The following is a 57,671-nucleotide window of genomic DNA, read 5'->3' as shown; positions in this document are numbered from 1 at the left end:
CGACCCCGCGATCGGCATCGCCGCCATCGAGAAGGCGCTCCCCCGGCTCCCCCCCCGCGCGGACGTGTTGCTCAATCTCGTCTCGCTTCGCGCCCGCGCCGGGGATCGCGCCGGCGCGCAGGCGGTCCTCGACGGCCCGATCGCCGCTCTCGACGATCCGTCCGTCGTCGCGACGGGGCGCGAGCGCATGGCGCTCGCCGACTTCCCCGGGATCAACGCGCGGATCGCCTCGGGGGACCTCGAGGGCGCGTTGGCGTTGCTGCGTTCCGGGAGGGACGCGGCGCCCAGCGCGGACATCCGGTCGCGCTTCGACGCGGAGATCGCGCGGATCGAGCCCGTGGCGCGGCGCAACCGGCACGCCGCGCAGTTCAACGACGCGGCGGGGCTCGCCAACCGCGGCGACTGGACGGCGGCGGGCGCCTTGTGCGAGGCGATCCTCGCCGACACCCCCGACGACGAGATTCGGGCCCGCGCCGAGGATCTGCTCGCGCGATCCCGGCGTGCGGCGCCCCCGAGGAAACGATGAGCTACCGCGTCGGGTATTCGATCGACGACCGCTGCGTTCCCTGCAAGCTGATCCGGCGGCACACGATCGTCGCCGTCGCGGGGGACCGGGTGCAGGTCCGCTGCGACTACTGCGCCAGCCTCCACAACTACCGCGGCGGGATCGAATCCTCCCGCGATCCCCTTCCGATCGTCAGCGACCGCGAGATCGTCGCGGCCGAAGGAGCTCCCGACGTGGACGCCGAGAACCTCGAACGCCTGCTCCGCCGCGTGATCCGCGAAGAGTCGGGGCTCACCCCCGTCGCCCCGGCCGACAAGTGGCGCGGAGGCCAGCTCGTCCTCCGTCCCGGCCGCGAGGGACTCCAGGAGAAGGCCTGGCCGATCGAGAGCTTCTTCCAGAAGATCGTCATGATCCGCAACCGCCTGCGCGTGCTCGAGCAGCAGATCAACGCCGCGGACGTTCCCGACGAGCTCAAGGTCAAGCTGCAGGGGTACGTGACCGGGTGTTACGGAACCCTCACGAGCTTCAACGTGTTGTTCGCCGACGAGGCGGACCGGTTCAAGGGGTCGGGGGGATCGGACTGAGCGTCACGGGCACGCCGCGATCGTCCTCGGCGCCGCGTCGCTCCCGCTCCCCCACGTTCCCGACCCGAACGCGTTCTCCCCCCGCACGAGGTACCAGTACCCGGCGCCCGCGCCGGGATCGGGACGCGCGTCGTCCCAGGCCTCGGCGAGGAGATCGTTCGCGCCGCACGAGGCGTCGTGAAGGCCGGTCGTCGGCAACGCGCCGCTCGCCACGTCGTACCGGACGGCCCCCGGGACCGGCGGCCAGGTGAGGCGCGTCGGCGGGCCGGCGAGGAGCGCGACCGGCGCGACCTCCGCGGGTTTCGCCCCCCAGACGACCGACGACGAGACGGTGTAGGCCACGTTCGAGGCGCCGTCGCAGTCGGACGCGTCGATGTAGCGGGCCTGCAGCACGTCCCCTTCGCGCAGGCTCACCTTCCCGTCGCCGTGGACGGCGGGCTCGGCGGTGGTGGCGATCGAGCCCCTGAAGAACATCGAGTTGACGCCGTCCTCGGTGAGCGTCACGGTCTCCGGGCCCGGCTCCGCCGCGCTCCACACCTCGACGGTCAATGTCTGTGCGGAGCCCGGGTTCGTGTTCGGCCCGCGGTCGGCGACGACGAGCCATGCCGGAGCGCCCACGTCGACGGAGGTGTCCCGGAAGGTCACCTTGAACGGCTCCGCGAGCGTCGCGGCGGTCGCGACCGTCGCCCGGATCGTCCCGTAGAAGAAGCTGCGGTTCCCGCAGTTCGGGATCGTGTCGCTGCGCGTGTGGTAGTAGGGGTAGTACCCGGTGTGACCGCAGTACCCCTCGTTGTCGGTGATCCCGCAGATCGCCGGCCACCCGCGCTGCCAGAACGGGTAGTGGTCCGACGCGTTGAGACTCGGGCAGGAGAAGGCGTCCACCACGACCCCCGTGGCGTACTCCTGCGCGCATTGCGCGAAGAGCTCGCCGAGCCACTGCGACGTCGCGTTGTAGTTGACGTCGAGGTTCTCGCCGGCGGGGACGCCGTCCCCCGCCCAGCCGTTCATGTCGAAGTTGAGGACGCCGCGGATGTCCTCGCCCCGCGCCGCCGCGTCGGCGGCGTAGGCCTCGCTCCCGAGCAATCCCAGCTCCTCGCCGGTCACGGTGACGAACTTCACCGTGCTCTTGAACCCCCAGCAGCTCATCACCTTTGCCGACTCGATCACCGTGACCGAACCCGACGCGTTGTCGTCGGCCCCCGGCGCGACCCCCCAATACGGAAGGTCGTCCAGGTGGCCGATCACGAGGTAGACGCGACCGGGGGTGACGCCGCCGCCGTGCGTGCCGACGACGTTCGGGGCGTTGGAGGCGCTGTACGTCTGGAACTGCGACGGCATTCCCATCGCCGCGAACTTCGAGGCGACGTAGTTCGCCGCGTTGGTCGCCCCGGCCGAGCTCGAGTACCGCGAGTTCGTCGGCGGATTGGTGACGAGGTCGGTCCAGTACGCGTCGACGTCGGCGGATGCGACGGCGGCCACCATCTTCTGGATGAGCGGGTTCGGAGCGTCGTTGCCGGCTCGGGACCGGACGGGGGCGTTCGCCGGAAGTTCGAACGGCCGGTGCGGAAGGCGCCCGACGAACACGCGCGCCTCGGGGAGGCGCTCGAGGGGCGCGCCGCGCGGCACGCGGAGCAGGCGCCAGTTCTCCTCCGCCCAGATCTCCGCGCCGAAGCGCCTGAGCGACTCGAGGTCGGAATCGGGACGGATCCCCACCTGGAGGTAGTCCGAGGCCCCCGCGCGATCGTCGAGGACCCGCGCCTGGAACCCCGCCGCGCGGGCGGCCCCAAGCGTGGCCTCGTCCCCTTCGAGGAACAGCGCCCCGAGGGTCTCGTGCACCACCGGCAACCCCGCGGCGCGCAGCCGTGCGAGGTCGTCGCCGGCCCGGCGCTCGAGCCGGATCAGCAGGTCGGACGCGATCGCGGGAACCGCGAGCAGGACCACCGCCGCGGCGGCCAGGGATCGACGCATGGAACACCCCCCGTCTTCGTCCGGCTTCTACCACCGGAGCGCGACGGGGGGTGTTGACCGATGTCAGTCTCCCAGGCGCCAGGTGAGCCCGGCGGTCAGGCTGTAGTGGGCCTTCCACGCGTCGAACGTTTCCTCCTCGAGTCGGGAAGCCTCGACCCGCAGGGCCATCCGTCGCGCGGGGCTGAAGTACAACCTCGCCCCGAGGGCCGCCTGCCACGCGAGGCCGCTGTCGTCGACCCCGTTCTCGAAGAGCCCGGGATCGAACTCGGTGTTGGCGCGACCCGCGCCCACGAGCACGTACGGGACCACGTTCGACTTGGTCGGCAGGCTGAAGCTGAAGTTCATCATGCCGACCCCGATCGTGACGTCGTCGGCGCCGGTGACGTAGGTCCCGGCGATCCCGTCGGCGCCGAGGGCGAACAGCTGTCCCTCGAAGCCGAAGACCGGGGTGAACCGGTAGCCGCCGCGGAAGGCGAGCCGCCCGCCGCTCTCGTCGGCGACGCGTGAGTCCAGGTCGGCGAAGCCGACGTCAAAGCCGAGCTCGCCGTATCCGGCGTTCTCGGCGGCGAGTGAAGGGGTCGCCACGAGCGCGACCGCGACGAGCGGGAATGGAGCGAGGCGCTTCAGGTTCATCGATCCCTCCGGAGCGGAGGGAAGAGCAACGTGCGTACCAGGGCGATCGCCGCGCGATGCCGCGACATTCCCGTCGGAGGTGTCCCCGCCAGGAGTCGCTCAGCGTCTGCGGCCGCGGTCCATCGGCGCGTGTTTGTCGAGAATCGCCTGGACGCGGGAGTCGCCGCCGCCCCCGCGGCGCGGCCCCTTCGGCTTGGGCTTGGACGGGGGCTTTCCGCCCTGCCCCTGGCGCCGCTGCGCCCGGTGGGCGGCGAGCCGCTGCGCGATCGGGATCTCGAGCTTCTCTGCGGGACGGCTGCTGTAGTCGAAGCCCGGCAGGGTCACGCGCGGAAGCGCGCGCCCGATCGCCTTCTCGATCGCGCGGAGATCGGGCTCCTCTTCCGGGGAGACGAAGGTGAACGCGTCGCCGGTCGCCTCCGCGCGCGCGGTGCGCCCGACGCGGTGGATGTACGCCGCGGGCTCGACCGGCACGTCGAAGTTGATCACGTGGCCGAGCTCCTCCACGTCGATCCCCCGCGCGACGATGTCGGTCGCGACCAGGATCTTGTAGGTCCCCGCCTTGAACCCCTCGAGGGCCGCGGTGCGCTGCCCCTGGCTGCGGTTGCCGTGGATGCGCGCCGTGGAGATCCCGCGCTTCTCGAGGAAATCCGCCACGCGGTTCGCCCGGTGCTTGGTCCGTGTGAAGACGATCGCGTCGTGGACGAGGTCCCGGGCGATCAGCTCGGCGAGGAGCGCCGCCTTCAGCTCGCGCCCGACGGGGTAGACCGCCTGCGTGATCCCGACCGCCGGCTGCGACTTGCGCTCGAGGTTGATCGTCACCGGGTGATGCAGCATCTCCTGCGCGAGCTGGGCGATCTCGCGGGGCATCGTGGCGCTGAAGAAAAGCGTCTGCCGTTTCGTCGGGAGCTGCCTGAGGATCCTGCGGATGTCGGGGAGGAACCCCATGTCGAGCATCCGGTCGGCCTCGTCGAGGACGAGCACCTCGAGGGCGTTGAACCGCGCGTACGACCGGCTGAGGTGGTCGAGCAGGCGTCCCGGGGTGGCGACGATCACGTCCACCCCCGAGCGCAACGCGTGCTCCTGCGGTCCCATCCCGACCCCGCCGAACACCGCCGCGCCGGTGACCGGCGTGTGGACGGCGAGCGATTCGAGATGCGACTGGATCTGCGCGGCGAGCTCGCGCGTCGGCGTCAGGATCAGCGCCCGCGTCGTCCCGCGCTTCTTGGGGATCAGGCGGTTGAGGATCGGCAACACGAACGCGGCGGTCTTGCCGCTGCCGGTCGACGCGCACGCCAGGAGGTCCTTCCCCTCGCACGCGGGGGTGATCGACTGCTCCTGGATCGGCGTCGGACGCTGGAAGCCCAGCTCGCGAACGCCCCTGATCAGGTCCGGATGAAGCGGGAACCGGGAGAACGGCATGGAAACCTCTCTTCCGGCCGCACCTTAGCATCCGTCGCGAGAGGAGCTCGCGACGGAGCGTCAGGGGTTGCACCCTCCGCTCCCGGCGAGGCGCTCCCTGCCGTCCTTCGACGTCCCGTAGGACCCCGGGCCCGCGTCGACGCCGACGCTCCCGCGCGTCACGAAGAAGAAGACCCGTCCGGGGGGCGGCGTATCGGGATCGCCGAACCCGTCGGTCGTCGTGTCCGGGGAGTCGTTCTCGAGGCAGCTCACCGGCCCGAGGTCGACCGTCGAGCCGACGAAGCGGAGGTTCGCGACGTCGCCGCGGACCGCGTCGTAACGGACCGGGCCGGACTCGACGGACCAGCGCAGAAGGGTCGGGGCCTCCCGGCCGACCTCGAGGACCGGAACGGCGGCCCGGTCGATCGCCCAGAGCTCGGGAAGCCCGTCGGGGTTCCCCAGGGTGAAATCGCCGATTCCGGAGAACAGCGACACGATCCCGGCGCCGTCGACTGCGGCGGCCCCGCCGCCCCCGCCGAGAAGCCCCCCGATCCCGCCGAGGGCACCGAATCGAAGCCCCCCGATCCGCTCGATCCCGCCGCCGAGGAACGGAACGCGATAGAGATCGCTCGGCGCGTCGGGGTCGGACTCGAAAACCGGCGCGTCGGAGGAGAAGACTACCCACGATCCGTCCCCGCTGAGGCGCGCGCCCCCGGACGTGCCCGTGGCGAAGGCGGTGAGCGCCCGGGCGACCGACGTGACGTCGTCCCACGCGACGATCTGTCCACCCTTCTGCCAGACGACCCGCGAGCCCGAAGCGTCCACGTCGGGCGACCGCGACGGCGTCACCGCATCGGTGGTCAGCTGCTGCAGCCCGCTGCCGTCGGTCCGGACGCGCCACACCTCGTACGTGCCGGTGACGTCCGATTCGAAGACGACCCACGTTCCCGAGGCGTCGACGCGCGGCCTCGCGCTCGTCGTCCCCGCGATCCCGTTCGTGAGCTGCACCACCCCGCTCCCGTCGAGATTCGCCTTGAACACCTCGACGGACGCGTCGGCGTTCCCCCCGGTGAGATCGGCGTCGGAGTCGAAGACGACGACCGGCACGTTCGCCGCGACGACCGGATTCGACGACGTCGTCCCGGAGGCCCCGTTCGAGACCTGCACCGTCCCCGACCCGTCCGCGAGGACCTTGAAGATCTCGGTCGAGCCGTCGGCGTTCCCGCCGGTGGGGTTCGAGTCGGCGGCGTAGACGATCGTGTTGCGGTCGGCGGCGATCGAGGGCGACGCCGCGCTTCCGGACGCGAGCGCCGTCACCTGCGCGAGGCCGGTGCCGTCCGCCTCGACGCGCCAGACCTGGGATCCGCCGAACAGGCCGGTCGAGCGCGTGAAGACCGACCGTGTCCCGTCGGGGGTGATCGCCGGGTCGCCGACGAACTTGAGGTCGAAGGACACGAGGTCGCGCCCCGATCCACCCGTGCCGTCGACGACGCGCAGCGCCACGTTCGTTCCGACCGCATAAAACGCGACGCGGTTGCCGCTCCCCGACACGACCGGAAGGAGGCTCCCCGCCTCGAACGCGGAGGACGTCAGCGTCGCACGCGAGGTCCCGTCGAAACGGATCCGGAAGATCTCGTAGTTGCCGTCGAGGTTGAGGGGCGGGAACAACGCGCTCTGGTTCGAGTGGTAGACGATCGTGATCCCGTCGTCGGTGATCGACGGCGATTGCGAGGCCGGCTCCCCGAGAAAGCCCAGGAACACCGTGGTGCGCGTCACCTGCCGGAGCCCCGTCCCCGCCCAGTCCACCGCGAAGATCTCGTCCTGGTGGTTCGCGTTGGTCAGGAACGGGTCGGCGTCGGACTGGAACGCGATGCGCGATCCCCCGCCCGCGAGCGAGGGGGAGCCGGCGGCGTACGGGGCCGGCGTCGTCGTGAGCTGCCGCAGCCCCGTCCCGTCCGCGAGGATCGCGAAGATCTCGCCGCCGAGGTCGGCGTTGGCGCCCGCGAGGTCCCCGGAGTGGGAGAAGGCGATCCGCGTCCCGTCGTCGCTGATCGAGATCCCCCCGATGGACCCGGTCGTCGTCGTCGTGAGCTGGCGGAGGTTCGCGCCCGAGCGGTCGACCACGAAGAGCTCGGACCGGTTCGCGGCGTTGGTCCCCAGCGGATCCGTGTTCGACGTGAAGGCGATCCGCGTCCCGTCCCCCGAGATCGCGACCGACCCCACGCTCCCTCCGTTCGGGGCCGGGTCGTTCGTCAGCTGCGCCAGCTGCGTCCCGTCCGAGCGCATCACGAACAGCTCGATCCCGCGATCGTGGTTGGTCCCCAGCGGATCGGCGGGAGAGGGAAACGCCAGCCACGAGCCGTCGTCGCTGACCGAAACGGTCGCACCGAATCCCCGCGGGTCGCTCGACAGCTGCGCCGACGCCCCGGTCGCCGGATCGAACCTCCACAGCTGAAAGGCGTGCGCGGGGTTGGTCCCGGCAAGATCCGCCGACGCCCCCGTGTAGACCGCGGTCCCCGCGTCGTCGAGCGACGCCGGAGCGGCCACGGTGGTGGTCTCGGAGGTGAGTTGTCGGACGACGCCGCCCGCGAGGACGGCCCCCGAAACGAACACGATGGACGCGATCGAGGCGAGCGTGCGCCGCATGGATCCCCCCGTGCGAGAACGGGAAGTGTACCCTGCCCGTCCTCGGGAGGAGTCGCGATGGACCCGGCAATCCTCGAAACCCTGCGCCGAAAGAGCCCGCGCGCGCGGATCGCGGTGGTGGGGGCCAGCAACAACCCGGAAAAATACGGGAACATCATCGTCCGCAACCTGGTGCGGAAGGGGTACACGGTCCTCCCCGTGAATCCCCGGGAGACGACGATCGCCGACCTTCCGGTCGCCCGCTCCCTCGCGCAGGTCGAGCGCCCCGTCGACATCGTGGTGATGGTCACCCCGCCGCCGGTCACGCTCGCGGTCCTCCGGGAGGCGGCGGAGCTCGGCTTCCCGGCGGTGTGGCTGCAGGACGGGAGCTTCGACGACGCCGTTCTCGCGTACGTCGCGAAGGCGCCGTTCAAGGCGGTGCACCACGCGTGCGTGATGGTGGTGAGCAGCGGGGCGTAGACCTCCGAGCTCCCGGAGGCGTCCCGCGGGGCGCCTCGCCCCGCGGGACGCGCGCCGTCAGATCATTCGCAACGGAAGCTCTGGTAGTTCGGGCACGACCCCGTACACATGCAAGTCCCCTGGGTGCAGCAAGGACACGGGGTGCACGGTCCCGTCAACACGTGGATGGTCTTGCCGTTGAAGCAGTTCACCTGCTGCCCGCCGGGGAGAACGCACGACGACGAGCCCGTGTCGCTCGACGACTCGCCGTTGATGCGGCACGGAGTCGAGTTCCCGCAGCTCGACACGCCGTAGCACCCCGTGAGCTCGGGACACGCAGGGACGTCGTCGGTCTGGATCGGCCCCGGCGCGGCGCCGATCGCCTTCGCGAATTCGGCCGTTGCGGCCTCCCTCGTTTCCGCCGGTCCCGTGGTCATCGCCGCCCAGACGGCGCCCCCTTCGCCGCACGGGACCTTCGGCTCGGGATCCGCCGCGACGCCGACGGTCGCGGCGAGGACCGCGAAGGACAACAGGAACGAACGCGGGATCACTCTCGACATGGGACCCTCCTCGCCGAGGCGTACGGCGTCGCGATGCGCGGGCCGAAGCCTCGATCGCAGGCGATGGAAGTGGGCCCGCTCTCCCCTCAGGGCGGGTGGGATGTCGGAGTGAGTAAACGGCGGCGGGAACGCCCCGTCAAGTGCCTAAGTTCCGTCGCGGACCTGCGTCGTGGCCGGCGGTTCCGCAGTGACACCCTGCGGTAACGCCCAGTGTAACCTCAGCGTCTACGCGTGCGCGTGCCTCGCGCGCCTCACGGCCACGAACTCCGCGACCGAAACCGCCACGAAGCACGCCAGCAGGACACCGAGGAGCACCGCGATCTTCGTCCGGCTCGCCAGCGCCGCCTCGAGGTCCGCGGAGATCGCCGCCTTCTCCCCCGACAACGACTCGATCGTGTCGCCGTTGGCGAGGGCGTTGGATTCGAGGATCGCGATCGATCGCTCGAGCTCCGCGGCCTCGGCGTCCTTCAGCGACAGCTTCGCGTCGCGGTCCGCGATCTCGCGTCCGTAAAGGCCGAGCTTGGCCCCGGCCAGCTCCGCACGCGCGGCGGCCGCGCGGTCGCGATCGTCCGCCTCCGCTCGCATCGCCGCGATCGCCTCGTCGCGCTCGTTCTGCACGGCGGAGAGCTTCGCCTGAGCCGCGAGGAACGCGGTCGCCAGCTCCCGGTTCTCGCGCGCCGCGTCGTCGTAGGCCACCTGCGTCTCCGCGAGGGTCGCCTCGAGCTCGCAGACCCGCAGCTGCAGGCTCGCGAGGAGCTGGTCGTTGCGCTGGAGTTGTCGCTCGCGGTCGTCGAGCTTCGCCCGGAGGTCCTTCGAGGCGCAGCCGACGCAGAGAAGGGTGAGGGACACGAGACCGGCGAGGCCGGCCTGGGATCGGCGATTCATGACGCCACCTCCTTCCCGAGGACCGGGGCCTGGAGCCATGGTAGGCCCGTCGGGGGGCGGCGACCAGCGGGGGCCGGACCTCGCGGGAGGCCCGGCCCCTTCCGGGTCAGCGAACGACGAACTTGACCTCGCCGCAGCTCTCGGAGACGCGCGCTTCGTCCCCCGAGAAGAAGCAGTCGACGGCGCCGCCGAAGCTCTGCGAGCCCATGCGGAAGCCGTATTCGGTCCCGACGACCCCTTCGAGGGTCACGGCGTCCTTGCCGTAGGCGCAGGCCAGGCTGAACGAGACGCCGCCGTAGGTGCCGCCGCCGCTCCCGCGCCAGCCGTTCGGGCAGGTCAGCGTCGCGACCTTGGTCGTCTTTTCGGCCGGAGCCGCCTCGACCGTCGGGGCGGGAAGGAACAGGGCCGCCGCGCCGAGGGCGAGGGCCGAGAGGACCGCGATCCGGGTGAACCACTTCATGTAGCCGTACCTCCAGGAAAAAGGGTCAAGTCCGGTTTACATACGCCGAACGGGGCCGCTGGACGACATCGTGGGGTCACTTCGGTCGGAGGGGGAGGGGTCCCTCTACTCCCCCCACAATCCCCGAATACGCCGACCAACGATGAGAATGATGATTCCCATCCCGAAGAGCGCGGCGGAGGGGACCGCCACGCCGTCGATCCCCTTTCCGAAGCTGATCAACGCGTGAAAACCGTCCATCGCCCAGGCCGTCGGGAAGACGTGCGCCACCTGCCACAACCAGCGCGGCACCACCTCCGACGGCCACCAGCACCCGCCCAGCGCCGCCATCACCATCGACGCCAGCCAGCCGATCGCGGAGGCCTGTTCGGGGGATCTCAGCCACGCCCCGAAGAGGGTCGCGACGGCCGCGACGCAGAACGCGTACGCCCCGATCAGCAGGGCCAGTCCGGCGGGAGAGCGCCCGAGATCGACCCCGAACAGGAACCGGCCGAACCCGAGCAGCACCACGAGTTGCATCGCCGCGACGTAGACCCGTCCGAGGACCTTCCCCGCGAACACCTGCCCCGGGGTCAACGGCCCCGCGAGCTGCCTGCGGAGGGTTCCGTCGCGTTTCTCGAGGGTGAGGAACACGGCGCCGTAGATGACCGTCATCATGAGGACCGTCATCGTCAGGATGCCGGGCACGCTCTGCGCCCGCCCCGAGGGGACCGGCCGCCCGGATCCCGCCGTCGAGACCTCGAGCTTCACGAGCGGCTCGCGCGAGGCGAGCGCCGCCATCGCAGCCGCGGGATCGGCGGGGATCCCGTCGCGCCGCAGCTCGACGATCGCCGCGAGCGTCTTCACGATCGCGCGCAACACGTAGGCGTCGGCGGCGCGCGTGTAGTCGGAGTTGGCTCCCTCGGCCGCCTCGACCTCGAGCCGCTGCTGCCTTCCGGCGAGGACGTTCTCCGTGAATCCGGGCGGGAGGACCAGTTTTCGGAGCGGAGGTTTCCCGGCGGGTTCGTCGGCGACGACGGTCAACTCGACGCCGGGGAGGTCGAGTCGCTCGCAGAGCGCCTTCGCCACCCAGCCCCCGTCCCGGTCGACGACGGTGAGCGCCGCCTTGCGCGGTCCGCCGCCCATGCTCCCGAAGATCCACATCATCCCGACGGGGAGCAGCAGCAGCCAGAAGAACGCCGCGCGGTCGCGCAGGGTCAGGCGCAGGTCGTTCGCCGCGATGTGGAGGACGCGTCTCACGCCGCTCCCCCGCGGCGGGCGGTCCGCGAGAGGGCCCAAGAGCCGATCGCCAGGGACGCGACCCCGATCGCCGCCAGGATCCCGGCGTGAGGCATCACCGCGCCTGCCCCGGCGCCCGGCTCGAGCAGCGCGCGGAACCCCTCCGTGCCCCAGCGAAACGGCGAGATCGCCGAAAACGTCCGGAGGGCCGCGGGGAGATTGGAGATCGGGAAGAACGCGCCGCCGGCGAACGCCAGGACGAGGTAGACGACCGACGACGTCGTCGCCCCCTGGCGCTCGGTGCGCGCGAAGCCGTAGAGCACCGATGCGACCCCGGTGACCGCGAGAATCGTCCCGACGCCCATCGCGAGGTATCCGACCGGGTCGACGCCCCGGCGGAGGGCGAGCGCGCCGACGAACGTCAACACGACGAGACCGATCCCGGAGAGCGCGCCGGAATACAGTGCCTTCCCCGCGACGATCGTCGCCGGACGGACGGGTCCCGCGAGCTGGCGTCGCAACGTGCCCTCGGTGGACTCGGTGAGAAGGTCGCGCATTCCCTGGTCGCCGAGCAGGAACAACGCGTAGACGGCGACTCCGGGAAGGACGAGCAGGAACACGTCGCCGAATCCCCGCGTTCCTGCCGCCTGCTCCTTCGCGTCGGCGCCGAACGCCCCCTCCAGGGTGATGACCGGCGGGAACACGAGGCTCTCGGCGCCTTCGATCGTGCGCTTGACCTCGACCGCGACGTCGGCGATCGCGGCGTCCTCGATCCGGACCTTGCCGTCGCTCGCGAAGCCGCGGATCCTTGCGAGCGGTCCGCGCAGCACCCGCGACGACGCGTCGAGCCCGTCGGCGAGGATCGCCGCGAGCTGCTCGGCGATCTCGGGGAGGATCCCCTCCGCGGGGTTGCGCACGAGCGAGAGGGTGATCGGTTCGCCCTCGAGCAGGTCGGTCGTGAAGTGCTCGGGGATCACGAGCAGCGCGGAGGCACCGCCCCGGTCGAGGATGGCGCGCCCTTCGTCCCCGACCACACGCACGTCGAGGAACTCCGCCGACCGCTCGGAGGTGAACGCCGAAGCCAGGGCTCGCGAGAGGAAGCCGTCGTCCCGGTTCTGCAGGAGCAGTCGGATCTTCGGCGGTCCGTCGCCCCGGCCGAAGGCCAGGCCCAGCAGCGCGGCGAACACCACGGGGAAGAGCAACACGACGACGAACCCCAGCGGCGCGCGCCGCTTGCGCGCGAGGTCCTTGGCGACGAGGCGGAAGACCGTCCGCATCAGTCGCGAAGCTCACGGCCGGTGAGGTCGAGGAAGAGCGCGTTCAGGCTCGGCGGCCGGATCTCCACGCCGTCGACCTCGAAGCCCCCGCCGAGCACCCGCTGCAGGAGCTCGACCGCCGCGCGCCCTCCCCCCGCGACGGAGAGGAGCAGCTTCCCCTCGTCGGCGGAGAGCACCTGCGCCCCCGCGACCCCCGACAGCGCCGCGCGCGCCGCCTCCGCGTCGAAGCGACCGTGCACGAGCACGACCTCGCGATCGCCCAGCCGCTGCTTGAGCTCGGCGAGCGTCCCTTCCGCGAGGATCTTCCCGTGGTCGAGGATTCCGATGCGGTCGCACAGGCTCTCGGCCTCCTCGAGGTAGTGGGTCGTGTAGACGATCGTCGTCCCGGCCTCGGCGACCCGCCGCACGACCTCGAGGAGGTTCGCGCGCGCCTGCGGATCGATCCCCACCGTCGGCTCGTCCATCAGCACCGCCTGCGGGGCGTGCACGAGGCCGATGCCGAGGTTCAGTCGCCGCTTCATCCCCCCCGAGAAGGTCTTGACCGGCTCCTTGCCGCGGGCCGCCAGCGCCGTCTCGTCGAGGACGCGGTCGACCGCCTTGTCGAGGGCGGCCCCCGAAAGTCCGTAGATCCCCGCCCAGAACTTCAGGTTCTCCCGGGCGGACAACGTCTCGTAGAGCGCGGGCTCCTGCGGCACGATCCCGAGCCGCGCCTTGACCTTCACCGGTTCCGCCGCGAGGTCGATCCCGTCGAAGAGGATCCGCCCCTCGTCGGGGCGCAGGAGGCCCGACAACATCGCCATCGTCGTGGATTTCCCGGCGCCGTTGGGACCGAGCAGGCCGTAGACCTCGCCCCTGCGAACATCGAACGTGATCCCGTCGACCGCGCGCACGTCGCCGTAGCGCTTGGCCAGACCTTCGACCTTGAACACGGGGCACCTCCCGGAGCGCGGGAGGATTGTAGGTGGTCCCCCCGGGCGGGACGCTAACCGCCCAGCCGCTTTTCGATCCGTCCGATCATCCCCTTCGACCGCTGCGCCTCGGGAAGGGTCTGCGCGTAGGCCAGCGCCTGCCTCAGGACGGCCTTCGCCCCCTCCGCGTCCCCCTTCTTCTCGAGGATCGTCGCGCGGGCGTCGAAGAGGTTGAGCTTGCGGGGGCCGTAGGCCTTCGACAACGCCCGGTCCGACGCGGCGAGCGCCTCGTCGAGCCGGCCCGCTTCGCGCAGGAGCATCGCCAGGCGCGCCGAAGGGTTGTAGTCCTCCGGGAGGTCGCGCACCGACGCCTCGAGGGCCGGGATCATCCGCGCCGGGTCCCCCGCGCGCATCGCGGCCGAGACCCGATGGCCGTCGAGGGCCGCACGTGCCTCGACGCTTCCGGCCGACTTCGCCTGCGCGTCGAGGTAGTCGAGCCAGGCGAGCGCCGCCGCCTTCCCCCCCGCCTCGTCCTGCTGCCGGTCGCGCGCGTCCACCAGCGCGCCGAAGAGGCTCGAACGGTCGTCGTCGAGAAGACCCGGGTACGCCGTCGCCTCCTTCACGCGCGCCTCGAAGATCGCCGCCGCTTCGGACTTCAGCGAGAGGGCGCAGTCGAGCCCGAGCGCCGCGACCCCCGCCTTCTCCCCCCCGGGGGGAAGGGTGTCCCAACGTGCGGATGCCGCCGCGAGGCACTCGTCGTTCTTCCCGGCCATCGCGAGGGCGAGGACTTCCGAGTCGGCGCTCGACGGGAGCTTTGGTGCGCCGTCGGGGCGCGCCTCCTTCAGCGCGAGCTCCGCCTCGTCGAACCGCTTCGCCAGCGCCGCCGCGTCGACGGCGCCGAGCCAGCGGTAGACGACGTCGCCGGTCTTCGGGTCGAGGACCTGGAAGGTCGGCACGGCCTCCCAGGGGTACTTCTCGAGGAAGCCGACGTTTTTCTCGTTTTCGGTGTCGATCGAGAGCCAGACGAACCGTCCGGCGTGCCGTGCGAGCGCCGGGTCCGTGAAGACCGTCGCCCGCATGTAGCGGCAGGTGTGTCACCAGGGGGCCCACACCTCGACGAAGATCGGGACCGCCGCCGCTCTCGCCTTCGCGAGGGCCGCGTCGAAGTCGTTCTCGACGAACGGCAGGCCGTGGAAGGGCGCGGGCGCCGGTTTCGGCGTACACGCCAAGAACACGAGAACGGTCGCGAGGACGAGCCCACGGGCGCGCATCGGCGGGAGTCTACCCGCGGACCCGCTGTTTGTGAGCCATTTTCAAGCTTTTTCTGCTATTCTGCGGGCGGGCTCCACCTTTCCTGGGGCCGTGAGGCGCGCATGAGCAAAGCCACCACGACCTTCTCCGCCAACGATCGGGTCGTTCACCCGGTCTTCGGGGACGGGACGATCGCCTCGACGGACGCCGATTACACGGTGATCGACTTCGATACCGCCGGCACGCGCAAGTTCGTGACCAAGATGCTCTCGGTCCAGCCCAGCGACACCGCCGCTCCCGCCAAACCCGCGAAGAAGAAGTCCGCCAAGAAGGCGACCGCCAAGACGACGGCGAAAGCCGCGAAGTAACGCGCGCTGTCCCCCTTTCGGGGGACTTGTCCCTCCCGGACGTCGTCCGTACCGTCCGGGGATCCCGGGAGGGAATCCCATGCGCGCCTCACGGCTCCTGCTCGTCCTCCTCGCCGGTTCCCCCGTCGTCGCGCAGCAACGTTACGCGACCCCCGACTGGGCGATCGACCTGTCCGACTACGGGTACAGCGACTACCTGATCTACACCTCGGGTCCGTTCCCCGTGGACTGGATCCACGAGATGATCTCCGGGGAGTGGGCGGCGGCGATCGGATACGACGGCATCCCGCTGACCCTCCCCGAACGCTCGATGTGGCTCGAACCGGAGTTCACCTACCCCACCTGGACCACGAACTCGAATTTCACGGTCGTCGAGCCGCTGAGCTTCCCGTTCGACTCCGACGCCGACGGCCTTCCCGAGGGGTATTCGGTGATCGCCAACGCGGACGTCGAGATCCGCCTGGACCACGACTTCGTGGACACGTCGACCGGCACCCCGATGGGGGAGATCGGCGGCTCGGTCCTGAGCAACCGCTACGTGCTCCGCACGACCTACACGATCCGGAACCTCCGCACGACGCCGCTGACGGGAGTGCGCTTCTACACGTTCCTGCACGGCCATCCCGCCAACGACGAGCGGGATACGGTCCTCGCCGCCTACGACAGCGCCTCCTACGCGGGGGCCCTCTCGACGTGGCGATACGACGTCACGCAGCGATCGCAGAACACCGGCGCGATCGACGGCACTCCGACCGGATGCCTGTTCTCGGACCGGATCGGGATGTCGATGGACCTCGCCCCGGCGGACTGGGGGCTCGGCTCCTACCGGGGCCACGACGGCCGCCCCGCGACCGGGCTCCACCTCGACGTCGAGAACGACACCCTCGGGAACCAGACGACCCTCGGCCCCGACGAGGTCGCCGGCGCGCAGCGAAGGGATCTCGGTACGCTCCAGCCGAATGCTGCGGCGACCGTCCAGGTGCTCCTCGCCGTCCGGAGCGAGGACCTTTCTCCGAACCGTTCGGCGCCGGAGGTTTGCGTCCGCGTGCAGCCCGGCTCTCCGGAGCCGCTCGTGTTCGTGGACAAGGGGGCGTGCGGGAGCGCGTCCAACGCGCCGAACGCGTGGGACATCGTCGCCGGGAGCCTCGACTCCTTCTTCGAGAGCGGCGGCACCGTCCTCCTCGGCACGATGGAGTGCGTGGCGAACGACCTCCTCGTGGACCGGGCCACCGATCGCTCCGTCGTCTCGGACTGTCGTCGCGGGGTCTACTTCCTCGCGAGGGAGGCCCCGGGCACCCCCGTCTACGGCGTCTCCAGCGCCGGGTCGATCCGCTATCCCGGCGACGGCGACTGCGCGCCCTAGAGCGCGAACCTCACCCGCACGCACGTCCCCCCGCCCGGCGGCGACGCGATCTCGAGCCGGGCGCCGATGTCTTCGGCGCGTCGGCGCATGTTGCCCAGGCCCATCCCGCCGCCGGGACGGGTCGGTCCCCCGAGCCCTCGCCCGTCGTCGACGACCTCGAGGATCCAGCCGTGTCCCTCCCGCGCCAGGCGGAGCGTGACGCGCCCCGCCCCGGAGTGCCGCGCGGCGTTGTGCATCGCCTCGAGGGCGATCAGCACGAGGTTGCGCCGCAGCGGGAGCGACAGCTCGCGCGAGGGCCAGGTTCCGGGAAAGTCGAACCGGATCTCCGCCGCCCCCTCCGCGAACATCGCGCGTCCGCGCTGGAGCAGGTGCTCGGCCACCGCCTCGAGCGACCCGGAGCTCTCCCGCAGCGACCAGACGATGTCCGCGAGGGAAACGCCCAGCTCCGCGGCGATCGCCGCGATGGGCGCGCCCGCCTCGCGAAGGGGCCCGGCGAGCAGGCCGATCGTGCCGAGCCCCGAGCCGATCGCGTCGTGGAGGTCCATCGCGATGCGTCGGCGCTGCTCCTCGAGCACGCGTCTTCGCCCTGCACGGATCCTGGCGGCGATCCAAGCCGACCCGGCGGCGACGCCCGCGAGGAGGGCGAAGAACAGGCGGCTGAGATACCACGGCTCGTCGATCCGGAACCGCACCGGTGCGGGGGCGTCGATCCACGTCGATCCGTCCAGGCTCGCCTGAAGCGAGAGGTCGTATCGTCCGTGGGGCAGGTCGAAGAAGCGGAGATGCGGATCGACGACCGGATCCGACCACCGGTCGCCGGGGCGGAGCCGGTGCCGGTATCGAACCGACGAGGGGTCCCGGAACGTCAGCGCGGAGGCATGAAGCTCGAGCCGGTTGCGCCGGAAGGGGAGCTCGAACGGCTTCGACGGATCCACGGACGCGCCGTCCACCGTCGCCCCCGTGATCACCAGGCGTCCGATCGGCGCGCTCCGGTCGCGTGCGGCGGCGGGGATCCGCACGAGGGAGACCCCCGCGCCGACGCAGACCGTGCCGTCGTCCAGCTCCAGGACGTCGGTTCCACCGACCCCGGGGAACCCCTGAGACGCCCCGAGTCGCTCGACGACGCGCAGGACCCCCGGAATGTCTTCGATCGCGCGGACCACCTCGCCGGATGCGGCGATCCAGATCCCGCCGCGGGGGGACGGCGCCAGCCGTACGGGAAGCCCACCGAGCGGAGGATCGACCGCGACGTCGGCCCACGAGCCGTCACTTCCGCGCCGCAGGATCCCGCGAGCGCCGGGTCCCGCCGCGTAGACGTTCCCCGACGTCGCCACGTGCAGCGTCCAGGGAGCCAACCCCGCCGCCTCGAGGGGTACGCAGGACCAAGCCACGCCGTCGCGCGACGCGCACGCCTCCCTCTCGCGCGCCGCGAGGACCTCCCCGGTGGGGAGCACCACCACCGCCGTCGTTGCCCCATCGAGGACCTTGGAAGGCGCCGGCGCGTCGCGCCCGAGCCGGAACAACCCGGCGTTTGTCGGCATCCACATCGCGCCGTCGTCCCCCGACGCGCACGGATGGAGGTCGTAGACGCCGGGGTAGGCGGGGCGGCGCTCGGCCCCTCCCGGGGCCACGACGACGAACGTGTGGTCGGTCACCGTCCACTGCCGGCCGCCGGCGTCCGTGCACGCCGCCGCGACCCCCTGAAGGGGCGTCGGCAACAGCGCGAGACCGGTCCCGGTCGCCACCGCGCGGTAACGACCCGACCAGGAGCTGATCTCGACGCCGCCGCGGTCGAGCCGCAGGTACCGGGTGAAGAGGACCGATTCTGGAGGGTGCAGCCCGACGGTGTCGGGCTCGGGGTATTGCCGGAGCCCTCGCGGGCTCGCCGCCCAGAGGCTCCCCTCACGGTCCAGGAGGATCGCTCCCCCCGTGGGCTCGGCCGGCGTCGAGCGGAGGAACTCGACCGATCGATCGGGGCGCGCGACGATCATCCCGTAGTCGAACGACGCCCAGATCGCCTCGCCGCGGACCACGAGCCCCGCGGGGAGACCGGGGATGTCGAACCGTTTCGCCGCCACGCCGTCCCGCGCCGTCCACACTCCCCAGCGCGTCCTCGGGTCGAATGCGAAGAACACCCACGATCCATCGCCGCGCGCAACCGCGCGCGCGACGTGCGGCAGCGCGGCGATCTCCCGGAGGCTTCCGTCGACCGCAAGTTCCGCGACGCGCCGGTCGGTTCCCACCACGATCGAGCTCCCACGGCCGCGGGACAGGCGGTAGAGCCTCTCGCCGTCCCCCAGCGTCAGGGGAACCCTCGACGAGGCGCCGCCCGGCTCGAGTCGCCAGATCGTGTCGCCGGAGAGGAACCAGAGGGTTCCGCCGTCGTCGCAGACGGTGTGCCTGAAGTCCGCGAAGGGTTGAGGGATCGGCGTTTCGACCGGCTCGAGGCCGCCCGGCGCGGTGCGGAACAGGTGGACGCCGCCCTGATTGACGAGCACCCGGCCGCGCGCGCCGCACCCTTCGATGACGGAGAAGGTCCCCTGGGCGATCGGCCGGGTCTCGTACCCGTCGAATCGGAACAGGCCCGCCTCCGACCCGACCCACAGGTATCCGTCGGCGTCCTGGTCGAGGCTCGTGCGTCCGACGTTCGCCGCGCCGCCGGGCGAGTCGAACGAACGCACGAGCCGCTCGACGGCCGACGCCCGGGCGGAGACGAGCGCGCTCAACGCGAGCGCGAGGCAGGGCCGGTTCATGGCGGAAGGATACGGCTCAGATCTGCCCGCGGCGCATCGCCCGGTGGACCGCCTGGGCGACCGTCTGGACCTGCAGCTTCCGGTAGATCCGGCGGACGTAGGTCTTGACGGTCTCGACGCTCAGCTCGAGGGCCGCCGCGACCTGCTTGTAGAGCAGCCCCTCGGCGAGAAGGCGCAATACCTCGCGTTCCCGCTCCGAAAGGTCCAGTTCGCCGGGAGCGTGGACCGGAGCGTGCGGCCCTCGCAGGAGCCCCACGACGGTCTTGGCCACCGCGGGGGTCAGGGGCGAGCCGCCGGCGAGGACGACGCGGATCTGCGCCACGACCTCCTCCGCTCCGGTGCGCTTGAGCAGGTACCCGTCGGCCCCCGCGCAGATCGCCTCGAGGATGGTGTCGGGGTCCTCGAAGACGGTCACGGCGACGACGGTGACCGTCGGAGCGACCCGCTTGACCTCACGGATCGCGTCCACGCCCTTCCCGTCGGGTAGGCCCAGGTCCGAGATCACGAGATCCCACGGCGCTTCTTCTTCTCGCACGGCCTCGAGGAACGGCTTCACCGCGTCGAAGACGGCGACCACCTCGAAGCCGGGCTCGACGGACAGAAGGTCCGCCAGCCCGGCGCGGTAGCGGGGGTCGTCCTCGAGAAGCGCGATGCGGGTGCTCATCGGTGGCTCGTGATTATGCGCGCCCCCGTTCAGGGACACGCTCCCGGATTCGCGCTCACGCCGTCGCGGGAGAAGGCCTGGGACGGGGAGCCGCTGTCGTACGTCGCCCCGCAGACCGAGTTCGCCCGGACGAGGTAGGCCTCGCTCCACGGGGGCGGGACCCCGATCGAGCCTTCCTCGACGACGGACGTTCCGACCAGGTCGTCCGCGGTGCAGGCGCAGTCGGCGTCCACGGTGAATCCTCCGATCGCGCGGACGTCGTCGAGCCAGATCCTCAGGACGTCGTAGGACGTGGCCCCGGGCGCGGCGGTCCAGCTCCAGCTCACCTTGTACGGCGAGGGATCGGGGATCTTGGTCGCGACGAGTCCGGTGACGAGCGGGCGCGGGGCTCCGTCGTCCACGACGCGGTCGCAGTCGTTGTCCACGGCGTCGCAAAGCTCCGCCGCTCCCGGATGAATCGCCCCGTTTCCGTCGTCGCAATCGCCGCTCTGGGCGACGTACCCCGCGGGGGGAGAACACGCGGTCGACACGTCGGACGACCTGCCGTAACCGTCGCCGTCCGCGTCGCCATACCAGAGCCCGCACACGGTGCGGAAGTCGGTCTGAGTGCTCCCCATCGCACGGAACGCGAGCCACGGTGTCCTCGGGAAGGCGGGATTCGCCGTTCGCACGCGGTAACGCCACTTGTACGGCGTGTTCACCGCCAGCGCGGCGAAGGTGACGGCGAAGGAAACCGGGGCGCCCCCCGGTCCCATGATCTGGGAGCCGTCGCTCCCGACGCCGAGCCCGTCGAAGGGAACGGCGAACGGCTTCGGCTCGACCTGTACCGCGACGCGCGAGCGCCCCGCGGGGCTCCCCGCTTCGATCCTGGCGTTGAATCCGGTGGTGTCCATCATCCCGAGCGCCGCGACCGGGCGCAGCACGTTCCCCTGGTACGCCTGACGCCCGAGGCGTCGCGCGCCACGCCCGCCGTTGCCGTAGTAGACGTGAGCCGCTCCCCTGTTCAGCGACTCGTACGGCGCGCCGACCAGCAGATCGGAGAACCCGTCGCCGTCGAAGTCCCCGGCCGAGGCCGAAGCGGCGAATCCGTTCGTCACGCCTCCGGTCTGCGTCCACGACGCGGCGCTGGAGACCCCGACCGGAGATCCGAGGTACAGCCACAACTTGCCCTGGGTACCCGACGCCCCTTCGTCCCAGTCGCGTGCGCCCACGGCGAAGTCGTCGTATCCGTCGCCGTTGACGTCCCCCGCCGCCGCGACGCTTCGTCCGTACCCGGCGTGGTCCTGGTCGCCTTCGGTGGCCCAACCCTCGAGCAGACCGGTGAGGCTCGCCGCACCGTAATAGAGGACCGCGACCCCTTCGTACGGCGGACCTCCGTTGCGCAGGCCCCCCGGCGCGCCGACGACCCAGTCCCCATACCCGTCGCCGTTCACGTCGCCCACGGCGGCGACCGAATTCCCGTAGTTGATGTCGGCGCTCGCCTGGGACACGCCGCTTCCGCTGCGCGACCACACCGCACCCGCGCCGAGTCCACCCGGGCCTCCCACGAAGATCAGGGCCCTTCCCTCCTGCCCGTAGTTCAGGTCGTAGCCCGGTGCGCCGACGAGGAGATCGGAATACCCGTCGCGATTGAAATCGCCGGCCGCCGACGCGAAACCCATCAGCTCTCCGGGTTGCCCGCCGTCGACCGCCCGGAAGGCGGGCGGAATGCCCGAGGCAGAACCGTAGCCGACCAGCAGGCGCCCCGCGTTGACGTTGGAGCCGAGGTCGGTGTACGGCGCTCCCAGCGCGACGTCGCCGAAGCCGTCTCCGTTCGCGTCCCCCGCCGAGGCGACCCAGGATCCCAGGCGCGCGTCCGCCTGGCCGGAGAGGATCACGGTGCCCGCGACGTCGGGTCCGAACGGACTGCCGTAGAAGGGGAAGACCGCTCCTTCGTTGGCCAGGGGGGCGTCGTAGTAGGGCGCGCCGACGAGCAGGTCGTCGTACCCGTCCCCGTTGATGTCCCCCGCGCCGGCGACGGCCCATCCGAACACCGCCTCGGCCTGGTTGGACTCCCAGACCCACGTCGGAGCGTTCGTGAGGCCGGACGGCCCGCCCGGGTAGAAGAACACCTTCCCCTCCGCGACCTGGCCGCTGTCGTAGTAGGGCGCCCCCACGATCGCGTCGGCGTACCCGTCGCCGTTGACGTCCCCCGCCGAGGCGACGGAGTAGCCGTATTGCTCCGTGCCGGCGCCGGTTCCCAGCTTCACGCCGAACGCGTCCTGGGGCGTGCCGGCGGAGCCGAGGTAGAGCGTCGCCCGTCCCTCGTCGAAGTCGGGACCGTCCCAGCCGTACTCGCCGATCACCACGTCGCCGAAGCCGTCGCCGTTGACGTCGCCGGCGGACGCGACCGCCACGCCGAGGTAGGCGAAGTTCTGCGTCCCGGTCCGCACCCAGTCGGGAGTCGCCGACAACCCGCCCCTGCGTCCGTGGTGCATCGACACCTGCCCGACATCCACGACGGTGTCCCAGTCGTCCCACACGTCGGAGCCGATCAGGAGATCGGCGAGCCCATCGCCGTTCGCGTCGACGGTCCCGAGCGAGAAGCCGAGTTGCGCGTTCTCGACCCCTCCCACCCGGGTCCACCACGGCGACCCCGCGCCGATGCCCCCCGCGCCGCCGCGGTAGACCTGCACCATCCCCTCGTCCGACGTCGCTCCGGCCCAGGTCATCGAGGCCACGGCGAGATCCGCATACCCGTCCCCGTCGAAATCTCCGCCGGCGACGGCGTTCCCGAGCTGCGCTCCGTTCTGCGTGCCGACGATGCGGACTCCGAGCGACGGGGTCCCCGGACCGCCGTGGATCACGTCGACCGCGCCGCGATTGTCCTGACCTCCCTGGGGACCGTCCCAGCCGGTCGCGCCGGCGGCGAAGTCCTCGTACCCATCGCCGTTCACGTCCCCGAGCCCGGCAAGGCCCGCGCCGAGCTGCTCGGATTCGACCTCACCGATGCGCTGCCACACGGGGGAGGTCGCGATCCCCGACGCGCTCCCGAGGTAGACCGCCACCTTGCCGACGTCGGGGACGACGAACGGCGAGCGGATGTCGTATCCGAACGCGCCCACGATCAGGTCCCGGTACCCGTCGCCGTTGACGTCGGCCCCCGCGACGCGCACGCCGAAATACTCGGCCGTCTGCGCGCCGTCGAGGATCCGCGCCGGCGAGAAGTCGAGCCCCGACGGGCCGCCGAGGAAGACGTAGACGCGCCCGCGGTCGGGGATCCCTTGCGTGTCGTAGGTGAACGCGCCGACCGCGACGTCGTCGTAGCCGTCGCCGTTGACATCCCCGAGCGCCGCGACCGAGCAGCCGAGGTTCGCGCCGGCCTGATCGGCGGAGAAACCGCCGACGGGCGCGCCGGGGTTCCCCGAAGCGTTCCCGAGGAACAGGAAGACCCTGCCCGCGTCGACGAGCCCCGGCTCGTCGTACGCCCCTGCGGCGACGATCAGGTCCGAATAGCCGTCGCCGTTCACGTCTCCCGCCGTCGAGACGGCGTTTCCCGCCCGGGCGCCGGCCTGGTTCGGCTCGAAGCTCCACGACGGCGCGCTCGCGAGGGGATCGACCGTGACGGGGTAGGTCGCGCCACGGTCGTCGAAGACGATCCGCAGCACGCCGAGGCCGATCTCGAATCGGGACGGAAGGGCCTCGCCGCGCGCGTCGAACACGGCGAGGCCTCCGTACAGCACGACCGGACTGCCTTGTGGGTTGCGCAGGGACACGGCACTCGGGCCTTCGGGGAACGCCGTGACGTTCCCGGCGAGCGAGAGCTCGAGCACGACCTCGCCGTCGTCTCCGCGAGGAGGGGCGGCGAGGTCGACGCCGTGCTTCAGGCCCTTCGTGTCGTTGAGAAACCACTCCGTGATGCCGCCCGGACGGCGGAGCTCGACGCGGGGATCGCCCGGGGAGAGCATCCCGTCGCCCGTCTCCACGCGGAATCCGCCGCGGCCGATCGATCGCAACTCGAGCGCGAAGCGGAGCTTGTCCGGACCCTCCGTCCTCGAGACGACTTCGAAGCCGGCCGGCCGGATCGAGGTCCGGAAGTCGTGCGCGCGGTTGGGGGCCTGGAGGAGCCCGTCGTGCCACGAGAATCGGTACTCGAGCGCGGCGATTCCGTCCCGGACCTTCTGTTCCCACGCACGTTCGGGGGCGGCCGCGGCGGGAAACGCGCTCGCGACGACGAGCAACGAAGTGAGGAATCGCATGACGGAACCTCCGCGTATACGATCCGCGAGCCCCGGGCCCCGGTCATGTCCCCTGATGGGGGGACGGAGAATCGCGATGCTCTCGATCCTGCTCGCCGCCGCCGTGTCCCTGACCACCGCGGAGGAGGCGGTCGCCCTCCTCGCAGCCGACGGACCGCGCCCGTCGAAGGAGGTCCTCGAGGCTGCGACCGCCCTCATCGACGCCGCGGCGAAGCAGGAACCGGCGAACACCCGCTGGAGGTTCGGCCGCGCGATCGCCCTGATGTACTCGGGAAATCAGTCCGAGGCGAAGGCCCTGTTCGAGGCGGTGGCGGCGGCCGAGCCCGCCCGCTCCGAGTACCAGTACTGGTACGGCGCCTCGGTCTTCGAGACGATCGACGAGGTCGGGATGCTCGGGAAGATGAGCGCCGCGTCGAAGGGCAAGGCGGCGCTCGAGAAGGCGATCGCGCTCGACCCGGGGAACGTCCGCGCGCGCCAGGCGTTGTTCCGGTTCTACCTCGAGGCACCGGGGATCGCGGGCGGAAGCGTCGAAAGGGCGAGAGAGCAGGCGCAGGCGACGGCGGCGCTTCCGGCCGGCGCCTTCCGCGGCCGGATGATGCTCGGCGAGGTCGCCGCGAAGGAGGAGGACTGGGCGGCGATGTCGAAGGCTTACGTCGCGGCCGAGACCGCAGGCGGGACGGGGGCGAGCCCCACCTCCGCGATGACCGCGCACGCCTTCCAGTTGATCCGCGCCAAGAAGGACCCCGCGGCGGCGCTTCCGGTGATCGAACGCCTCGCGAAGGTCGAGAAGCCCGGCGAATACACCTCCGACTTCCTGCGCGGCGAGGCGAGAAGCGCTCTGGGGGATTGCGCGGGGGCGGTGGAGAGCTACGCACGGGTGCTCGAGAAGCAGCCCGACGCGCGCAACACGCGCTACTCGATGGCGGCGTGTCTGGAGAAGCTCGGCCGCAAGGGGGAAGCCGCAACCCACTACGACGAGTTCGCGAGGCGGTTCCCCAAGGACGACCGGGCCGGGAAGGCGAGGGACCAGGCGGCGAAGCTGCGCAAGGGATGACCTGGGAAAAGGCTTGCCCCGCGCCGAACTGCGCGTATCTGGTTGTCATGCTCCAGGCCCCGGGAGTGCGCGCTCTCTTCGTGCTCGCCGCCGTACTGGCGGGGTTGTCGGCTTTCGCGGCCGACGACGTCGCCCTTCGGGTCGACCGTGGCCCCAACGTCGGCGAAGTCCAGTTGACCTGGACCGGCGGGGCCGGCCCGTTCGACGTCTACCGATCCTCGAGCCCGGGGGGAATCGTCGACGCCGCGAACTGGCTCGGCCAGACGACCGGCTCCGCGTGGACCGACACGCCACCTGCCGACAAGCTCCTGTTCTATCGAGTGGTCGGGACCTGCGTGACCCCGACCCCGGAGATCTGCGACGGCATCGACGACGACTGCGACGGCACCATCGACAACGGCTGCACCGGGTGTGTCTTCGACACCGACTGCCCCGCGAGCGAGCACTGCGACGCGGGGACCTGCGTCCCCGACGTCGGGCAGGGCGGGTTCTGCTCGGCCCCGAGCCAGTGCTCGCCCGGGCTGAGCTGCACGGACGACGTCTGCTGCGACGGCTCCTGCGTCGGGGTCTGCGCAGCGTGTGATCTCGCCGGGAATGCCGGCACCTGCAGCGCGATCCCCGCAGGGACCGATCCCGACGCCGAGTGCGCCGGCGTCTCCTGCACCGGGTATTACTGGGGATGGTCGGGGGACTCGTGCCTTCGCAAGGCCGACGTCTCCGCCTCGCAGGCGACGTGCGACGGAGCGTTCGCCTGCCGGACGCAGGCGCAGGAGTGCGGCGCGCAGACGACCGCGGGCCCGACGACTCTCACGTGTCATCCGACCTGCCAGGATCCCAACCTCGCGACGTGCTCGGGGACCACGGCGGGGTCGTGCACGAACGTGAACCCCGGTACGCAGTCCTGCGGGGTGGGCGCCTGCCAGGTCACCGTCAACCAGTGCATCAACGGCGCGCCGAACACCTGCACCCCGGGAAACCCGACGACGGAGACCTGCAACGACGTCGACGACAACTGCGACGGGACCGTGGACAACGGGGCGTTCTCGGACTCGCTCGAGCCCAACCCCGATTGCACGTCGTTCGCGGCGTTGTCGAACGTCGGAAGCGATCAGACGCGGACGTACTCCACGATGACGGTTTATCCCTCCGGCGACGCCGACCTCTTCCGCTTCACGGCGACCGAAACGGACTCCTCGTGCGCCTGCGGCGCGTTCTCGTTCGACGAGGACTACAACCTCGACGTCACGCTCACCGTCCCCGCGAGCGCGGGGAGCTACGAGCTTTGCGTGAACGTCGGATCCTGCTCGTTCGCCTCGTGCGTCACGGTCCCCGCGGGGACCTCGCAGTCCCTGCGCGTGCTCCTCGACGGCGACTGCACCCTGACGGACAACTACATCACCTACGTTCGGGTGCGCGGGGTCGGGTCGCCCGGATTCGAGTGCGTTCCCTACACCCTGACCTACTTCTTCGACGCGGGTTACTGCCGGTAGCGCGTCAGGATCCGGTCGAGCGCATTCGCGAGCTTGCGTTTGTCGGCCTCGCCGAACGGCGCCGGCCCGCCGAGGACGGCCCCCTGGTCCCGGAGCCCCTGCAGCAGGTCGCGGGTGGCCAGGCGCTCAGCGATGTTCTCCTCGGTGAAGGCCTCGCCGTAGGTCGAGATCACGTGGACCCCCTTCGGCACGAGGTCCGCCGCGAGCGGGATGTCCTGGGTGATCACGACGTCGCCGGGTTCCACCTGGTCCACGATGTGGCGGTCGGCGACGTCGAACCCCTTCGGGACCTTGACGGCGCGGATGAAACGCGAGCGCGGAACGCGGGCCTCGCGGTTGGCGACGACGATCGCCTCGATCTGAAGGCGCTCCGCCGCGCGGAAGACGATCTCGCGCACCGCGCGCGGGCAGGCGTCGCCGTCGATCCAGAGCTTCATCCGTTCCGTTTCTCCTCGAGCTCGGCCCAGCGGGCGTAAAGCCGGTCGACTTCCCGCTGCGCCTGCTCCCACGCCAGTCCGCGGGCGTGGAGCTCGTCGGCGTTCGTCGCGATCGCGGGGTCCTCGGCGCGTTCCTTCGCGAGCGCGGCCGCCGTTTCCGCCTCGAGGATCTTCGCCTCGATCGTTTCCCACTCCCGCTGCTCCTGGTAGTGGAGCTTCTTCGGGACGGCCTTCGGCGGCGGGGGCGGCGCCGCACGCTCCGCGAGCACCTGGCGCCTGCGGAACTCGAGCCACTGCGCGGTGTCGGCGAAGCGCTCGAGTTTCCCGCTCCCGTCGAGGGCGACGATCTCGGTCGCCACCCGCTCGGTCAGGTAGCGGTCGTGGGTCACGAGGACGAGCGCCCCGGGGAACTCGAGGAGCGTCTCCTCGAGGACCTCGAGGGTCCCGATGTCGAGGTCGTTGGTCGGCTCGTCGAGGACGAGGAGATCGGCCGGCTGGAGCATCAGACGCGCGAGGACGATCCGCGCACGCTCCCCTCCCGACAGGCGCGCGACGGGGGTCTCGAGCTGCTCGGTCCGGAACAGGAACCGCTTCGCCCACGACGCCACGTGCACCGGGCGATCGCCGTGGATCACGAGATCCCCGTCCGGGGCGAGCGCGCGGCGGAGCGAGACGGTCGGGTCGATCCCGCGCCGGTTCTGGTCGAAGTAGGCGACCCGCAGCCCCTCCGCCTTCTCGATCGTCCCGGCGTCGGGGGCGAGGTCGCCGACCACCATCCTCAGGAACGTCGTCTTCCCCGAGCCGTTCGGGCCTAAGACCCCCAGGCGCTGCCCCGGAACGAGCAGCAGGTCGAGCCGGTCGACGATCGTGCGCTCCCCGAAACGCTTCGTGAGCCCCTTGCACGACCACAGGCGCTTGGTCTTCCTTCCCGACCCGGCGATCTCGATCCCGACGGTCGCGGTGCGCATCCGCTCCCGCCCCGCGGCGAGCTCGTCGATGCTCTGCTCCGCCGCCGTGATGCGCGCCTTCGCCTTGGTCCGGCGCGCCTTGGGCCCTCGCTTCAGCCACTCGATCTCGGTGCGGACGCGGTTGGCGAGGGACTCCTGGTAACTCGCCTGGTTGGCGAGGGCGGCGTCGCGGGCTTCGAGGAGGTCGGAGTAGGTGCCGTCCACCTCCAGGATCCCGGCCGGGTAGACCTTGTCGAGGTCGAACATCCGGGCCGCGACGTTCTCGAGGAAGTAGCGGTCGTGGCTCACCACCACGAACGCCTCGGGCTCGGTCGCGAGCATCCCCTCGAGCCAGACGATCGACTCGACGTCGAGGTGGTTCGTCGGCTCGTCGAGCAGGAGCAGGTCGGGCTCGCCGACGAGGGCGCGTGCGATCGCGAGCCTCGTTCTCCACCCTCCGCTCAAGGTCGCGGCCGGCTCGTCGGGGTTCGTGAACCCCGTCTTCGCGAGCACTTCGCCGACCCGGAGCGGGTCGTCGTGTTGGAGCGCCTGGGCGACCGTGACCCCTTCGGCGAAGGACGGGTGCTGTGGAACGTACCCGACGCGCATCCCCTTGCGTTTCGTCGTCTCCCCGGAGTCCGGGTGCTCGGCGTCGGCGAGGATCCGGAGGAGCGTCGACTTCCCCGCCCCGTTGGGGCCGACGAGCCCGATCCGGTCCCCCTCGTGGATCGTGAACGAGACCCCCGTGAAGAGGGTCCGTTCGCCGTACGCCTTCGAGAGGTCGCGGGCCCCGAGAAGGATCATCGCCCGCCGACGAGGCGCAGGTTGAGCCGGCGGCCGCGCACCCGCACCTTCTGGAGGTGCTGGAAGACGGCGGGGGGCATCCCCTCGGGGAGCTCGACGGTCGAGTAGGTGTCGAAGATCCGGACGGCGCCGATGTTCTGGCCCTCCATCCCGATCTCGTTGGCGATCGCGCCGACGATCTGGCGCGGCTCGACGCCGTGCTCGCGGCCGACCTCGACCCTGAAGCGCTGCATCCGGAACTTGGACTTGCGCGGCGCGCGCGGCGGGGCTTCGGCGGAGGGCGGAGGAGGAGGCGGGGGCGGAGGCTCTTCGTGGACCGCCGGTCCCTCCGGGCGGAACGGCTTCTCCTTCTGCGCGAGGTAGAGAAGGCCCGCCGCGACCTCGAGGAGGTCGGCGTCGTGTTCCTCGCGATAGCTCTCCACGATCGACGCGAACGGCTCGAGCTCCTGGGTGTCGATCGCGGCGGAGAGGGCCTGCTTGAAGTCGGCGATGCGTTTTCCGGCGATGTCCTCGCGGCTGGGAAGGCGCATCGGCTGGATCGGCTGGCGGGTCGCCTGTTCGATCGCCCGCAGCATCCGCCGCTCGCGCGGCGCGATGAAGAGGATCGCCTGCCCCTGCTTTCCCGCCCTCGCGGTGCGCCCGATGCGGTGGACGTACGCCTCGGTGTCATAGGGGACGTCGTAGTTGACGACGTGGCTGATCCGCTCGACGTGGAGGCCGCGCGCCGCGACGTCGGTGGCGACCACGATGTCGAGCGCCCCCTTCTTGAGGCGCTCGACCGTCCGCTCGCGCGCCGACTGGGTGAGGTCGCCGTTGAGCGGAGCGCACGCGAACCCGCGCGCCTCGAGCTTCTCGGAGAGCTCGACGGTCGCGTTCTTGGTCCGCACGAAGATCAGCATCGCGTCGAAGTCCTCGACCTCGAGGATCCTCGTGAGCGCCGTGAGCTTGTGGACCCCGGCGACCTCCCAGTACCGCTGGGTCACGGTCGCGACCGTCGCGGTCTTCGACTGGATCTTCACGGTGACCGGGTCGCGCAGGTATTCGCTCGCGACCTTGCGGATCACCGGCGGCATCGTCGCGGAGAAGAGGGCGATCTGCCGGGTCTCGGGGGTGTGCGAGAGGATCGTGCGGACGTCGTCGATGAACCCCATCCGCAGCATCTCGTCGGCTTCGTCGAGGACGCAGGACTTCAGCTCGCCGAGCTTCAGCGTTCCGCGTCGCAGGTGATCGAGGATCCGCCCCGGCGTCCCGACGACCGCGTGCACCCCGCGGTCGAGCTGTCGAAGCTGCGTGTCCATCCCCTGCCCGCCGTAGACGGGAAGGACGTGGAACCCCTTGAGGTGGCGGGCGTAGGTCTGCATCGCCTCCGCGACCTGGATCGCGAGCTCGCGGGTCGGGGTGAGGACGAGGATCTGCGGGTTCTTGACGGCGAGGTCGAGCCGGGAGAGCAGCGGCAGCGCGAAGGCGGCGGTCTTGCCGGTTCCGGTCTGGGCCTGGCCGAAGAGGTCCTTCCCCGCGAGCAGCGGCGGGATCGCCTCGGCCTGGATCGGCGAGGGGGCTTCGTAGCCGACGTCCTCGACGGCCTTGAGGACGAGGGGCGAAAGGCCGAGGTCGGCGAAGACCGGTTCCTGTTTCACGGTGGTGGGTTCCCTTCGAGAACTCTCAGCATATTCCCCCCGAGCAAACCGCGGATCTCCTCCTCGCCCCAACCCATCGACTGGAGCAGCCGCGTGACGAGCGGGATTCGGTCGATCCCGTCGAGCCCGCGCACCGGCGCGACGCTCCCGTCGAAGTCGCTCCCGAGGGCGAGATGGCGCGCCCCGACGGTCTTTCTCACATGCTCGAGGTGCGGTGCGAGCATCTCGACCCCGCCGCGCCGCCGCCCGAGATAACGCCAAGCGAAGATGATCCCGACGACTCCGTCGGTTGACGCGATCGCACGGAGTTGGTCGTCATCCACGTTCCGCCAGAGCGGGTACGCCCCCGCGATCCCGGTGTGGCTGACGATCACGGGACGCGAGGCCAGCTTCACGACGTCGTGGAAGGCGCGTTTCCCGACGTGCGCGAGGTCCACGATCATCCCGAGCCGCTGCATTCGGGAGACGACCTCGCGACCGAGGTCGGAGAGCGGTCGCGCGTCGTCCCCCACCATCCACGTCGAGGTCGGCGCGGTCGCGTTCGAGGTCAGGTGCGCGAGGCCGAGGTAACGCACCCCGGCTTGGTGGAAGCGCTCGATGTTGGCGGGATCCCCCTCGAGGTTGTGCCCCCCTTCGATCCCGGTGAACGCCGCGATCTTCCCCTCGCGCTTGGCCCGGCGGACGTCCTCAGCCGTGCGCGCCCAGATCATTCCGGTTCGCTCCGCCGCCCGGCGCAGGCGCTCGTGCTGCCTCAGACAGGACGCCGCGCATCCTCTCTCGGGGAACGGGACCGTCCCCATCCCGAAGAACTGCGCGGTCACCCCCCCCTCGACGAGGCGCGGGTGGTCGACGTGCGCGAAGCCGATCCGCTGGACGAGGGGCCAGCGGTGCCGCTTCTCGAAGCGGTACCCGATCGTGCGCATGGGAAGGACCGTGTCGGCGTGGAGGTCGATCACGATCGCGTCGTGGTGGAGGTCCATGGGCGGGTTCGAGCGTAACATCCGCGCGATGATCCCCGGCTGGTACGTCCTCACCGACGGCTCCGAACTGCGCGATCGCCCGCTGGGGGTGCGCGTGGCCGGCAGGCCGATCGTGTTGTTCCGGGATGCCGGCGGGGCGCCGGTGGCGCTCGCCGATCGGTGCGCCCACCGCGGGGTGCCTCTCTCGCTCGGTCGCGTCGAACGCGGGAAGCTCGAGTGCGGCTACCACGGCTGGTGTTACGACGACACGGGGCGGTGCGTGAAGGTCCCCGGGTTGCTGGGCGAGATCCCGAAGGCTCACGCGGTCGAGCGTTACCCCGCACTCGAGCAGGACGGATTCGTCTGGGTCGGGATCGATCCGGTCGGACGGCCGTTCCGCGTGCCGTCGTTTCCGGGGAAGGGGTACGCGACGATCCGGCGGACCCTCGCCTTCGAGGCGGGGCTGCACGCGACCCTCGAGAACATCCTCGACGTGCCGCACACCGCGTATCTCCATCGCGGGTTGTTCCGCGGCCGCGCCGAGCCGAAGAGGATCCGCGTCTGCGTGACCCGCGAGACCGACGGGGTGCAGGCGGAGTATCTCGGGGAGCCTCGACCGGAGGGATTGGCCGGGATGTTGCTCGCGCCGCGCGGCGGTGTCGTGACCCACGTCGACCGGTTCAAGCTCCCTTCGATCGCGCAGGTCGAGTACCGGCTCGGCGACGACGCGCATTTCCTCGTGACCGCGTGTTGCACGCCCGTCGAGGAGCACCTCACGCGCGTGCACGCGGTCGTGTTGTTGAAGACGCCGCTGCCGTCGCTGCTCGTGAAGGCGGTGACCCTTCCGGTCGTCTCCCGGATCGTCGCGCAGGACGCGGCGATGTTGCGGGCTCAGTCGGCGGCCGAGAAGGAGTCGGGCCTACGCTCCGCTTCCACGCAGATCGACGTGCTCGGCTCGCAGATCGGGAGGCTGCTGCGGGTCGTTCCGGCCGATCCCGAGGTCGCCGTCGAGCCGTGGGTGCGGGAGTTCGAAATGGAGGTGTAAATGGGGACAGCAACCTATTTCGGTAAATAGAAACAGTCCCTCATTCCCCGAACCCGAAGCCAGCGTCGCGGGTTCGGGGAATGAGGGACTGTCCCTATTTACCGAAATAGGTTGCTGTCCCCATTTACAGCGCGGCGATGCGCCAGGCGCCGTCCCAGCCCCGCTCGAGGAGGATCCAGCGCGCGCGTCCCTTCGACGAGGGCACGCGCAGCGGCCAGAAGTCGCCCTTGGCTCCGTGGGGCCGCGCGCGGTCGAGATCGGCGAGCCCGTTTTCGGGGAGCTCGACGCCGGGAGCCAGGCACTCGGCCGCGAGCGCGTGTTTGCCGCCGCGCACCGCCTCGAGGAATCGCGCCCAGGTTTTCTCCGGAGTCGCGAAGCGCGGATCGGGAGGGCCGTTCGGCTTGGGGCGCTCGGGAGGACGCGCCCACTCCTCGAGCAGCGCCGCCAGCTTCGTGTCGGGTTTGCGGCGCGGAGCGGGCTTCGGTGCCGGGGGAGGCTCGGGCTTGGGCTTCGGCGGCGCGGGCTTCGCCACGACGACCGGGCACGGCCCTTCCTGGAAGACGATCTCGCCCGACTCGAGGGTGCAGGCGACGACCGGCTCGGGCTCCTCGCCCTGGGGGATCGTCGCCGCCGCCGCGAGTACGAAAACGAAAACGAGCATCGCCGCCTCCGCCGTACGAATCTGGGCGGAGGCGGCGAGCCGTCAAGGACTAGGGGAAAACCGGCGTCAGGACGGCCACGCGGGTCGCGGGGCCGAAGGGGGTGGCCACGACGACCTGGGCCGCGATCTCCCCCGCATCGTCGATGGCGACGGCGTCGACGATCGCGAGGATCGGCTCGCTGGTCGAGGCGACGAGGTCGTTCAGGTCGGTCATCGTCCCCGCCTCCCAGAAGAAGGCGCGGGCGCCCAGGGGCGAAGACGAGGCGCCGACGATCTGCCGGCGGCCGTTCACCGCCCCCGCGGCGCTGTACGTCCCTCCGAGGACCCCGAGGCCCGTCGCGGCACGGTCGCCGGCGAAGACGGCCATCGCCTGCGAGGAGCCGTCGGGGAACGTCGCGCGACCGACGGCGTCGCCGAGATCGTTGACGTCGAGCAGCTCTCCGCCGATCGCGCCGGAGACCACGGGGAGGCGCCTGGGCGGGCGCTTGGACGAAGGCCACACGACCGGCGTCCCGTCGACGCTCCCCGCGATCTCGCCGCCGGCGTTGATCGCGAGGGCCGTTCCGACCGACGCGTTTCTCGGAATGCGCAGCAGCTCCCCAGCGCCGTCCGCCGCGTTCCAGGCCGCGGGGACCTCGATGCCGAAGAGGTCGTTGACGACCGAGCCGACGATCACTCCGGAGCGGTTCGCATCGTGGGCGAATCCCCCCGGCATCCCGTCGATCGCGGCGAGGGGAGCGCGGCGGCCGTTCCGCCAGACGACCGGCTCGTTGGCGGAAGTCCCGACGATGAGGTCGGCTCCGGCGAGGCCGAGGGCGAAGCTCGAGGACCCCGGCTTCTCGAGGGCGAGCCAGTTGGTGCCGTCCCAGATCACGGGGACGCCGAGGGGGTCGAATCGATCGCCGCCGGCGGTGCCGACGACGATCCCGGGCTCCATCGCCGTGGGGAAGACCGACTCGAAGCCTTCGACGGGGGGAAGGACCTGGACGTGGTAGAGGGGCGCGGCCGAAGCGGCGCTCACGGCGAGCGCGGCGGCGCCGAACAGCGAAGCGATGCGGGGCATGGGGGGCTCCTTTCGTGTCTTTCGGACAGGAATACGCGCACTCCCCGCCGCGTGCGCCATGCCCCTCAATCGGCGAGCTTCACCACCCGCAGGTAGGGCTCGAGGGTCCGCCATCCCTGCGGGAACCGGCGCAACGCCTCGTCGTTCGAAACCGCGGGAGGAATGATCACGTCGTCGCCGATCCGCCAGTTGACCGGGGTCGCGCCCCCCCGCGAGGCGCCTTCGCTGCGGGGGCCTCTAACGGGCCGCGCAGCGGTTCGGGCCCGCTTCGAGATCGAGGGGGTCCAGCTCGCCGAGGGGCGCTCGCCCCTCGTTCACCGCGAGCACGACCTGGAAGTTCGGCGGCTTGGGCGGAAGCGCCTCCGCCACCGAGCGTGCGAACGACTCCTCGTCCATCGCGAGCGCCTCGATCCCGTCGAGCGCCTCGCCGAGCCTCGTGTGCACGGGGACGCCGTCGAGCGCCACCGGGTGGGCGTGGTGGGCGGGCCAGGCGCGCATCGCGGGGGGGAGGGCGCGCAGGCGACGCGTCAGGCTGCGGTGGAGCAGCCTCGCCGCCTCCCCCGCCCCCGCGTCCCCGCGCTCGAGGTCGGGCCGACCGAATCCCCCGACGAAGACCGTGTCGCCGGTCAGGAGGTTCGAATCGTCCACGCGGTAACAGGTGCTCTCGAGCGTGTGTCCGGGGGTGGCGACGGCCGTAAGCCGCAGGGCGCCGACGGCGATCGCGTCGCCGTCGCGGACCGGGGTGAACGCGAAGCGCGCCCGGTCGTTCGCCGGAAGGTGCAACGCGGCGCCGGTGGCCTCGGCGAGCGCGCGCGCCCGCGAGAGGTGGTCGGCGTGCACGTGGGTCTCGACGACCGCGCGGATCGTCGCGCCAAGCCGCGCCGCGATCGCGAGGTAGGCGGCGACGTCCACCGACGGATCGACGACGACCGCCTCGCCCTGCGAGGCGAGGAGGTACGACAGGCATCCCTTCCCGTTCCGCCGCACCTGGACGCCGACGGCCCCGGCGGTCTCGAGGGGCATCGACGCCTCGGTCCAGACCCCGCCCCACGCCCGCATCCCGCCCGAGAGGCTCGCGGCCTCGAATCCGAGCTGTGCGAGCGTGGCCGCGGCCCGGCGGGAGATCACCCCCGCCTTGCAGACGGCCACCACCGGACGGCCCGCCGGGAGGCTCGCCGCCTGGGATCGCAGCGGTTCGTCCCGCCCGGCTCTCAGGGAGTCGTAGGCGGGGAGGTTGACGCTTCCGTGGATGCTCCAGGCTTCGTGCTCGGGGCGTTCCCGGACGTCCACCACGGTGACGGCCGCGCCCGATTCGAGCCGGCGCTTGAGCTCGTCGACGGAGATCTCGTGCATGGGGCCCTCCGAGCACGGTTGCGAACGCCCGGCGATCGTACCCTGCGCCGCGCTCCCCGAGAACCCGTCACGCGGCCCGCGCACGTTTCGCCCACTCGAGAACGACCGAGACGGCCACGACGATCCCGCACCCGATCGCGTTGAACCAGAGAAAGCCGATGTCCGACGTGAAGAACAGGGTGAGGACCGTCGCCAGCGCCGCGAGCGCCCCGACGAGCACCGGGGTCGCGGACACGAACTTGAAGAAGAAGGCGACGACGAACAGGCCGAGGATCGTCCCGTAGAACAACGACCCGAGGATGTTCACCGCCTCGATGAGGTTGTCGAGGAGGGCGGCGAAGCTCGCGAAGGAAACGGCGATCGCCCCCCAGAGGAGGGTGAAGATCTTCGACGCGCGCAGGTCGTCCCCGGGGCTGGAGATCTTCCTCCCGAGACGCTTGTACAGGTCGACCGTCGTCGTCGAGCCGAGGGCGGCGAGCTCGCTCGAGGTCGAGCTCATCGCGGCGCAGAGGATCACCGCGATGAGCAGGCCCACCAGCCCCTTCGGGACGTAGCCGAGCACGAAGCTCAGGAAGACGTAGTCGGCGTCCTGCATCTCGGCGTTCGGGACGGCCTTCTTCACGAGGTCTCTGGCCTCGACGCGCAGGGCGTCGATCCTCGCGTCCGCCTCCCGCAGCGCGACCCGGGCGGCCTCCCCTCCCCCGTCCGCGAACGCGGTCGCGGCCTCCTTGCGCGCGTCGAAGGCGACGTCGTAGCGGGACTCGAGCGCGGCGAGCTCGGGGGCGTGCGCGCTCGAGGCGGCGCGCTCGAGGGCGGGGGTGTTGAAGAAGATCGGCGGCTTCACGAAGAGGTAGAAGACGAAGACCATCACGCCGACGAACAGGATCGTGAACTGCATCGGGATCTTGAACATCCCGTTGAAGATCAGGCCGAGCCGGCTCTCGGTCATCGATCGCCCCGAAAGGTAACGCTGCACCTGCGACTGGTCGGTCCCGAAGTAGGCGAGGGCGAGGAAGAAGCCGCCGGTGATCCCGGACCAGAAGGTGTAGCGGCTGTTCGGGTCGAAGTCGAAGCTGACCACGTTCATCCGGTCGAGGGCGCCGGCGAGCCGGAAGGCGTCGGGGAGCGAGACCGACTCGGGCAGCCGCCACACGATGAGGACCGCCGCGAGGGCGAGTCCCCCGAGCATGACGATCATCTGCTGCTTCTGCGTTTCGCTGACCGCCTTCGTCCCTCCCACGACCGTGTAGACGACGACGAGGCCGCCGAGCGCGAGGTTGGTGAGCTGCAGCGGCCAGCCGAGGATCGTGCTGAGGATGATCGAAGGGGCGTAGATCGTGATCCCCGCCGCGAGGCCCCGCTGGATCAGGAAGAGGACGGCGCCGAGATACCGGACGCGGGCGTCGAACCGGTGCTCGAGGACCTCGTAGGCGGTGTAGACCTTGAGGCGGTAGTACATCGGCAGGAAGACCGTGCTGATCACGATCATCGCGAGCGGCAGGCCGAAGTAGAACTGCACGAAGCGCATCCCGTCCTCGTAGGCCTGTCCGGGGGTCGAGAGGAACGTGATGGCGCTCGCCTGCGTGGCCATGATCGAAAGACCGATCGTCGGCCACCTCAGCGAGTAATCGCCCCGGAAGTACGCGTCCATGTCGGCCGCGCCGCGCGTCTTCCACGCGCCGTACACCACGATGAACCCGATGGTGGCGACGAGGACCGCCCAGTCGAGCGCGCTCACGAGGCCCACCGCGTCAGCGCCCAGAAGACCGCCACGAGCGCGCCCAGCTCCGCGAGGACGAGGACGTAGACGTTCCGCCAGCGCGACAGGAACGGCGGCGGCGACTCGGGCTCCGCCTTCATCGCCCCGGCCCCAGGAGGTTGACGAAGAGGCGGTACGCGCCGGGGACGCCGGCGGGAAGCTGCCGGAAGAACGCGAGCCCGGTGTAGACGTAACGTCCCTTCCCGTGGGCGGCGAACAGCAGGCCTCCGGGGAGAGGCTCTTCCCCGGGGTCGGCGGCGGAGAGGATCGGAACGTACCGCGGGTCCCAGGTCTGCGCGTAGTAGAGCCCGCGCTCCTGCACCCAGCCCTCGAAGTCCGCCGGGCCGATCCGGTTCGGCTTCGAGAGAAGCTCGTGATCGGGCAGGAGCGGCGTGACCGTCCCGCGCTCGTCGGTGACGCGTCCGCGGCCGATCTCGAGCGGATAAGGCCCCACGCGTCCCTCGAGGGGACCGACGCGGCTTTGCGTGTTGTACTGGACGACGACCGTTCCGCCGTCCTCGACGTACTTCATCAGGCGATCGTGCGCGGCCCGCACCGCGGCGCTCGTGTTGTACGCGCGGATCCCGACGACGACGGCGCGGAATCGCGAGAGGTCGGCCGAAGCGAGCGCGGGCTCGTCGAGGGTCTCGACCCGCACCCCCAGGTGCGCCAGGTCGTCCGCCACGGAGTCCCCCGAGCCGGGGACGTACCCGACGAGCCCGTCGGGGATCGCGATCGTGAGCGGCGCGATCCTCGCTCGCGCCGGCTGCACGACGCGCTGCACGGGGATGTGCGGGTAGTCGATCGTGTCCTCGCGGAAGCTCCAGCCCCTCCCGTCGATCTCGATCGACGGAGAGACCTCGATCGGCGCCGCCCCCGCCGGAGGGGTCACGTCGAATCGCAGCGTCGTTTCGTCCCCCGCCTTCGCGAGCTCGACCGGGATCGACGACGGCTCGACCCGCCATCCCTGCGGCAGGGGAAGGGTCGCGGTCCCGCGGACCCCGTCGCGCCCCGCGCGCGCGCGCGCCACGACCGTGGCGGCCTTCCCGTTCGGCGCGAGGAAGGCCTCGCGCAGCGGCGTGACGGTCGCCGGAGGGACGACGAGCACGTCGCGCACGCGCTCCCCGAGGACCGGGTCGGTCCAGACGTACCGGACCGGGATCTCGAAGGAGATCCTGCGACCGCGCGTCTCGACGGCGACCGACGTCGCGAGGACGGGCCGTTCGTGGTCGCGCGACCAGGGCGGCGCCGTCACCGGGGCGTCCGCCGGGATCGCGAGGGCGCGCTCGAGGATCTTCTTCTCGTACGGGACGAGCGGCCCGGGGGGGTCGACGAGCGCGATCCCGGCCTCCCGGCGGAGCACGACCTCGACGGAGACCTCGAGGGTCTCCCCCGGGGCGACCCCCGTCCGCTTCGCCGTCGCGCGCAGGAAGAGGCCCGACGCCGCCGCGATCGCTTCGCCCAGATCCCGGCGCGCGTCGCGCACGCGAGGCTCGTCGGGGAGGGAGTCGAGCGCCGCGAGCGCCGCGACGAGCGAAGGCACCGCCTTCTCGGGACGGTCGCGCTCCAGGACCTTGCGCGCCTCGTCGAGGGCGCGTTGCACCGGCGTCCCCTTTTCGCCGAAACGGTCCCACCCGAGCGGCACGCCGTCGAGCGGATCGGACGAAGGCGCGGAACCGGCGACGGTGACGAAACGCTCGATCACCTTCCCGCGCTCCCCCGGGACGCCGAACCCCTGGCTCTGGTGCCGACTGCGCGAGAGCGCGGCGAGCTCGCCGTAGGAAAGGCCCAGGCGCGGGTCGTAGAGCCCGACCTCGAGCGGCATGGCCCCCGCGGGAGGCGGCTCGTCGCGCCACGTCGGGACGTTGTGGAGGACGCGCGTCACCTTCCACGGGGTCAGGCCCCGCGCGAGCTGCTCGGGGAACCGCTGCGGGTCGGCCGCCGCCTCGAACGCCTCGCGCGCGAGGATCGCGGAGGCGGTGTGATGACCGTGGTTGGGGGGCTGCTCGTTGAAACGGGTGATCACGACGTCGGGCTGGAAGGAGCGGATCACCTCGACCACGTCGCCGAGCGCCGCGTCGTGACCCCAGATCGCGAAGGTCTCCTCCGCCGATTTGGAATAACCGAAGTCGCGCCGCCTCGTGAAGCGTTGCCGGGCGCCGTCGATCCGGCGCGCCGCGAGCAGCTCTTCCGTGCGGATCACGTCGAGAAGCTCCGCCTGCTCGCGGCCGATGAGGTTCTGCCCTCCGCCTCCCCGCGTCATCGACAGGTACGCGGCGGTGACGTGGCGATGGTTCGCGAAATACGTCAGCAGCCGCGTGTTCTCGTCGTCGGGGTGCGCGGCGACGTAGAGCACGCGTCCGGTCACGGCGAGTCGGTCGAGGGCGTGCGCGAGGGAGCCGGCGTCCATCGGGGCCTCCGGCGCTGCGGCGGCGAGGGTGGAAACGAAACACACGGAAACGATCCCCTTCATCGGGCCTCCGCCAGGATCCGCCGGTAGTAGGCGTCGTAGCGTTCGATCGCCGGTTCGCGGCGGAAATACGTCTCCGCGCGCGCCCGGGCGGCACCCCCGAGCGCCTCGCGGCGGCCCTCGTCGGTGACGATCGCGGCGGCCGCCTCCCCGAGGGCGGCGACGTCGAACGGGGGAACGAGGATGCCCGCGTCCTCCGAAACCACCTCGGGGATCCCCCCGACGCGGTAGGCCACGACGGGGACGCCGCAGCTGAGCGCCTCGAGCGCCGCGACGCCGAAGCTCTCGTTCTCGCTCGGCATCACGAACACGTCCGCGTGGCGGAGGTAATCGGCGAACTCGGCGTGCGTTCCCACCGCACAGACGCTCCCCGCGACCCCGAGCTCCCGCGCGCGCTGCATCAGGCGTCCGCGCTCCGGCCCGTCCCCGACGAGCATCAGGCGGGCCCGGGTGCGCGCGCGGACGGTCGCGAGAACCTCGACGAGATCGACGACGCGTTTCACCGCCCGGAAGCTCGAGACGTGGAAGAGGACCGGCGCCCCGCGGTCGGCGGGGTCCGACCCCGCCGAGGCGAACAACGCGTCGAACCGGGATCGGTCGCGGACCGGGGCGGGGGCGAAGTGCGCGGTGTCCACGAAGTTGGGGATCACCTCGATCGAGAGATCTCCCGGGAGCCCGAGGCGCCGGTAGGCCTCCGCGCGCAGGTAGGCCGAGGGAACGGTGACGCCGTCCGATTGCGCCACCGCCAGACGCACGACGGGCCGGAACTGCGGGTCGCTCCCGAGATGGGTGACGTCGGTGCCGTGGAGCGTCGTCACGAGGCGGGGCGCTCCCGCCCCGAGGACCTGGCGCGCGAGGTAGGCGCTCACGGCGTGGGGGATGGCGTAGTGCACGTGCACGAGATCGAGGGAATGGTCGGTCGCGATTTCGGCGAGGCTCGACGCGAGGGCGAGGGCGTACGGGGCGTGCTGCAGCGGCGGCGGCGCCGAGACGGGGACCTCGTGGAGGAACAGCCGCTCGCAGGCCGGGAGCGGGCGGCTGGGCGTCTGGCTCGAGATGACGTGCACGCGGTGGCCGAGCCGGGACAGTCCCGAGGCGAGCTCGGTCGCGATGATCCCGCTCCCCCCGAGGCTCGGAAAACACACGATGCCGATCGAGAGGGCGTCCTTCACTTCAGGGCCTCGAAGGCGTGCGCCTCGCCGGGAGGATTCACGCGGAAGAAGGCGACCGGGTCGGCGATCCCGAGGGTCGCGACGCTCCGGAACGCCTCGCCGTGGGTCGCCCCGATCGCGCTCCCGCGGAAGCGGTCGCGCGCCTCGATCGCCTCGATCGCCCGGGGCGAGCCGACGAGCGTCGGCGGCGACCCCTCGGGGGGCGTCACCTGGCTCGCGTGGCATCGGATCGCCTCGAGCTTGCGCGGGAAGGCCGACGACGTGTCCACGACGAAGGACGGGACGAAGCGGTGCCGCATCTCGTAGTGGAGGACCGCCCTCGGCGCGAAGCGCTCGCGGGCCGGGTCCGTCCCGAACCTCCGCAGCGCGGCGAGGAAGACGGCGCGGGCGAGGAGCGCCCCCGCGGCGGCGTGGTCGGGGTGCCGGTCCTCGACCCAGGGGATCAGCGCCACCTCGGGGCGCAGCCGGCGGATCGCCTCGACGACGGGCGCGAGGTGCGGCGAGCCGGCGGACGGATCGAGGAAGCCGTCGGGAAGCCCCAGGTTCTCGCGCAGGGCGAGGCCCATCACCGCGGCCGCCGCCTCCGCTTCGCGGGCGCGCTCGGCGGGGGATCCGTTCGTGGCGAGCTCGCCGCGGGTCAGGTCGACGACCCCGGTCCGGTAGCCCAGTCCCGCGAGCCGGATCATCGTCCCCCCGCAGAACAGCTCCACGTCGTCGGGGTGGGCGCCGAAGGCCAGCACGTCGATCGCGTCGCTCATAACTCCACGTCCCTCGTTCCCGGAGTCGCCGCCGCGAGGACCCGCTCGACGAGCGCGCGCTCCCCGTGCCGCGCGGCGAAATAGGTCATTCCCACGGCGCGCTCCTGGGGCACGCCTCCGGGGTACAGGCGCTCCTGCAGACGCTTCACATCGGCGACGAGCACCTCGTCGCGCTCCCGCCACGCGCGGTCGACGTTCCGCTCGAAGCGGGCCGCCGCGCGCGCCACGGCGCCGCGCGTCCGCTCGAGGGCGCGCGCCGCGCGATCGCCGGCCTCGCGCAGGTCGGGAGCGACGACGTCGAGGGCGGCGTCGAGCGCCGCGCGCACGTGCCGGGGAGCGTCCGACGGGAATCGGCCCCGAACCCCCGCGAGGACCTCGTCGAAGGGCCTCGCGAGCGCATCGGCGGAGAGCCCCGAGCGCTCGAGGCGGCGGCGATCGTCCTCCTCGAGCAGGCGCAGCGACGCGCGACGGACGACCTTGGGGCGCGGGAGGCCGAACCGGTCGTAGAGCGGGCCGAGCTGCTCGAAGTAGGCGGCCTCGGAGGGGCCGGCGACGTAGGCCGCGGTGCGCAGCCACGTGTCCTGGAGGATCGGCCGCAGCAGCGCGCTCGTGCTGAAACACGCGGGGTCGGCGGCGAGGACCGCCTCGCGCGCGTGCACGCGGCCGCTGCCGACCTCGGCGAACGCCGATCCGTTCCACCGCAGGCGACACCGACGGCCCTCGGGGCCGGCGGGATGGAAGAAGGACAGCGGCGCGTCGTCCCGGACGTGGACCGTCTCGGCGGCCCCCGAGCCCCGCAGGTCTTCGGCGATCTCCCGCCACTCCGCGATCGCCCGCCGGTGGACCGGCCCCGCCGCGGCGGCGAGCGCCGGGTCCCTGGGGTCCAGGAGGACCAGCCCCTCCTCGGCGAAGAGCTCGGAGACGACGCCGGCGAAGGCGTCGCCCCAAGAGACGCCGGGACGGTAGTGCCGGGCGAGGCGATCGAGGTGCGCGGACGGCCCGAGCGCCGCCTCGACGGCGGCGAGGGCCTCGCGCACCGACGCGGGGAGCGTGCGATGCGCGATCGACACCGCCTCCCCCGCCGCGGAGAGCGCGATGCGCCACGGCCCGCTCCGCGGGCGGGCGAGCCCCACCTCCGCGATCTCGGCGAGATCGTGGTCCTCGGTCTGGAGCCAGAAGACCGGGACGGCCCCCGTCTCGCGGGCGAGCCGGATCGCCGTCGCCGCCTTGTGGAGGGTGAAGAGCGGGCCGAGGAACAACCCGACCTGCTGCCCCGTCACGACGGCGGGAGCGCCGGCGCGCAGCGCCCGCAGGTGGGCGTCGCGCGCCGGGCTCGGCGCGAACCTGGCGTTCTGGCGCTCCAGGCAGGCTAGGACTTGGGCTTCTTCCACCCGTCGATCGCCTTCTGGACGTCGGCCGCGAAGAACTGCTCGAAGATGTTGTCGCCCTTGCCGATCTGCTGGGCCTTCTCGGCGGAGGCGACGGCGTCGGCGGCGCGCCCCTTCTTGGCGAGCGCCTGCGCCTTGAACCAGTGGTTCCACCACGTCGGCTGGACGGCGATCGAGGTGTCGAAGTACTTCAGGGCCTGGTCGACGTCGCCGCCGTTCTCGAGGAGATAACGGCCCGCGGTGTAGTGCGGGCGCCAGGCGTCCCCGAGGGTCTTGTCCATCGCCGCCTTGACGTGCGCGGCGGTGTCGACCTTCACCGGGACGGAGACGCGAAGCCCGGCCCACTCGAGGTCGAGGCGGGTCGCGTCGTCGGTCGTCTCCGAGAAGACGAAGGTCATCCGCTCGCGGGCGGGGGCCGTCTCGGGCTTCACCGTGGCGCGCGCGACGTCGTCCTTGGCGTCGTACCCGTTGGTCCCCTGGATCCCGAGGTTCTTGCTGAGGATCACGGTCCAGCTCGAGGCGCCGGGGATCGTCAGGAGCGTGTAGGTCCCCGCCGGAACCTTCGCGTCGCCGAAGGTGAAGTCCTTGCTGGCGGTGAGCTTGGTGGACGAGTTCGCCCCGGTGCGCCAGAGCTCCCCGTACGGGACGAGCCCGCCCCAGATCGCCCGGCCGCGGGCGGCGGGGCTGTTGTACTCGAGGGCGAAGTCGGTGACCCCCACCCGCTGCTCGACCTTGGCCCTCACGCTGGGCTGCGGAACCTCGAGGCCCTGGGCCAGAGTCGCGGGGACGGCCGCCCCGACGAGGAGCAGGCCGGAAAGAAGCGCGGACGGACGCGGACGGAGCATGGATTCCCTCCTCAATGCTGATTCACAATGGACGCAAGAGCCCCGGGATTCTACAGGCTCGGCTCCCGATCGCCCACGTTCGGGGTACATTCCCGGCCGGGAGAGGTGGGGATGAGGCGAACGGCGATCGCGGCCCTGCTCGCGGCCCTCGGGGTCCCGGCGGTTGCGGCCGATTTCACCGACGTCACCGCGCAGGCCGGCCTCTCCGGCGTCCCCGTGTTCCGCATCTCGGTCGCGGACCTGAACGGCGACGGCTGGCCCGACCTGCTCCTCCACACGAAGCCGGACGAGACGACCGGGGACGTCCTCGACAAGCAGTTCCTCTTCCTCAACGAGCCCGGGGCCTCCCCCGGGGAGCGCGTGTACGTCGACCGGACCGCGGGGTCGGGGATCCGCTCGAATCGCCAGGGGACGACCACGGGGCGCCACTCGAGCGCCGCGATCTTCGCGGACGTGGACAACGACGGCGACCTCGACATGTTCACCGGCGTTTACGTCCACCGGAACTGGACCCTGAACCTGGGGAAGAACGAGCTCCTGCTCAACGACGGGAGCGCCCGCTTCACGCTCGCCCCGGGATCCCCGTTCCACCTCGAGCCGACCTACAACACGGCGGCCGAGGTCTTCCTCGACTACGACCTCGACGGGAAGATCGACCTGTGGACGGGGAACTGGTACTGCCCCTCGACCGGCTCGGGGAGCTGGTGCATCGCCGGCCTCGGCACCGACGGCCTCACCTACGACCAGCTGTACCGGGGCGACGGCGCCGGGGGCTTCGCCAACGTGACGGCGGCGGCGGGTCTGACGGCCGCCGCGACGGTCGACTACGGCATCGCCGCGTTCGACTGGGACGGCGACGGCGACCCCGACCTCTTCGCCGCCCCGTACTCCCACACCTCCGTCTACTCGGCGCCGCGCCACTGGCGCAACAACGGGAACGGGACCTTCACCCAGGTCCAGGCGACGACGAACTACGACGACTTCCGCGGGTTCGGGTCGAACGTCGCCTCGTTCGGGAGCATCCCGGCCGACTACGACAACGACGGCAGGATCGACTTCCTCGAGGTCCTCACCCACGGGGGCACGGACACCGGGAAGTTCTCGGGCCCCGTGGCGAACGGCGCGGGCGGGGTCTTCTCGTGGGACTGGACCCGCGTCGCGAACCGCGCGACCGAGGATCCCGACGCGACCCACGACGGCGATCACCACGCCGCCTGGATCGACGTCGACGGGGACGCGCTCCAGGACTACGTGATCACCGAGAGCGGCTATTCCAACAACCGCATCTACCTCTTCCGGCAGGGGGCCGACCACCGCTTCCGGCCCGACACGCCGAACTCGGGGTTCCACGACATCAACACCGCCAATCACGTTCCGGGGAACGTGGTCCCCCTCGACTACGACCTCGACGGCGACGAGGACCTGCTGATCGGGCTCGACGACGCGGGGATCCGCCTCTACCGGAACGACGTCGGCAACCAGCGATCCTGGATCGCGGTGACGCTGCGCGGGGTGGGCGCCCCGGGCTACGCGAACCGCGCCGCGATCGGCGCGCGCGTCGAGGTGACCGCGGGCGGGATCACGCAGACGAAGGAGCTCTGGGCGGGGAACGGCCACCAGGGGCCGCAGCGGCCGCTGCGGCTGACCTTCGGGCTGGGCCCGGCGACCGTGGTCGACCGGATCCGCGTGCGCTGGCCGAACGCCTCGCTCGCGGTCTCCGAGCAGTTGGGCGTGGCCGTGAACCAGGCGATCACCCTCCTCGAGCCGTGCGCGTACGCGACCGACCCCGCGCACCTCCGGGTCGACCGCGCCGCGGACGACCTGCGCCTGACCTGGGACGACCCGGCGGCCGCGGGGTGGACCTGGAACGTCTACCGGCAGTCGCTCCCGAATCCACCCGCCTGGGGCCCCGCGCACGCGAGCGGGGTGACCGACGGGGACCCGGGAACGCCGGGGATCCAGCACGTCGACGCCGGAGCGGTCCCCGGCGAGTCGTTCTACTACCTCGTCACCGCGAGGAACGTCTGCGGGGAGACGCCGCTGCCGTGACGGAGCGCACCGGCGACATCACCTCCGAGCTCCTGGCCGTGCGGCGGGGGGACGACGGGGCGCGGCAGCGCCTGTTCGCCTCCGTGTACGAGGAGATGAAGTCCCTCGCCCGGCGCCAGCTCCAGCTCCGTGGGCGCACCCCCACCCTCGGGGCGACCGCCCTCGCGCACGAGGCCTACCTGCGCCTCGTCGACCAGACCCGCGTCGACTGGAACGACCGCGGGCATTTCTTCGCGGTTGCCGCGCGGGCGATGCGCCAGATCGCGATCGACCACGCGCGCCGGAGGGGGGCGGGCAAGCGGGGCGGCGAGCGCGCTCGCGTGCCCCTCGAGGAAGGGCACGCGATCGACGACGCCCCCATCGTCGACGTCCTCGCGGTGCACGCCGCGCTCGAATCGATCGCGCAGACCAGCCCGCGCCTGGTCCAGGTCGTCGAGATGATCTGGTTCGCGGGTCTTTCCGTGGAGGAGAGTGCCGAGGCCCTCCACGCGAGCCCCAGCACGGTGAAGCGCGACTGGCGGAAGGCGCGGGCCCTCCTGCTCGCGATGCTGAGCCCCGAGGACGGCGCTTCCCGTTAATCCTGATCCGGAGGGAGTGTCGGCGTGCGGCAGGATTGGTCCCGGCTGTGGCCCCGCATCGAGCCGGTCCTCGACGCGGTCCTCGAGCTCCCCGAGGGAGAGCGGGCCGCGCGGGTGCGGGAGTTGTGCGCCGGCGATCCCGTGCTCCTCGAGGCCGCGCTCGCGCTCGTCGACGCCGACCGCGATTCGGGCTCGTTCCTCGAGACGCCCCCGGAGCTCGGCGTCGACCCCGATGAGACGATCGCCGAGGCGGCAGGGCCCGACCGGGAACTCTCCCGCGTCGGGCCGTTCCGGATCGTGCGCGAGCTCGGCCGCGGCGGGATGGGCACGGTCCTCCTCGGCGAGCGCGACGACGGACACTTCGAGCAGAGCGTCGCGATCAAGGTCCTCCACCCCGGGCTCGCCGTGGGGGCGGCGCGCGAGACGCTGGTGCGCGAGCGCCGGATCCTCGCGCAACTCGAGCACCCGCGGATCGCGCGCATGTTCGACGGCGGGGTCACGGAGACGGGCGAGCCGTACTTCGTCATGGAGAACGTCGAGGGCCTCCCGCTCGACGCTTACTGCGACGAGCGACGGCTCGCACCCCGCGAGCGGCTGCGCCTGTTCCTCGAGGTCTGCCGCGCCGTCGAGTACGCCCACGGCCGATTCGTCGTGCACTGCGACATCAAGCCGCGGAACATCCTCGTGACTCCCGCCGGGGAGGTCAAGCTCCTCGACTTCGGGATCGCGCAGCGGCTCGAGGAGGAGCGCGCCAACCGCGCCGACGGCGTGCGCTTCTTCACCCCGGCGTGGGCCGCCCCCGAGCAGGCGACGGGGGGCACCATCACGGCGGCCACCGACGTCTACCAGCTCGGCCTCATCCTGCGGGAGCTGGTCCCCGCGCCCCTGCCCGGCAACGAGCTCCGCGCGATCGTCGACCGGGCGGTGCGCCCCGAGCCCGCCGAACGCTACCCAACGGCGGAGGCGCTGCGGCGCGACGTCGAGGCCCTCCTCGAGGATCGCCCGGTCGCGGCGTTCGGGAGCTCGCTCCCCTACCGCGCGCGCAAGTACGTCCGGCGGCACCGTTTCGCCGTCGCGGCGGCGGTCGCGGTCGGCCTCTCGCTCGCGGGAGGGTTCCTCGCCGTCGCGCGCGAGCGCGACCGCGCGACCCTGGCGGAGCGTCGGGCGGTGGCGGTGAACGACTTCGTCCTCCACGAGCTGTTGCGCGCCCCGATGCCCGAGGTCGCGCTCGGCCACGAGCCCACCGTCGCCGAGGTCCTCGCCGCCGCCGCGCGCAGCGTCGATCACGCCTTCGAAGGGCAACCGGAGGTCGAGGCGGAGGTGCGCCTCACCCTCGCCGAGACGTACGCGTCGCTCGGACGCTCCCGCGACGCCCGCGAGCAGGCCGACGCCGCCCGCGTGCTGCTCGCCGGGTCCGCGGCGCCCCCGGCGCTGCGCGACCGGGCCGAGCGGATGGTCGCGGGGGTCGCGATCGACGAGGGGCGCCTCGACGAGGCGAGGGCCGCTCTCGAGGCGCTCCTCGGGCGCGAGCGGGAGGCGCTCGGGCCCTCCCACCCCGAGACCCTCGAGACTGCCGCGGAGCTCGGCCGCGCGCTCCGGGTCGCCGGCGAGCTCGCCCGGGCCGAGGCGGTGCTCCGGGACGCGGCGTCCGCGGTCCCGCGCGACCGCCCGGAGACCTGGCGCGTCCTCGTGACGATCGAGAGCCTTCTCGCCGAGACCCTCACCCTGCAGTCGCGCGGGGTCGAGGCCGCGTCGATCGCCCGCTCCGTCCTCGACACGGTCGACCGGAACCTGGGTCCCGACCACCCGGAGCGGATCCGCGCGCTCCTCCTGCAGGCGAACGCGCTCACCTCGCTCTACCGCTACGCGGAGGCGGCCGCCGCCACGGCGCTGGCGCTCGACTCGAGCCGGCGGATCTACGGCGACGACCACCCGGCCACCGCCGACGCGTTGACCTGGCACGCGCTCGCCCAGGAGCGGCTCGGACGCTACGACGTCGCCCTGGCCGCCGTGACCGAGTCCCTCGCGATCCGCGAGCGGGCGCTCGGCGCCGACCACCCGCGCACGGTCCTCGGCCGCTACCAGCTGGGCGTCCTCACCGCGAACGCCGACCGCCGGGAGGAGGCGGTGCCGATCTTCCGGGAGGTCGTCGAGCGGCGCGCCGCGACGCTCGGCGAGGCGCACCCCGACACCCTGCGCGCGATGAAGTCGCTCTACCTCGCCCTCGACGCCCTCGGCCGCCGCGAGGAGACGATCGCCGTCGTCGATCGGATGACCCGTGCGTACGAGGCCGCCACCGCGGCCCCCGACGCCGACCCCGAGCGGATCGACCAGTTCGCGGACCACCTGATGGGCCTGCTGCCGAAGGACCGGCGCGATCCGTCCCGCGCGCTCCCGCTCGCGGAGCGCGCGGTGGCCGCCAGCGGGCGCGCGCGCTTCGGCATGCTGCGGACCCTCGCCGACGCCCAGGAGGCGACGGGCCGACCCGACCTCGCGATCACCACGATGGAGGAGGCGCTCCGCCTCTCGGACGGCCTTCGCTCGTGGTCGACGACGGAGGCGGTCCTGCGCCTGCTCCGCGGGCAGGGACGCGACGGGGAGGCCGAGGCGTTCCTGCGCGGCCACCGCGACCGGCAGCTCCGGGCGCCCTCCCCCGACGAGCGGATGGTCGCCAAGACCGAGCGCCTGCTCGCCCTCGAGCTGCAGCGGACCGGCCGGCTCGAGGAGGCCGAACGCGTCTTCGCGCAGGCGCACGAGCGTCTCGCGCGCGTCGTTCCGGGGGACAACTGGGAGCTCGGCAGGATCCAGAGCGAGCGCGGCGGGTGCCTGCTCGACCTCGGACGGCGCGGCGACGCGGAGCCGCTGCTGGTCGAGGGGCTCGCGATCCTGGAGAAGGACCGGATGGCGCGCGACGCGACCGCCCAGGCCCGGGCGCGGCTGGAGCGGCTGCGCGAGCCCCGAAAGGAGCGCTGAAGCTACCCGAACGATCCGCGGACGCGATACCCTGAAGGCAAGTTCGGAGGTGCCGCATGCCCCGACCTGCCGTGCTCGCGCCGCTGCTCCTCGCGTTCGCGTCGGAGGTCCCCGCCGCCGGTCCCCCTCGACACGCCGACGGGTGGTTCCTGATCCAGCTCGACCGGGCCCTCACGGGAGAGAGCCCGGACGGCGCCTTCCCGCTGCGCACCGGCGTGCCCGCCCTCGACGCGGCGATCCGGGAGACCCCCGTCCGGTGGATCGACTTCGCCTTCCGCGTCTCGCTCGCGGACGCGAGCCTGCGCGACCGGCACGCCGCCGCGGGGCTCGACCGGGTGTACCGCTTCCACGTGCCGCGCGGGACGGATGTCGCCGCGGCGGTCGCCCGCTTCGCGGCGATCCCGGGCGTCTCGTTCGCGGAACCGGACTGGGTCGGCGAGGGCGGGACCCTGCCGAACGATCCGAGCTTCTCGAGCCAGTGGGCCTACCAGCAGGTGTCGGACAACGACGTCGACGGCCCAGAGGCGTGGGACGTGGCGGTCGGCGGGCCCCAGATCGTCGCCGTCCTCGACACCGGGGCCGACTCCGATCACCCCGACCTCGCCGCGAAGCTCCTCGCCGGCTGGGACTTCGCCAACAACGACGCCGACCCCGAGGACGATCACGGTCACGGGACCAACGTCGGCTCGATCGCCTCGGCGGTCACCAACAACGGCGCGGGAGTCGCCGGAGCGTGCTGGAACTGCCGGATCCTCCCGCTCAAGGTCCTCGACGCGACCAACAGCGGCCTGTACTCCTGGTGGGCCGACGCCATGATCTGGGCGACCGACCACGGCGCGCGGGTCCTGAACCTGAGCGCGGGCGGGTTCTCGGCGTCGAGCACGCTCCTGAACGGCGTCCAGTACGCGTGGAAGGCGGGCGTCGTCCACGTCTCGATCACCCACAACGACAACTGCAACTGCATCCGGTACCCGGGGCGCTACGCGGAGACGATCGCCGTCGGCGGGACCGACGGCCAGGATCGACGCGCGGTCCCTTTCTGCTACAACGCGACGTCGGGCAGCAACTACGGCGCGGAGATCGACGTCGTCGCGCCGGGGGAGCTCATCCTCGGCGCGGCGCGCGGAGGCGGCTACAGCTCCTGGTGCGGCACGAGCCAGGCGGCGCCGCTGGTCGCCGGGCTCGTGGGGGTCGTGCGGAGCATGAATCCCGCGCTTGGTCGCGAGGAGGCCCGTCACCTCCTCCGGGCGAGCGCGGAGGACCTCCAGGGCCGCCCCGCCGAGGACGTCGCGGGCTTCGACATCTACCACGGCTGGGGGCGCGTCAACATGGACCGCGCGGTTCGCGCGGCGAGGAGCACGATCTCCCTCCGGGTGGAAGGAAAGGCCGCCACGCGGGTGCGCCTCGACGCGGCGAACCCCGTCGCGGCGTCGTACGACTTCATCCGCGGCGATCTCGCGTCGCTCACCGAGTCCGACGCGGGCGTGACGACCGGCTCCGTCGTCTGCCTCGAGAATGACTCCCCGGACCCCGATACCGCGGGGCGCGAGGACACCGGGACCCCGGCCCCGGGAACCGGCTACTTCTACCTGAGCCGTTTCACGGGGGCGCCCGGCGCCGGTCGCTACGGGGGATCGAGCCGGAACCGCGATCGCACCGACCCCTCGGCGGGGGATTGCCCGAGGTAGCGCCCCCTACTTCGACTCCGCGGTGATCACGCCGTTCCAGCCTTCGGGGAGCCCCGACGCGCGCAGCCGATCGCACTGCTTCAGGTAGAACGCCGACGGTCCGTCCTCCCCCATCGCGGCGAACCCTTCCGCCGCGCGGTCGAGCTCCCCCCGGTCGAACGCCTCGAGCGCCCGCGCGAACGTCTCGAGGCGCGCCGCGTCGGCGTCGTCCCCCTGCAGCTCGAAGAGGGAGACCGCCTCGCTGCGGCCGACGACGCGGACGCGGCCCAGGCGCCGCGCGCGGAATCCCTCCCCCGCCGCCTTCAGTGCGTCCCCCGAGACGATCGCGCGCGTTCCGAAGAGCTTGTTCAGCCCCTCGATGCGCGCCGCGAGGTTCACCGCGTCGCCGATCGCGGTGTAGTCGAAGCGTTGGGCCGAGCCGAGGTTTCCGACGAGCATCGGGCCGGTGTGCACGCCGATCCGCGTCTTGAGGCTCTCGGCGTTCATCTTCGAGAGGGCGAGCGCGGCGCGGCAGGCGCGTGCCGCATGGTCGGCCTGGCGCACCGGCGCCCCCCAGATCGCGAAGACCGCGTCGCCGATGTACTTCACGAGCGTGCCCCCCGTCTCGAAGACGTGGCCGGTCGCTTCCGAGAAGTAACGGTTCAGCATCGCGGCGACGTCGTGCGCGGACATCGACTCGGCGACGGTCGTGAACCCCGCGATGTCGGTGAACATCGCGGTGGCGACGATCTCCTCGCCGCCGAGGTTCAGCGCCGCGGGGTTCTCGGCGATCTGGCGCGCGGCCTCCGGCGAGAGGTAGAGCGCGAACGCGCGCTTCACCCGCTCGCGCTCGCGGACCGTCGTCAGGTAGTACCAGATGAGGCTGACCACGTACGCGAGCGGGAGCTGGATCGCCGACGGGATGATCGTCGGGAGCCACAACCCGCGCTGCGTGAAGGCCCAATGCGCCGTCAGCCAGGGAAGCGTGGCGAGGGCGAGCAGCACCCCGACTCCCCAGCGCGGGTCGAGCCAGGCGAAGGCGAGAAGCGCGATCACGGGCAGGACCAGGAGCAGCGTCGTCTCGACCCAGGACGGAAGGAGGTCGTAGCTGCGCTTCTCGAGCAGGTTCGCCGCGATCGTCGCGTGGATCTCGACGCCGTAGGTCGTCTCGCCCCGCGCGCCCGAGAAGGGCGTGCGGAACGCGTCCTTGGGCGCCTGCCCGGCGGCGGCGGGCTCCGACAACCCGACGAAGACGAGTTTGTCCTTGAAGAACCCGGTGGGGAGGTAGGTCTTCGGGTCGAGGGCCTGGTAGATCGAGACGGTCCGGATCCCCACGCGAGACGGACCGTAGTAGTCGATGAACCGCGTCGCCGTCTCGCGGTGCGACGTGTCCCCCGTCGCGATCTCGTACGCCGCGAGGGCGAGGCCGGGACGGCCGTCGGGGGCGAGCCAGGCGCTGCGAATGACGCCGTCGTGGTCGGAGGGGAGGTTCACGTCGGCGACCGCCTTCGCCGCGTCGGCGAAGGGCCCCCACGGCTCGCGGTTGATCGCCTGGCGGAACTGGCCGTCCTCGGTGAGCTCGACCGTCGCCCCGATGGCGACGATCCCCGTGTCCTCGAGGGCCGAGATCAGCGCCTCGTCCCGGTCCGGATCGCCCGGCTCCTCGAAGAGGACGTCGAAGGCGATCGCCTTCGCGCCTTCCTCCGCGAGGGTCCGGATCAGCTTCGCGTGGAGGTCCCTCGGCCAGGTCGGGGTACGGACCTCGAGCTCCTTGTGCGAGGCGGTGTCGATCGCGACGACGCAGACGCGCTCGGGCTGCGGCAACCCGCCGCGCCACTTCATGAGGAGGTCGAGACCGGCGCGTTCGAGCCCCTCCGCCGCGGGCCACCGCAGCAGCAGGATGCCGACGATGCCGGGGACGAGCGCCAGCAGGACGGCGGCGCGCGCCCGGCGCAGCCCCTTGATCAATACGTGATCTCGAGCCTCGCCACGACGGCCCGCGCCGGAACGACCGTCTCCTGGATCGAGCGCTCATAGAAGACGAACTTCTTGTTGAGCAGGTTGCGCCCGTCGAGGACGAACGACCCCCAGCGCTTCGGGAAGCGATAGCCGACGGCCGCGTCCACGACCCAGAAATCCGACTCCACCCGGGTCCGTTCGGTTTCGGCGTACGAATCGAACTGGTCGACCTCCTGGTTGTACCGGGTCCCGGCCATGCGGACGAAGACCCCGACCGGGCAGAAGAAGCGCAGCTCGGGGGTCAGGCGCTGGGTGCGGATGCGGTCCTGGAATCCCCCGGTGGGCGTCGCGTTCGTCGACTCGAGCTCGCGGTCCTCGAGGTCCCACGCGAGGTTCGCGGCCATCCAGCGGAAGGGGGCCGCGCTCACGTAGGCGTTCGTGTACTCCTCGGTGTCCTCGCGGTTCTCGATCTGCGTCGCCTGCTGGAAGCCGCAACCGCTGAACTCGTCGGGGGTCGCGCAGAACCCCTCGGGAACGTCGAGATCGCGGCGAAGCCACGACGCGCCCACGAAGGTCCGGCGCCACAGCGACTGGTCGACGCCGACGCCGTAGTTCCACGAGCGCGTGCCGCCCGGGTCCTCGTAGAACTGGTTGAACCCGGCGACCTGCGTCGGCTCGAGGGTCTGCAGGCGCCCCAGGAACGGCGCGAGCCGGCGGTACGCCGCCGCGCGCAGCGTCGTGCCGGAGCCGAAGGTCGCCGTCGCGCCGACCTTCGGGCTGGCCGTCGTCTTGTCGTACGCGAGGCTGTTCGGGAAGATGATCGAGTCGCGCGGCGGGATCAGGCCCACCGGCACGTCGGCCTTCTCGACGGACGCCCCCGCGGTGACCTCGAACGGGCCGAGGCCGCCGAACTTCGCGTAGCCGTAGGCGTTGGCGAACTGATCGTCCGCCTCGAGGACGTTCCCCTCGAAGTCGCGCAGCTCGACCGTCCCGTCGAAGCCGCCGCCGCCCACGATCCAGGTCGCCCGTCCGGCCCGCTTCACCCACTGCCCCTCGACCTGCGGCCCCTCGAGGGTGGCGCGGGCGCGCGGCGTGCGGAAGAAGTCGAGACCGGTCTGCTCCGTCTTGTTGTAGATGGCGGAGACGGCGAGGTCGGAGCCGGGGGCGAGCTTGCGGTGCCAGCCCAACCCGATGTTGGTCTCGTCCGTGGCGAAACGCTCGTTGGTGATCGCGGGGAGGATCTGGCGGAAGGGCAGGTCGCCGGTGTTGCGGTCGCCGGCGATGACGTTGAGCTGGACGCTGTCGCGCTCGGTGACCCCGACCTGCAGGAAGCCGCGGGCCACGTTGGTCTTCTCGTCGCCGTTCAGGCGGAACCCGTCGTCCTGGTTCGTGGAGTACGACAGGGCCGCGGCGTAGCGGTCGCCGTTCGAGGTGAACGTCGCGCTCGCCCGCTCGATGTTGCTGTCCTCGTTCTCCGAGAGCTTGTAGCAGGGGACCCCGTCGCAGACGTCGCCGGTGTCGTACGCGGAGAGGTCGGTGTCGGTCGTCCCGTAGGCCAGGACGCCGAAGACCCTCTCGCGCGGCCGGTCGAACAGCGAGGTGTACTCGTTGAACGAGGCCGAGGCGTTCACGACGTCCGGTCGCGCGGCGTTGACGCTCAGCGGCTGGAAGATGCGCGCCTGGAGGACCTCGCTCAGGAACGCCGACGCGAACCGCGGCACGTTCCGGTAGTTGCCGGCGAGGAAGAGGTGCCCCGAGTGGTTCGCGGGATCCCGGTCGACGCTCCGGCGCGCGGCGACGAGCCCCGCCTCCTCGAACCCGAGGTCGTTGAAGATCCGCGCGAGGTCCGCGCCGCGCACCGCCTTGTCCTCGTCGAGGAGCAGGCGCGAGCGGTAGACGGCCCGGTTGTCGTTGAGCTCGATCGACTTCTGGAGGTCGTCGAGGGCCTCGACCGGCTTGTTCTCGTTCTGGTTGAGGATCGCCGAATAGAGCCAGGGCGTCGGGTCGTTCGGGTCGAGCTTTTTGGCCTCGTCGAGCTCCTTGCCCGCCTCCATCGCGCGCTTCTCCTCGTACCACGCCTTCCCGAGGTACGAGCGGAGCAGCGAGTTCGACGGGTCGAGCGCGACCGCCGCCTGGATGCGCTCGCGCCCCGCGACCGGGTCGCCGGTCCGAAGCGTCGCGATCCCGAGGCCGAGCTGCGCGGTGGCGTAACCGGAGTCCGCCCGCACGGCGCGCTCGAAGAGCTTCGAGGCCCGGGCCGACCGGAGCGAGGCCAGCTCGACGAATCCGAGCACCGTCAGGGCGCGGGCGTCGTCGGGCGCCCGCTCGAGGGCCGCCTCGGCCGCGCGGCGCGCGCCCGGAAGATCGCCCTGGCCCATCCGCAGCTCCGCCACGCGCGCGAGGGCGGCCGGGTCGTCGGGTCCGAGGGCCGCGGCGCGCTCGGCCTCCTGCGCCGCACGGTCGAGATCGAACCCGGCCTGCGCCACGAAGGACGCCGCGAAGGCGGCGGCGACGGAGCTCGGGTCGGCCCTCACCGCCTCGTCGGCGAGCTTCCGCGCCTCGTCCTTGCGGTCGCCGACGAGCGCCATGACCGAAGCCAGCGAGAGGACGGTGGCGTCCTGCGGTCGGCTGGTGCGCAGCGCGTCGATCGACTTCGCCGCCTCGTCGACGAGCCCCGCGGAGAGCTGCTCCGCCGCGCGGGCCGTCGCCGGATCGGAGATCCCGGGAAGCTGCGGGTAATAAAGCGCCCACGCGACCGCATCCCGCGGGCGGACCACGACGCTCTTCACGGGCGCCTTTCCCGGCTCGGCGGTCGCGCGCTCGCCGGCGCCCACCTCGACGCTGCCGAGGGCGTTGGAGGCGACCACGACCCCTTCGATCATCGTGACGGTCGTCGTGCCGTCGTCGGCGACGTCGACCGCGAACTCGGTCCCCTTGATCGCCGCGGTGACGGTGGCGGTCTCCACGCGCCGGAAGTCGGTCGGCTTGCGGCTGGCGAAGTAGTGCTTGCCCGTGAGGACCTTGAGCAGGCCGGGGCTGCTCCCCGAGGGTGGAACCACCTCGACCTCGCTCTTCTCGGAGAGCCGGTGGAGCGTGTCGTCCGCGTAGAGCACCGCCGCCCGGCTGCCCGCGCCGGTCCGGAGACGATCGTTCGCGAACAGCGCCTGGTCGAGGGCGGCCTTGTCCCAGTCGGCTCCGCCCGCACGCCGGGACTCGACCACGTTCTGGACGGCCGCCACCTTGGCGAGGCGCGGGGCGTCGGCGGCGCCGACGACGCCGGTTGCAAGGAAGACGATCGTCGCGAAGGCACACCCGTTGCGCATCAGCAGGGACCCCTCCTCGGGACTCGGAGACGAAGCCTAACGGAGCTCGAAGCCGGTGACGTAGTCCTTTCGACCCGCAATCCGGATCGTCACCGTGAACATGCCCGTGCCGATCTCGTCGGTCCGCAGATTGAAGATCCACTGCTTGGTGGAGTCGTTCCAGCGGAAGAACGGGTCGTACGCGCTCGAATCGTCGTTGAGGTTGATCGCGGTGATGTCGATCGGCCCCCGAGTCGCCTCGGAAAGCCCGACGATCTCCGGCGCGTCCACGTCGGAGCCGCGGAGCTCCACGCCGCCGCACAACGCCCGCATCTTCATCGGACGGGTGTTGCCGGCGTTGAAGTGCTTCGACGGGAACGGCACCGGGTCGCCGGCGGGAACGAGCTTCGCCATCGGGCTCGCCAGCCCGTCGAGGCCGTCGTAGTCGCGCGTGGCCGCGGCGTAATCGCAGCGATCCGCGACCCCGAGCGCGATCGGCACCGTCGCCGAGAAGGGCGCCCCGTCGACCGTTCCGGTGAACTGCAGCTGGAACGGTCGCGCGGTGTCGGCCGGGTGATCGATCGGGAGCGTGATCTGGAACGGCGCGGCGTTCCCGGCCGGGTGGAGCTGCAGCGGCGCGCAGTCGACGGAGGGCTGCGTGCCCTGGATCGTCCCGTAGGACGCCGTGGCCACCGGGATCGACGCGCCGAACGGGTTGGCGACGCCGTCGTCGGTGAGGTCGAACGGCGGGGCGATCAGCGTCGCCTGCGCGTCGGCGATCGACCTCGGTCCCGCGTTGAGGACCTGGATCACGAAGCTCGCGGTCTCGCCCGGCTGGATCAGGCCGTCCTTGCTGGTGTCGTCGGTGACGATCACCGCGTACGGCGTGAGATAGGCGTCGCCGATCTCGACCTCCGTCGCGGGGACGAGGCGGTTGAACGTCCCGGAGGAGACGTTCGAGATCCCGCCGGAGCAGGTGCCGTCGGGGCCCGGGATGTTGTCGCCGCACACGCTGACGACCGAGGAGACCTCCTTGTACACGATCCCGCCGGGGCGGCAGATCGTGGAGGTCGCACCCGGGGCGATCGTCGTCTCGCCCGGATTCACGGTGCAGATCGGCGTTCCTTCCGACGACGGGGGCGGCGGGTTCGGGCAATACCCCTGGACCGGCCCGGTCTGGGTCG

At 71.6% G+C, this 57,671-nt stretch carries 45 protein-coding genes (1 of these 45 running past the window's edge); 12 read left to right on the top strand and 33 right to left on the bottom strand.

Translation table 11 applies throughout. The annotated features are described in order from the left end of the window. A protein-coding gene (locus VF139_19670) for a hypothetical protein (protein HEX6853625.1) crosses the window boundary here: on the top strand, nucleotides 1-526 show its end. It extends 1,292 nt beyond the left edge of the window; the window shows 526 of its 1,818 coding nt (coding positions 1,293-1,818); its start codon lies beyond the left edge, outside the window; it ends in the stop codon at nucleotides 524-526. Beyond that, nucleotides 523-1,089 carry a hypothetical protein gene (locus VF139_19665; protein HEX6853624.1) on the top strand — a complete coding sequence of 189 codons (567 nt, stop codon included), beginning with the start codon at nucleotides 523-525 and terminating at the stop codon, nucleotides 1,087-1,089. Before VF139_19670 ends, VF139_19665 begins: the two co-directional genes overlap by 4 nt. 3 nt (nucleotides 1,090-1,092) lie before the next feature. Here the strand turns inward: VF139_19665 and VF139_19660 are convergent, their stop codons facing one another. The 4 genes from VF139_19660 to VF139_19645 form a co-directional block, all read right to left on the bottom strand. After that, nucleotides 1,093-3,057 (bottom strand): M28 family peptidase, encoded by a 1,965-nt coding sequence (locus VF139_19660; GenBank protein ID HEX6853623.1) that lies wholly within the window; start codon nucleotides 3,055-3,057, stop codon nucleotides 1,093-1,095. Nucleotides 3,058-3,120: 63 nt separating this feature from the next. Beyond that, a complete protein-coding gene (locus VF139_19655; protein ID HEX6853622.1) occupies nucleotides 3,121-3,690 on the bottom strand; it encodes a porin family protein in 570 nt (189 codons plus the stop codon). Nucleotides 3,691-3,789: 99 nt separating this feature from the next. Beyond that, nucleotides 3,790-5,109, bottom strand: coding sequence for a DEAD/DEAH box helicase (locus VF139_19650; GenBank protein HEX6853621.1), 1,320 nt, complete (start codon nucleotides 5,107-5,109; stop codon nucleotides 3,790-3,792). 60 nt (nucleotides 5,110-5,169) lie between these two features. Further along, nucleotides 5,170-7,734, bottom strand: coding sequence for a hypothetical protein (locus VF139_19645; GenBank protein HEX6853620.1), 2,565 nt, complete (start codon nucleotides 7,732-7,734; stop codon nucleotides 5,170-5,172). A gap of 57 nt (nucleotides 7,735-7,791) precedes the next feature. Between VF139_19645 and VF139_19640 the strand changes: the two genes are divergently transcribed. Beyond that, entirely contained in the window at nucleotides 7,792-8,193 is a 402-nt protein-coding gene (locus VF139_19640; protein ID HEX6853619.1) for a CoA-binding protein, read from the top strand. A gap of 62 nt (nucleotides 8,194-8,255) precedes the next feature. Here the strand turns inward: VF139_19640 and VF139_19635 are convergent, their stop codons facing one another. The 8 genes from VF139_19635 to VF139_19600 all read right to left on the bottom strand — a co-directional run bounded on the left by VF139_19635 (nucleotide 8,256) and on the right by VF139_19600 (nucleotide 14,751). Beyond that, a complete protein-coding gene (locus tag VF139_19635; protein HEX6853618.1) occupies nucleotides 8,256-8,732 on the bottom strand; it encodes a hypothetical protein in 477 nt (158 codons plus the stop codon). Nucleotides 8,733-8,957: 225 nt separating this feature from the next. After that, a complete protein-coding gene (locus VF139_19630) occupies nucleotides 8,958-9,617 on the bottom strand; it encodes a hypothetical protein (protein HEX6853617.1) in 660 nt (219 codons plus the stop codon). Between the two features lie 106 nt (nucleotides 9,618-9,723). After that, on the bottom strand, nucleotides 9,724-10,077 hold the full coding sequence (locus VF139_19625) for a hypothetical protein (protein HEX6853616.1): 354 nt from the start codon (nucleotides 10,075-10,077) through the stop codon (nucleotides 9,724-9,726). Nucleotides 10,078-10,182: 105 nt separating this feature from the next. Then, nucleotides 10,183-11,316 carry an ABC transporter permease gene (locus tag VF139_19620; protein HEX6853615.1) on the bottom strand — a complete coding sequence of 378 codons (1,134 nt, stop codon included), beginning with the start codon at nucleotides 11,314-11,316 and terminating at the stop codon, nucleotides 10,183-10,185. Further along, nucleotides 11,313-12,572 carry an ABC transporter permease gene (locus VF139_19615; protein HEX6853614.1) on the bottom strand — a complete coding sequence of 420 codons (1,260 nt, stop codon included), beginning with the start codon at nucleotides 12,570-12,572 and terminating at the stop codon, nucleotides 11,313-11,315. The genes VF139_19620 and VF139_19615 overlap by 4 nt, the downstream gene beginning before the upstream one ends. Further along, nucleotides 12,572-13,501 carry an ABC transporter ATP-binding protein gene (locus VF139_19610; protein HEX6853613.1) on the bottom strand — a complete coding sequence of 310 codons (930 nt, stop codon included), beginning with the start codon at nucleotides 13,499-13,501 and terminating at the stop codon, nucleotides 12,572-12,574. Before VF139_19610 ends, VF139_19615 begins: the two co-directional genes overlap by 1 nt. A gap of 53 nt (nucleotides 13,502-13,554) precedes the next feature. Then, complete coding sequence (locus VF139_19605) at nucleotides 13,555-14,559, bottom strand: hypothetical protein (GenBank protein ID HEX6853612.1); 1,005 nt, start codon at nucleotides 14,557-14,559, stop codon at nucleotides 13,555-13,557. 15 nt (nucleotides 14,560-14,574) lie between these two features. Beyond that, nucleotides 14,575-14,751 carry a hypothetical protein gene (locus VF139_19600; protein HEX6853611.1) on the bottom strand — a complete coding sequence of 59 codons (177 nt, stop codon included), beginning with the start codon at nucleotides 14,749-14,751 and terminating at the stop codon, nucleotides 14,575-14,577. 102 nt (nucleotides 14,752-14,853) lie between these two features. Here VF139_19600 and VF139_19595 point away from each other — a divergent pair, with 102 nt between their 5' ends. Further along, nucleotides 14,854-15,099 carry a hypothetical protein gene (locus VF139_19595; protein HEX6853610.1) on the top strand — a complete coding sequence of 82 codons (246 nt, stop codon included), beginning with the start codon at nucleotides 14,854-14,856 and terminating at the stop codon, nucleotides 15,097-15,099. Between the two features lie 79 nt (nucleotides 15,100-15,178). Further along, a complete protein-coding gene (locus VF139_19590) occupies nucleotides 15,179-16,462 on the top strand; it encodes a hypothetical protein (protein HEX6853609.1) in 1,284 nt (427 codons plus the stop codon). Here VF139_19590 and VF139_19585 read toward each other — a convergent pair. The 3 genes from VF139_19585 to VF139_19575 are packed head-to-tail and all read right to left on the bottom strand — an operon-like array spanning nucleotide 16,459 to nucleotide 24,117. Continuing rightward, the gene (locus VF139_19585) at nucleotides 16,459-19,215 is read right to left on the bottom strand and encodes an ATP-binding protein (protein HEX6853608.1); all 2,757 of its coding nucleotides are present in this window, start codon (nucleotides 19,213-19,215) and stop codon (nucleotides 16,459-16,461) included. The two genes, VF139_19590 and VF139_19585, sit on opposite strands and share 4 nt — an antisense overlap. A 16-nt stretch (nucleotides 19,216-19,231) precedes the next feature. Beyond that, the gene (locus VF139_19580; protein ID HEX6853607.1) at nucleotides 19,232-19,879 is read right to left on the bottom strand and encodes a response regulator transcription factor; all 648 of its coding nucleotides are present in this window, start codon (nucleotides 19,877-19,879) and stop codon (nucleotides 19,232-19,234) included. A 29-nt stretch (nucleotides 19,880-19,908) separates the two neighbouring features. Continuing rightward, nucleotides 19,909-24,117 (bottom strand): FG-GAP-like repeat-containing protein, encoded by a 4,209-nt coding sequence (locus tag VF139_19575; GenBank protein HEX6853606.1) that lies wholly within the window; start codon nucleotides 24,115-24,117, stop codon nucleotides 19,909-19,911. Between the two features lie 76 nt (nucleotides 24,118-24,193). On the opposite strand from VF139_19575, the gene VF139_19570 reads away from it, so the two are divergent. Together VF139_19570 and VF139_19565 are read left to right on the top strand one after the other, a co-directional pair. Then, a complete protein-coding gene (locus VF139_19570; protein HEX6853605.1) occupies nucleotides 24,194-25,171 on the top strand; it encodes a tetratricopeptide repeat protein in 978 nt (325 codons plus the stop codon). 47 nt (nucleotides 25,172-25,218) lie between these two features. Next, nucleotides 25,219-26,661 carry a MopE-related protein gene (locus VF139_19565; GenBank protein ID HEX6853604.1) on the top strand — a complete coding sequence of 481 codons (1,443 nt, stop codon included), beginning with the start codon at nucleotides 25,219-25,221 and terminating at the stop codon, nucleotides 26,659-26,661. On the opposite strand, the gene VF139_19560 is transcribed toward VF139_19565, so the two are convergent. The 4 genes from VF139_19560 to VF139_19545 are packed head-to-tail and all read right to left on the bottom strand — an operon-like array spanning nucleotide 26,649 to nucleotide 31,487. Continuing rightward, nucleotides 26,649-27,098, bottom strand: a complete 450-nt coding sequence (locus VF139_19560) for a YaiI/YqxD family protein (protein HEX6853603.1) — start codon at nucleotides 27,096-27,098, stop codon at nucleotides 26,649-26,651. The two genes, VF139_19565 and VF139_19560, sit on opposite strands and share 13 nt — an antisense overlap. Then, on the bottom strand, nucleotides 27,095-28,849 hold the full coding sequence (locus VF139_19555) for an ABC-F family ATP-binding cassette domain-containing protein (protein ID HEX6853602.1): 1,755 nt from the start codon (nucleotides 28,847-28,849) through the stop codon (nucleotides 27,095-27,097). The genes VF139_19560 and VF139_19555 overlap by 4 nt, the downstream gene beginning before the upstream one ends. After that, nucleotides 28,846-30,486, bottom strand: coding sequence for a DEAD/DEAH box helicase (locus VF139_19550; protein ID HEX6853601.1), 1,641 nt, complete (start codon nucleotides 30,484-30,486; stop codon nucleotides 28,846-28,848). The genes VF139_19555 and VF139_19550 overlap by 4 nt, the downstream gene beginning before the upstream one ends. After that, on the bottom strand, nucleotides 30,483-31,487 hold the full coding sequence (locus tag VF139_19545; GenBank protein ID HEX6853600.1) for a membrane dipeptidase: 1,005 nt from the start codon (nucleotides 31,485-31,487) through the stop codon (nucleotides 30,483-30,485). Before VF139_19545 ends, VF139_19550 begins: the two co-directional genes overlap by 4 nt. Nucleotides 31,488-31,494: 7 nt before the next feature. Here VF139_19545 and VF139_19540 point away from each other — a divergent pair, with 7 nt between their 5' ends. Then, on the top strand, nucleotides 31,495-32,490 hold the full coding sequence (locus tag VF139_19540) for a Rieske 2Fe-2S domain-containing protein (GenBank protein ID HEX6853599.1): 996 nt from the start codon (nucleotides 31,495-31,497) through the stop codon (nucleotides 32,488-32,490). 124 nt (nucleotides 32,491-32,614) lie between these two features. Here the strand turns inward: VF139_19540 and VF139_19535 are convergent, their stop codons facing one another. From VF139_19535 to VF139_19485, 11 genes are all read right to left on the bottom strand, one after another. Beyond that, on the bottom strand, nucleotides 32,615-33,151 hold the full coding sequence (locus VF139_19535) for a hypothetical protein (protein ID HEX6853598.1): 537 nt from the start codon (nucleotides 33,149-33,151) through the stop codon (nucleotides 32,615-32,617). Nucleotides 33,152-33,200: 49 nt separating this feature from the next. Further along, the gene (locus VF139_19530) at nucleotides 33,201-34,214 is read right to left on the bottom strand and encodes a hypothetical protein (protein HEX6853597.1); all 1,014 of its coding nucleotides are present in this window, start codon (nucleotides 34,212-34,214) and stop codon (nucleotides 33,201-33,203) included. Between the two features lie 65 nt (nucleotides 34,215-34,279). Further along, the gene (locus tag VF139_19525; protein ID HEX6853596.1) at nucleotides 34,280-34,489 is read right to left on the bottom strand and encodes a hypothetical protein; all 210 of its coding nucleotides are present in this window, start codon (nucleotides 34,487-34,489) and stop codon (nucleotides 34,280-34,282) included. Further along, the gene (locus tag VF139_19520) at nucleotides 34,452-35,567 is read right to left on the bottom strand and encodes an MBL fold metallo-hydrolase (protein ID HEX6853595.1); all 1,116 of its coding nucleotides are present in this window, start codon (nucleotides 35,565-35,567) and stop codon (nucleotides 34,452-34,454) included. The genes VF139_19525 and VF139_19520 overlap by 38 nt, the downstream gene beginning before the upstream one ends. Before the next feature lie 67 nt (nucleotides 35,568-35,634). Next, nucleotides 35,635-37,305 carry a sodium:solute symporter gene (locus VF139_19515; protein HEX6853594.1) on the bottom strand — a complete coding sequence of 557 codons (1,671 nt, stop codon included), beginning with the start codon at nucleotides 37,303-37,305 and terminating at the stop codon, nucleotides 35,635-35,637. After that, on the bottom strand, nucleotides 37,302-37,427 hold the full coding sequence (locus VF139_19510) for a hypothetical protein (GenBank protein HEX6853593.1): 126 nt from the start codon (nucleotides 37,425-37,427) through the stop codon (nucleotides 37,302-37,304). The genes VF139_19515 and VF139_19510 overlap by 4 nt, the downstream gene beginning before the upstream one ends. Continuing rightward, nucleotides 37,424-39,799 carry a PIG-L family deacetylase gene (locus VF139_19505; protein HEX6853592.1) on the bottom strand — a complete coding sequence of 792 codons (2,376 nt, stop codon included), beginning with the start codon at nucleotides 39,797-39,799 and terminating at the stop codon, nucleotides 37,424-37,426. The genes VF139_19510 and VF139_19505 overlap by 4 nt, the downstream gene beginning before the upstream one ends. After that, nucleotides 39,796-40,968: an N-acetyl-alpha-D-glucosaminyl L-malate synthase BshA gene (gene bshA, locus VF139_19500; protein HEX6853591.1), complete on the bottom strand. Its 1,173-nt coding sequence runs from the start codon at nucleotides 40,966-40,968 to the stop codon at nucleotides 39,796-39,798. The genes VF139_19505 and bshA overlap by 4 nt, the downstream gene beginning before the upstream one ends. Further along, the gene (gene bshB1 / locus VF139_19495; GenBank protein ID HEX6853590.1) at nucleotides 40,965-41,726 is read right to left on the bottom strand and encodes a bacillithiol biosynthesis deacetylase BshB1; all 762 of its coding nucleotides are present in this window, start codon (nucleotides 41,724-41,726) and stop codon (nucleotides 40,965-40,967) included. Before bshB1 ends, bshA begins: the two co-directional genes overlap by 4 nt. After that, the gene (gene bshC / locus VF139_19490; GenBank protein HEX6853589.1) at nucleotides 41,723-43,117 is read right to left on the bottom strand and encodes a bacillithiol biosynthesis cysteine-adding enzyme BshC; all 1,395 of its coding nucleotides are present in this window, start codon (nucleotides 43,115-43,117) and stop codon (nucleotides 41,723-41,725) included. Before bshC ends, bshB1 begins: the two co-directional genes overlap by 4 nt. Further along, on the bottom strand, nucleotides 43,096-43,959 hold the full coding sequence (locus VF139_19485) for a DUF2911 domain-containing protein (protein ID HEX6853588.1): 864 nt from the start codon (nucleotides 43,957-43,959) through the stop codon (nucleotides 43,096-43,098). Before VF139_19485 ends, bshC begins: the two co-directional genes overlap by 22 nt. Nucleotides 43,960-44,070: 111 nt before the next feature. On the opposite strand from VF139_19485, the gene VF139_19480 reads away from it, so the two are divergent. The 4 genes from VF139_19480 to VF139_19465 are packed head-to-tail and all read left to right on the top strand — an operon-like array spanning nucleotide 44,071 to nucleotide 51,247. Further along, a complete protein-coding gene (locus VF139_19480) occupies nucleotides 44,071-46,008 on the top strand; it encodes a CRTAC1 family protein (protein ID HEX6853587.1) in 1,938 nt (645 codons plus the stop codon). Next, nucleotides 46,005-46,586 (top strand): ECF-type sigma factor, encoded by a 582-nt coding sequence (locus VF139_19475; GenBank protein HEX6853586.1) that lies wholly within the window; start codon nucleotides 46,005-46,007, stop codon nucleotides 46,584-46,586. The genes VF139_19480 and VF139_19475 overlap by 4 nt, the downstream gene beginning before the upstream one ends. A gap of 24 nt (nucleotides 46,587-46,610) precedes the next feature. Beyond that, on the top strand, nucleotides 46,611-49,559 hold the full coding sequence (locus VF139_19470) for a serine/threonine-protein kinase (protein ID HEX6853585.1): 2,949 nt from the start codon (nucleotides 46,611-46,613) through the stop codon (nucleotides 49,557-49,559). 56 nt (nucleotides 49,560-49,615) lie between these two features. Continuing rightward, the gene (locus VF139_19465; protein HEX6853584.1) at nucleotides 49,616-51,247 is read left to right on the top strand and encodes a S8 family serine peptidase; all 1,632 of its coding nucleotides are present in this window, start codon (nucleotides 49,616-49,618) and stop codon (nucleotides 51,245-51,247) included. 6 nt (nucleotides 51,248-51,253) lie between these two features. Here VF139_19465 and VF139_19460 read toward each other — a convergent pair whose 3' ends face one another. The 3 genes from VF139_19460 to VF139_19450 form a co-directional block, all read right to left on the bottom strand. Further along, the gene (locus tag VF139_19460) at nucleotides 51,254-53,194 is read right to left on the bottom strand and encodes an adenylate/guanylate cyclase domain-containing protein (GenBank protein ID HEX6853583.1); all 1,941 of its coding nucleotides are present in this window, start codon (nucleotides 53,192-53,194) and stop codon (nucleotides 51,254-51,256) included. Continuing rightward, the gene (locus VF139_19455) at nucleotides 53,191-56,508 is read right to left on the bottom strand and encodes a tetratricopeptide repeat protein (GenBank protein ID HEX6853582.1); all 3,318 of its coding nucleotides are present in this window, start codon (nucleotides 56,506-56,508) and stop codon (nucleotides 53,191-53,193) included. Before VF139_19455 ends, VF139_19460 begins: the two co-directional genes overlap by 4 nt. A 36-nt stretch (nucleotides 56,509-56,544) precedes the next feature. Further along, a partial coding sequence (locus VF139_19450; protein HEX6853581.1) for a hypothetical protein occupies nucleotides 56,545-57,671 on the bottom strand: 1,127 nt, incomplete at its 5' end.

The sequence above is a fragment of the Candidatus Polarisedimenticolaceae bacterium genome (genome assembly GCA_036376135.1).
In the GTDB taxonomy this organism is placed as follows: domain Bacteria; phylum Acidobacteriota; class Polarisedimenticolia; order Polarisedimenticolales; family DASRJG01; genus DASVAW01.
The sequence above is the reverse complement of the archived record's forward strand: the minus strand, read 5'-3'. Positions and strand labels throughout refer to the sequence as shown.

Bases quoted from the DNA above. Each gene is read 5' to 3' on its own strand.
- VF139_19665 (HEX6853624.1), top strand. From the start codon at position 523: ATGAGCTACCGCGTCGGGTATTCGATCGACGACCGCTGCGTTCCCTGC.
- VF139_19660 (HEX6853623.1), bottom strand. From the start codon at position 3,057: ATGCGTCGATCCCTGGCCGCCGCGGCGGTGGTCCTGCTCGCGGTTCCC.
- VF139_19655 (HEX6853622.1), bottom strand. From the start codon at position 3,690: ATGAACCTGAAGCGCCTCGCTCCATTCCCGCTCGTCGCGGTCGCGCTC.
- VF139_19650 (HEX6853621.1), bottom strand. From the start codon at position 5,109: ATGCCGTTCTCCCGGTTCCCGCTTCATCCGGACCTGATCAGGGGCGTT.
- VF139_19645 (HEX6853620.1), bottom strand. From the start codon at position 7,734: ATGCGGCGCACGCTCGCCTCGATCGCGTCCATCGTGTTCGTTTCGGGG.
- VF139_19640 (HEX6853619.1), top strand. From the start codon at position 7,792: ATGGACCCGGCAATCCTCGAAACCCTGCGCCGAAAGAGCCCGCGCGCG.
- VF139_19635 (HEX6853618.1), bottom strand. From the start codon at position 8,732: ATGTCGAGAGTGATCCCGCGTTCGTTCCTGTTGTCCTTCGCGGTCCTC.
- VF139_19630 (HEX6853617.1), bottom strand. From the start codon at position 9,617: ATGAATCGCCGATCCCAGGCCGGCCTCGCCGGTCTCGTGTCCCTCACC.
- VF139_19625 (HEX6853616.1), bottom strand. From the start codon at position 10,077: ATGAAGTGGTTCACCCGGATCGCGGTCCTCTCGGCCCTCGCCCTCGGC.
- VF139_19615 (HEX6853614.1), bottom strand. From the start codon at position 12,572: ATGCGGACGGTCTTCCGCCTCGTCGCCAAGGACCTCGCGCGCAAGCGG.
- VF139_19605 (HEX6853612.1), bottom strand. From the start codon at position 14,559: ATGCGGGCGACGGTCTTCACGGACCCGGCGCTCGCACGGCACGCCGGA.
- VF139_19600 (HEX6853611.1), bottom strand. From the start codon at position 14,751: ATGCGCGCCCGTGGGCTCGTCCTCGCGACCGTTCTCGTGTTCTTGGCG.
- VF139_19595 (HEX6853610.1), top strand. From the start codon at position 14,854: ATGAGCAAAGCCACCACGACCTTCTCCGCCAACGATCGGGTCGTTCAC.
- VF139_19590 (HEX6853609.1), top strand. From the start codon at position 15,179: ATGCGCGCCTCACGGCTCCTGCTCGTCCTCCTCGCCGGTTCCCCCGTC.
- VF139_19585 (HEX6853608.1), bottom strand. From the start codon at position 19,215: ATGAACCGGCCCTGCCTCGCGCTCGCGTTGAGCGCGCTCGTCTCCGCC.
- VF139_19580 (HEX6853607.1), bottom strand. From the start codon at position 19,879: ATGAGCACCCGCATCGCGCTTCTCGAGGACGACCCCCGCTACCGCGCC.
- VF139_19575 (HEX6853606.1), bottom strand. From the start codon at position 24,117: ATGCGATTCCTCACTTCGTTGCTCGTCGTCGCGAGCGCGTTTCCCGCC.
- VF139_19570 (HEX6853605.1), top strand. From the start codon at position 24,194: ATGCTCTCGATCCTGCTCGCCGCCGCCGTGTCCCTGACCACCGCGGAG.
- VF139_19565 (HEX6853604.1), top strand. From the start codon at position 25,219: ATGCTCCAGGCCCCGGGAGTGCGCGCTCTCTTCGTGCTCGCCGCCGTA.
- VF139_19560 (HEX6853603.1), bottom strand. From the start codon at position 27,098: ATGAAGCTCTGGATCGACGGCGACGCCTGCCCGCGCGCGGTGCGCGAG.
- VF139_19555 (HEX6853602.1), bottom strand. From the start codon at position 28,849: ATGATCCTTCTCGGGGCCCGCGACCTCTCGAAGGCGTACGGCGAACGG.
- VF139_19545 (HEX6853600.1), bottom strand. From the start codon at position 31,487: ATGTTACGCTCGAACCCGCCCATGGACCTCCACCACGACGCGATCGTG.
- VF139_19540 (HEX6853599.1), top strand. From the start codon at position 31,495: ATGATCCCCGGCTGGTACGTCCTCACCGACGGCTCCGAACTGCGCGAT.
- VF139_19535 (HEX6853598.1), bottom strand. From the start codon at position 33,151: ATGCTCGTTTTCGTTTTCGTACTCGCGGCGGCGGCGACGATCCCCCAG.
- VF139_19530 (HEX6853597.1), bottom strand. From the start codon at position 34,214: ATGCCCCGCATCGCTTCGCTGTTCGGCGCCGCCGCGCTCGCCGTGAGC.
- VF139_19520 (HEX6853595.1), bottom strand. From the start codon at position 35,567: ATGCACGAGATCTCCGTCGACGAGCTCAAGCGCCGGCTCGAATCGGGC.
- VF139_19510 (HEX6853593.1), bottom strand. From the start codon at position 37,427: ATGAAGGCGGAGCCCGAGTCGCCGCCGCCGTTCCTGTCGCGCTGGCGG.
- VF139_19505 (HEX6853592.1), bottom strand. From the start codon at position 39,799: ATGAAGGGGATCGTTTCCGTGTGTTTCGTTTCCACCCTCGCCGCCGCA.
- bshB1 (HEX6853590.1), bottom strand. From the start codon at position 41,726: ATGAGCGACGCGATCGACGTGCTGGCCTTCGGCGCCCACCCCGACGAC.
- VF139_19485 (HEX6853588.1), bottom strand. From the start codon at position 43,959: ATGCTCCGTCCGCGTCCGTCCGCGCTTCTTTCCGGCCTGCTCCTCGTC.
- VF139_19480 (HEX6853587.1), top strand. From the start codon at position 44,071: ATGAGGCGAACGGCGATCGCGGCCCTGCTCGCGGCCCTCGGGGTCCCG.
- VF139_19465 (HEX6853584.1), top strand. From the start codon at position 49,616: ATGCCCCGACCTGCCGTGCTCGCGCCGCTGCTCCTCGCGTTCGCGTCG.
- VF139_19455 (HEX6853582.1), bottom strand. From the start codon at position 56,508: ATGCGCAACGGGTGTGCCTTCGCGACGATCGTCTTCCTTGCAACCGGC.